General features: G+C 67.6%; 49 protein-coding genes and 1 riboswitch. Of the genes, 21 read left to right on the forward strand and 28 right to left on the reverse strand.

Going from position 1 to position 52,786, the window contains the following annotated elements; genetic code table 11:
• Positions 1-261 precede the first annotated feature (261 nt).
• The 17 genes from ACODTJ_RS25675 to ACODTJ_RS25755 all read right to left on the reverse strand — a co-directional run bounded on the left by ACODTJ_RS25675 (position 262) and on the right by ACODTJ_RS25755 (position 17,382).
• Positions 262-1,086 carry an inositol monophosphatase family protein gene (locus ACODTJ_RS25675; protein ID WP_454658648.1) on the reverse strand — a complete coding sequence of 275 codons (825 nt, stop codon included), beginning with the start codon at positions 1,084-1,086 and terminating at the stop codon, positions 262-264.
• Complete coding sequence (locus tag ACODTJ_RS25680) at positions 1,083-1,925, reverse strand: endonuclease/exonuclease/phosphatase family protein (protein WP_454658647.1); 843 nt, start codon at positions 1,923-1,925, stop codon at positions 1,083-1,085. Before ACODTJ_RS25680 ends, ACODTJ_RS25675 begins: the two co-directional genes overlap by 4 nt.
• Positions 1,926-1,935: 10 nt before the next feature.
• Complete coding sequence (locus ACODTJ_RS25685; protein WP_454658646.1) at positions 1,936-2,799, reverse strand: carbohydrate ABC transporter permease; 864 nt, start codon at positions 2,797-2,799, stop codon at positions 1,936-1,938.
• Positions 2,796-3,674 (reverse strand): carbohydrate ABC transporter permease, encoded by an 879-nt coding sequence (locus tag ACODTJ_RS25690; protein WP_454658645.1) that lies wholly within the window; start codon positions 3,672-3,674, stop codon positions 2,796-2,798. Before ACODTJ_RS25690 ends, ACODTJ_RS25685 begins: the two co-directional genes overlap by 4 nt.
• A gap of 10 nt (positions 3,675-3,684) precedes the next feature.
• Positions 3,685-4,974, reverse strand: a complete 1,290-nt coding sequence (locus ACODTJ_RS25695; protein WP_454658644.1) for an ABC transporter substrate-binding protein — start codon at positions 4,972-4,974, stop codon at positions 3,685-3,687.
• Positions 4,975-5,027: 53 nt separating this feature from the next.
• Positions 5,028-6,065 carry an ABC transporter ATP-binding protein gene (locus tag ACODTJ_RS25700; protein WP_488850762.1) on the reverse strand — a complete coding sequence of 346 codons (1,038 nt, stop codon included), beginning with the start codon at positions 6,063-6,065 and terminating at the stop codon, positions 5,028-5,030.
• Positions 6,066-6,236: 171 nt separating this feature from the next.
• Positions 6,237-7,517: an acyl-CoA thioesterase/bile acid-CoA:amino acid N-acyltransferase family protein gene (locus ACODTJ_RS25705; protein WP_454658642.1), complete on the reverse strand. Its 1,281-nt coding sequence runs from the start codon at positions 7,515-7,517 to the stop codon at positions 6,237-6,239.
• 10 nt (positions 7,518-7,527) lie between these two features.
• Positions 7,528-9,099, reverse strand: a complete 1,572-nt coding sequence (locus ACODTJ_RS25710) for an ABC transporter substrate-binding protein (RefSeq protein WP_454658641.1) — start codon at positions 9,097-9,099, stop codon at positions 7,528-7,530.
• The gene (locus tag ACODTJ_RS25715; protein ID WP_454659063.1) at positions 9,096-10,115 is read right to left on the reverse strand and encodes an ABC transporter ATP-binding protein; all 1,020 of its coding nucleotides are present in this window, start codon (positions 10,113-10,115) and stop codon (positions 9,096-9,098) included. The genes ACODTJ_RS25710 and ACODTJ_RS25715 overlap by 4 nt, the downstream gene beginning before the upstream one ends.
• A 2-nt stretch (positions 10,116-10,117) precedes the next feature.
• A complete protein-coding gene (locus ACODTJ_RS25720; RefSeq protein ID WP_454658640.1) occupies positions 10,118-11,107 on the reverse strand; it encodes an ABC transporter ATP-binding protein in 990 nt (329 codons plus the stop codon).
• Positions 11,104-12,006, reverse strand: a complete 903-nt coding sequence (locus tag ACODTJ_RS25725; RefSeq protein WP_454658639.1) for an ABC transporter permease — start codon at positions 12,004-12,006, stop codon at positions 11,104-11,106. Before ACODTJ_RS25725 ends, ACODTJ_RS25720 begins: the two co-directional genes overlap by 4 nt.
• The gene (locus ACODTJ_RS25730) at positions 12,003-12,977 is read right to left on the reverse strand and encodes an ABC transporter permease (protein WP_454658638.1); all 975 of its coding nucleotides are present in this window, start codon (positions 12,975-12,977) and stop codon (positions 12,003-12,005) included. Before ACODTJ_RS25730 ends, ACODTJ_RS25725 begins: the two co-directional genes overlap by 4 nt.
• A complete protein-coding gene (locus ACODTJ_RS25735) occupies positions 12,977-14,431 on the reverse strand; it encodes a SidA/IucD/PvdA family monooxygenase (protein WP_454658637.1) in 1,455 nt (484 codons plus the stop codon). Before ACODTJ_RS25735 ends, ACODTJ_RS25730 begins: the two co-directional genes overlap by 1 nt.
• Complete coding sequence (locus ACODTJ_RS25740) at positions 14,428-15,384, reverse strand: LysR family transcriptional regulator (RefSeq protein ID WP_454658636.1); 957 nt, start codon at positions 15,382-15,384, stop codon at positions 14,428-14,430. The genes ACODTJ_RS25735 and ACODTJ_RS25740 overlap by 4 nt, the downstream gene beginning before the upstream one ends.
• Before the next feature lies 1 nt (position 15,385).
• On the reverse strand, positions 15,386-15,967 hold the full coding sequence (locus ACODTJ_RS25745; RefSeq protein ID WP_454658635.1) for a peroxidase-related enzyme: 582 nt from the start codon (positions 15,965-15,967) through the stop codon (positions 15,386-15,388).
• On the reverse strand, positions 15,964-16,443 hold the full coding sequence (locus ACODTJ_RS25750; RefSeq protein ID WP_454658634.1) for a CMD domain-containing protein: 480 nt from the start codon (positions 16,441-16,443) through the stop codon (positions 15,964-15,966). Before ACODTJ_RS25750 ends, ACODTJ_RS25745 begins: the two co-directional genes overlap by 4 nt.
• Positions 16,444-16,602: 159 nt before the next feature.
• A complete protein-coding gene (locus tag ACODTJ_RS25755; protein ID WP_488850767.1) occupies positions 16,603-17,382 on the reverse strand; it encodes a DUF899 domain-containing protein in 780 nt (259 codons plus the stop codon).
• 116 nt (positions 17,383-17,498) lie between these two features.
• On the opposite strand from ACODTJ_RS25755, the gene ACODTJ_RS25760 reads away from it, so the two are divergent.
• Together ACODTJ_RS25760 and ACODTJ_RS25765 are read left to right on the forward strand one after the other, a co-directional pair.
• Positions 17,499-18,719: a helix-turn-helix domain-containing protein gene (locus ACODTJ_RS25760; protein ID WP_454658632.1), complete on the forward strand. Its 1,221-nt coding sequence runs from the start codon at positions 17,499-17,501 to the stop codon at positions 18,717-18,719.
• Between the two features lie 34 nt (positions 18,720-18,753).
• Positions 18,754-19,392 (forward strand): Vgb family protein, encoded by a 639-nt coding sequence (locus ACODTJ_RS25765; protein WP_454658631.1) that lies wholly within the window; start codon positions 18,754-18,756, stop codon positions 19,390-19,392.
• A gap of 160 nt (positions 19,393-19,552) precedes the next feature.
• On the opposite strand, the gene ACODTJ_RS25770 is transcribed toward ACODTJ_RS25765, so the two are convergent.
• On the reverse strand, positions 19,553-20,716 hold the full coding sequence (locus ACODTJ_RS25770; protein WP_454658630.1) for a M20 aminoacylase family protein: 1,164 nt from the start codon (positions 20,714-20,716) through the stop codon (positions 19,553-19,555).
• Positions 20,717-20,909: 193 nt separating this feature from the next.
• On the opposite strand from ACODTJ_RS25770, the gene ACODTJ_RS25775 reads away from it, so the two are divergent.
• Positions 20,910-21,614 (forward strand): SDR family oxidoreductase, encoded by a 705-nt coding sequence (locus tag ACODTJ_RS25775; RefSeq protein ID WP_454658629.1) that lies wholly within the window; start codon positions 20,910-20,912, stop codon positions 21,612-21,614.
• A gap of 18 nt (positions 21,615-21,632) precedes the next feature.
• On the opposite strand, the gene ACODTJ_RS25780 is transcribed toward ACODTJ_RS25775, so the two are convergent.
• The 3 genes from ACODTJ_RS25780 to ACODTJ_RS25790 are packed head-to-tail and all read right to left on the reverse strand — an operon-like array spanning position 21,633 to position 24,588.
• Positions 21,633-23,147 (reverse strand): tripartite tricarboxylate transporter permease, encoded by a 1,515-nt coding sequence (locus ACODTJ_RS25780; protein WP_454658628.1) that lies wholly within the window; start codon positions 23,145-23,147, stop codon positions 21,633-21,635.
• Between the two features lies 1 nt (position 23,148).
• On the reverse strand, positions 23,149-23,574 hold the full coding sequence (locus ACODTJ_RS25785; protein ID WP_454658627.1) for a tripartite tricarboxylate transporter TctB family protein: 426 nt from the start codon (positions 23,572-23,574) through the stop codon (positions 23,149-23,151).
• Between the two features lie 42 nt (positions 23,575-23,616).
• On the reverse strand, positions 23,617-24,588 hold the full coding sequence (locus ACODTJ_RS25790) for a Bug family tripartite tricarboxylate transporter substrate binding protein (RefSeq protein WP_454658626.1): 972 nt from the start codon (positions 24,586-24,588) through the stop codon (positions 23,617-23,619).
• Positions 24,589-24,799: 211 nt separating this feature from the next.
• Between ACODTJ_RS25790 and ACODTJ_RS25795 the strand changes: the two genes are divergently transcribed.
• The 5 genes from ACODTJ_RS25795 to ACODTJ_RS25815 all read left to right on the forward strand — a co-directional run bounded on the left by ACODTJ_RS25795 (position 24,800) and on the right by ACODTJ_RS25815 (position 30,331).
• Complete coding sequence (locus tag ACODTJ_RS25795; protein WP_488850771.1) at positions 24,800-26,251, forward strand: bifunctional 2-methylcitrate dehydratase/aconitate hydratase; 1,452 nt, start codon at positions 24,800-24,802, stop codon at positions 26,249-26,251.
• A 6-nt stretch (positions 26,252-26,257) separates the two neighbouring features.
• Positions 26,258-27,190, forward strand: a complete 933-nt coding sequence (gene prpB, locus ACODTJ_RS25800) for a methylisocitrate lyase (RefSeq protein ID WP_454658624.1) — start codon at positions 26,258-26,260, stop codon at positions 27,188-27,190.
• Positions 27,191-27,295: 105 nt separating this feature from the next.
• Positions 27,296-28,246: a Bug family tripartite tricarboxylate transporter substrate binding protein gene (locus ACODTJ_RS25805; protein WP_454658623.1), complete on the forward strand. Its 951-nt coding sequence runs from the start codon at positions 27,296-27,298 to the stop codon at positions 28,244-28,246.
• 78 nt (positions 28,247-28,324) lie between these two features.
• A complete protein-coding gene (locus tag ACODTJ_RS25810; protein WP_454658622.1) occupies positions 28,325-28,807 on the forward strand; it encodes a tripartite tricarboxylate transporter TctB family protein in 483 nt (160 codons plus the stop codon).
• Positions 28,808-28,810: 3 nt separating this feature from the next.
• Complete coding sequence (locus ACODTJ_RS25815) at positions 28,811-30,331, forward strand: tripartite tricarboxylate transporter permease (RefSeq protein WP_488850774.1); 1,521 nt, start codon at positions 28,811-28,813, stop codon at positions 30,329-30,331.
• A gap of 6 nt (positions 30,332-30,337) precedes the next feature.
• Here ACODTJ_RS25815 and ACODTJ_RS25820 read toward each other — a convergent pair whose 3' ends face one another.
• A complete protein-coding gene (locus ACODTJ_RS25820; RefSeq protein WP_454658620.1) occupies positions 30,338-31,105 on the reverse strand; it encodes a GntR family transcriptional regulator in 768 nt (255 codons plus the stop codon).
• 66 nt (positions 31,106-31,171) lie between these two features.
• Positions 31,172-31,370: riboswitch (cobalamin riboswitch) on the forward strand.
• A gap of 122 nt (positions 31,371-31,492) precedes the next feature.
• Between ACODTJ_RS25820 and ACODTJ_RS25825 the strand changes: the two genes are divergently transcribed.
• The 8 genes from ACODTJ_RS25825 (at position 31,493) to ACODTJ_RS25860 (ending at position 38,774) form a co-directional block, all read left to right on the forward strand.
• The gene (locus ACODTJ_RS25825) at positions 31,493-33,436 is read left to right on the forward strand and encodes a TonB-dependent receptor plug domain-containing protein (protein ID WP_454658619.1); all 1,944 of its coding nucleotides are present in this window, start codon (positions 31,493-31,495) and stop codon (positions 33,434-33,436) included.
• Positions 33,433-34,293, forward strand: coding sequence for an ABC transporter substrate-binding protein (locus ACODTJ_RS25830; RefSeq protein WP_454658618.1), 861 nt, complete (start codon positions 33,433-33,435; stop codon positions 34,291-34,293). Before ACODTJ_RS25825 ends, ACODTJ_RS25830 begins: the two co-directional genes overlap by 4 nt.
• Positions 34,290-35,303, forward strand: a complete 1,014-nt coding sequence (locus ACODTJ_RS25835; protein ID WP_454658617.1) for a FecCD family ABC transporter permease — start codon at positions 34,290-34,292, stop codon at positions 35,301-35,303. The genes ACODTJ_RS25830 and ACODTJ_RS25835 overlap by 4 nt, the downstream gene beginning before the upstream one ends.
• Positions 35,303-36,091: an ABC transporter ATP-binding protein gene (locus ACODTJ_RS25840; protein ID WP_454658616.1), complete on the forward strand. Its 789-nt coding sequence runs from the start codon at positions 35,303-35,305 to the stop codon at positions 36,089-36,091. Before ACODTJ_RS25835 ends, ACODTJ_RS25840 begins: the two co-directional genes overlap by 1 nt.
• A 72-nt stretch (positions 36,092-36,163) precedes the next feature.
• A complete protein-coding gene (locus tag ACODTJ_RS25845) occupies positions 36,164-36,802 on the forward strand; it encodes a lysophospholipid acyltransferase family protein (RefSeq protein WP_488850778.1) in 639 nt (212 codons plus the stop codon).
• Positions 36,799-37,749: a phosphatidate cytidylyltransferase gene (locus ACODTJ_RS25850; RefSeq protein ID WP_454658614.1), complete on the forward strand. Its 951-nt coding sequence runs from the start codon at positions 36,799-36,801 to the stop codon at positions 37,747-37,749. The genes ACODTJ_RS25845 and ACODTJ_RS25850 overlap by 4 nt, the downstream gene beginning before the upstream one ends.
• Positions 37,746-38,126 (forward strand): hypothetical protein, encoded by a 381-nt coding sequence (locus ACODTJ_RS25855; RefSeq protein WP_488850780.1) that lies wholly within the window; start codon positions 37,746-37,748, stop codon positions 38,124-38,126. The genes ACODTJ_RS25850 and ACODTJ_RS25855 overlap by 4 nt, the downstream gene beginning before the upstream one ends.
• Positions 38,127-38,129: 3 nt before the next feature.
• A complete protein-coding gene (locus ACODTJ_RS25860) occupies positions 38,130-38,774 on the forward strand; it encodes a CDP-alcohol phosphatidyltransferase family protein (protein ID WP_454658612.1) in 645 nt (214 codons plus the stop codon).
• A gap of 12 nt (positions 38,775-38,786) precedes the next feature.
• Here ACODTJ_RS25860 and ACODTJ_RS25865 read toward each other — a convergent pair whose 3' ends face one another.
• The 6 genes from ACODTJ_RS25865 to pdxR form a co-directional block, all read right to left on the reverse strand.
• The gene (locus ACODTJ_RS25865) at positions 38,787-39,932 is read right to left on the reverse strand and encodes an iron-containing alcohol dehydrogenase (RefSeq protein WP_454658611.1); all 1,146 of its coding nucleotides are present in this window, start codon (positions 39,930-39,932) and stop codon (positions 38,787-38,789) included.
• Positions 39,932-41,314, reverse strand: a complete 1,383-nt coding sequence (locus ACODTJ_RS25870) for an aldehyde dehydrogenase family protein (RefSeq protein WP_454658610.1) — start codon at positions 41,312-41,314, stop codon at positions 39,932-39,934. The genes ACODTJ_RS25865 and ACODTJ_RS25870 overlap by 1 nt, the downstream gene beginning before the upstream one ends.
• A gap of 50 nt (positions 41,315-41,364) precedes the next feature.
• Entirely contained in the window at positions 41,365-42,732 is a 1,368-nt protein-coding gene (locus tag ACODTJ_RS25875) for a glutamine synthetase family protein (RefSeq protein WP_454658609.1), read from the reverse strand.
• Between the two features lie 92 nt (positions 42,733-42,824).
• The gene (locus ACODTJ_RS25880; RefSeq protein WP_454658608.1) at positions 42,825-43,169 is read right to left on the reverse strand and encodes a RidA family protein; all 345 of its coding nucleotides are present in this window, start codon (positions 43,167-43,169) and stop codon (positions 42,825-42,827) included.
• A gap of 57 nt (positions 43,170-43,226) precedes the next feature.
• Entirely contained in the window at positions 43,227-44,837 is a 1,611-nt protein-coding gene (locus ACODTJ_RS25885) for a GMC family oxidoreductase (protein ID WP_488850784.1), read from the reverse strand.
• A gap of 32 nt (positions 44,838-44,869) precedes the next feature.
• The gene (gene pdxR / locus ACODTJ_RS25890) at positions 44,870-46,411 is read right to left on the reverse strand and encodes a MocR-like pyridoxine biosynthesis transcription factor PdxR (protein ID WP_488850786.1); all 1,542 of its coding nucleotides are present in this window, start codon (positions 46,409-46,411) and stop codon (positions 44,870-44,872) included.
• Between the two features lie 133 nt (positions 46,412-46,544).
• Between pdxR and ACODTJ_RS25895 the strand changes: the two genes are divergently transcribed.
• The 5 genes from ACODTJ_RS25895 to ACODTJ_RS25915 form a co-directional block, all read left to right on the forward strand.
• The gene (locus ACODTJ_RS25895) at positions 46,545-47,651 is read left to right on the forward strand and encodes a mandelate racemase/muconate lactonizing enzyme family protein (RefSeq protein ID WP_488850788.1); all 1,107 of its coding nucleotides are present in this window, start codon (positions 46,545-46,547) and stop codon (positions 47,649-47,651) included.
• Positions 47,648-49,141, forward strand: coding sequence for an aldehyde dehydrogenase family protein (locus ACODTJ_RS25900; RefSeq protein ID WP_454658603.1), 1,494 nt, complete (start codon positions 47,648-47,650; stop codon positions 49,139-49,141). The genes ACODTJ_RS25895 and ACODTJ_RS25900 overlap by 4 nt, the downstream gene beginning before the upstream one ends.
• 20 nt (positions 49,142-49,161) lie before the next feature.
• Positions 49,162-50,460, forward strand: coding sequence for an NAD(P)/FAD-dependent oxidoreductase (locus ACODTJ_RS25905; RefSeq protein WP_454658602.1), 1,299 nt, complete (start codon positions 49,162-49,164; stop codon positions 50,458-50,460).
• 155 nt (positions 50,461-50,615) lie between these two features.
• Positions 50,616-51,677 (forward strand): ABC transporter substrate-binding protein, encoded by a 1,062-nt coding sequence (locus tag ACODTJ_RS25910; RefSeq protein ID WP_454658601.1) that lies wholly within the window; start codon positions 50,616-50,618, stop codon positions 51,675-51,677.
• A partial coding sequence (locus tag ACODTJ_RS25915; RefSeq protein WP_488850791.1) for an ABC transporter ATP-binding protein occupies positions 51,674-52,786 on the forward strand: 1,113 nt, incomplete at its 3' end. The genes ACODTJ_RS25910 and ACODTJ_RS25915, both read left to right, overlap by 4 nt.

The following is a 52,786-nucleotide window of genomic DNA, read 5'->3' on the forward strand; positions in this document are numbered from 1 at the left end:
GCATGGAGAACGAGGGCATCGTCGGACCAGCTAACCACGCCGGGAAAAGAGAGATACTCGGAGAAGGTCCGCGTCAGCGCGACGACGAGGACTGAGTGCCCCAGAAAAGGGCTGTCATCCCGGGCGAAGCGCAGACCCGGGATCCATGCCTGAACATCAGCCCGAAGCGCTCCGGAATGGATCCCGGATCGACGCCGCTTCGCGGCTTGTCCGGGATGACGGTGAGGTTCTGACGACGGTGCGGCGAGCTCACTGTGTCGTTCAGTCCAGCAGGATCGACCTGATCTCCTGCCAGCTCGCCTCATCGGGCGCGCAGAGCAGGCCGGCTGGGCGCCCGGTCGGCGAATAGGGCCGGCCGTCCAGCAGGCGCGCATGGCCGCCGGCCTCGCTGTAGAGCAGCACGCCCGGCGCATGGTCCCAAGGGTTGAGCACGCCGTAGAGCAGGAATTGCAGGCGTCCCGCCGCGGCCAACCGGTATTCCTGCCCGCAGCAGCGCAGCGAGCCGACTTCGAGGAAGGCAGGGAAACGGCCGGGAAGCGTGCTGCGCAGCGGCTCGGGAAAGTACTGCCAGCTCGCCATGCCGTTCATCTGCCGCGTCGCAACGGCCGGTGCGACGCGCAGGTCACGGCTCGTCCCGTCCGCAGAGCCCATCCACGCGCCCGCGCCGCGCAGGGCCATGGCGCTGTCCTCGGCTGTCGGGTCATGGATCACGGCGGCGGCGATCTCGCCCCGGACGACGACCGCGGCCATGACGGCGAAGAGCGAGAGGTCGCTGGCATAGTTCAGCGTGCCGTCGATCGGGTCGATGACGAAGGCAAGCTCGGCATCGGAAAGCTTCGAGAGGAGCGACGGGTCTCGCGTCACCGCCTCCTCGCCGATCAGCGCCGCGCCCGGAAAGGCCTTGGCCAGCTCGGCGCAGATGAAGCGCTCGGCCGCCTCGTCGGCTTCGGTGACGACATCGACCGGGTTTTGCTTGGCCCGGATGTCGCTATCCGCCAACCGGCGGAAGCGCGGCATCACCTCGCGTCGTGCCGCCTCGCGCAGGATGGCGTCGAGCCGCTGATGATCCTGCCGGGTGAAGATCATCCGAGATCGAATTCGACGAGGATGGGCTGGTGGTCCGAGGCCCGCGTCTCGATGTCGTAGGTGATCGAGCGTACCCGCTCGGCGAGGTCCGGCGTCGCCAGTATGAAGTCGAGGCAGCCCGGCGGGCCATAGGTCTGGTCGCAGATGAAGGCGGAGGGCGGATGCGGCTCCGCGCCCTTCAGCACGGGCCAGAGATCGACCAGCGGCGGCACATCGCCATCGAACGGAGCGAGCAACTGCGCCAAACCGGCATCGTCGGGGCGCATGTTGAAATCGCCGGTCAGGATCGCGCTCGCCGCGTTCGGCGTCGGCGCGTAGGTGTGGGGACCGGGCTGGCGCGGCGTTGCCTGCCGTGCGGCCGCCATGCGGTGGATCTGCCGGATACCCTCGACCTGCGCGGCGCGCAGCACCGGGGAGGAATATTCCAGATGGGTCGTCATCACCCGGATCGGGCCGAACGACGTCTCGACCATGGCCTCGACCAGCACGCGCGGCATATTGCGCGTCGCCGCCGCCTCCCAGGGCAGGACGTGGCGTAGCGCCTGCGCCACCGGCAATCGCGACAGGATGAGGTTGCCGAAGCGCTTGCGGCCGCCCGCGCCGTCCGGAACATCGACGCCAACAGCCTCGATCGCCGTGAAGCCCGGCAGCAATTCGCTGAACAGGGCGAACTGGTCGGTGCGGTCATTGCCGTCGAGGTCGGGAAAATTCGCCGCGACCTCCTGCAGGCAGAGTACGTCGAAATCCGCCATCTGCCGGGCGTGATCGATGATGCGGCGCGGATCGACCTTGTCGTCGGTGCCGCGGGCCCACTGGATGTTCCAGGTGATCAGCTTCATCGGAGCGCCGTCACTTGATGCCGGCGCGCATGAAACTCTGCACGAACTGGCGCTGGAACAGCAGGAAACCGACGAGCAGCGGCGCCGAGGTCATCAGCGTCGCCGCGCAGATCACCGCCCAGTCGATGCCCTGGTCGGCCGAGGAGAAGACCTGCAAGCCGACAGTCAGGGGGCGCGACTCCACCGAGTTGGTGACGAGCAGCGGCCAGAGGAAATTGTTCCAGTGGTAGCTCACCGAGACGAGGCCGTAGGCGACATAGGTCGGCTTCGCGAGCGGCACATAGACCTTCATCAGGACCTGCAGCGGGCTCGCGCCCTCGACGCGGGCGGCGTCGTCGAGTTCCTTCGGCACGGTCTTGAAAGTCTGCCGCAGCAGGAAGATGCCGAAGGCCGAGGCGATATAGGGCAGGGCGATCGCCGGGATCGTGTCGATCAGGTTGAGCTTGGCGAGCGTGCGGTAGTTCTCGACGATCAGCGCGTCCGGCATGATCATGAGCTGCGCCAGGATCAGCACGAAGGCGACGTCGCGGCCCCAGAAATCCTGCCGTGCCAGCGCATAGGCGGCGAGCGTGCCCAGCACGATCTGGAAGGCCAGGATCAGGGTGACCAGGATGAAGGTGTTGAGGAAATAGCGGGCGAAGGGCGCTGCCGCCCAGGCGCGCGTGAAATTGTCGAGCGTCAGCGGTGCGGTCAGCACGAAGCGCGTGGTGTACTCGGCCGGGTGGAACGCTGCCCAGACGGCATAGGCCAGCGGCAGCACCCAGAGCACGGCAAGCAGGATCGCCCCCGTCGATTCCAGCGTGAGTGCGAGGCCCTTGGGCGCATAAGGGTCGGTCCGCGTCGCGGCCGGGGCGGGTTGCGTCGCAGCGCTCATTGATAATGCGTCCTGCGTTCGAGCCAGCCGTACTGGACGAAGGCGACGAGCGCGAGCAGCGCCAGCAGCACGCAGGTCAGCGTTGCCGCATAGGCCGTGTCCCAGAAGCCGAAGCCGACCTGGTAGATGTAGAAGAGCAGCAGCGTCGTCGCATTGTCCGGGCCGCCGCGCGTCATCACGAAGACATGGTCGACCATGCGGAAGGCGTTGATCACGGCATTGATCAGCACGAACAGCGTCGTCGGCATCAGGAGCGGGAACTGGATGCGCCGGAAGAAGGTCCAGCGCGAGGCGCCCTCGATTGCCGCGGCCTCACCGAGGCTGGGCGGGATCGCCTGCAGCGCCGCGAGGTAGAAGATCATGAAGAAGCCGGCTTCCTTCCAGATCGCGACGATGGTGATGGCGTAGAGCGCGGTGTCCTGCGAGCCCAGCCAGTTGGTCGAACGCGCGCCGAACAGGCCGGTGAACTGCTCCAGCAGGCCGTATTGCGGCGTGTAGAAGAACAGCCAGATATTGGCGACCGCGATCATCGGCAGGATCGTCGGCGTGAAGAAGGCCATGCGGACGAGCGTGCGCCCCGTGATCCTGTCGTTGACCCAGACCGCCATCAGGAGCGCCAGGGCGATCGAGGTCGGGATCGTGCCGAGCGCGAACCAGAGATTGTTGCTCATCGCCTTCCAGAAGATCGGATCGGCGAGCATCTGCTGGTAGTTCTCGAGCCCGATGAAGCGCGCCGGGCGGCGCGCCTTCGGTGTCGAGTAGAAGCTTTCGATGAAGCTCGCGACCGCGGGCCAGTGCGTGAACAGGGCCAGACAAGCCATGGCCGGCAGCAGCAGCAGCCAGCCATGGATCGTCGCGGTCGCGCGGTTCGTCATCGCAGCAGGGTCAGCGATAGGCCTTGAGGATGCGCTCGGCCTCGGCCTGCGCCTCCTCCATCGCCTTCTGCGGCGCCTTGGTGCCGGTCAGCGCCGCCTGCAACCCGTCGTTCAGCGCCTTGGTGACGCGCTGGTTCTCATGGGTCGAGAGCTCGGCCACCGCGCTCGACAGCTGGTCGCGCGCGACGAGAGCAGGCGGGAAGTCGGCGACGTATTTCTTCATCGCTTCGGTCTCGTAGGCGGCCGGCGTGACGCCGACATAGCCGGTATTGATGCTCCACTGCGCGGCGCGCTCGGGCGTGGTGATCCAGCGCACGAACTTGAACGCGGCCTCCTGCTCGGCCTTGGTCGCCTTCTTCGAGAGATAGAAATTGCCGCCGCCTGTGGGGCTGCCCGGCTTCTTGCCGGCCGGCAGAACCGCGACGCCGAAGGGGAATTTGGCGTTGGCGCGGACATTGGTCAGGTTGCCGGTGGTGGTCCACATCATCGCGACCTTCTTCTCGAAGAAGTCGCGCGGCGTGGTGCCCCATTCGACGATGCCGGGCGGATGGACCTTGTGCTTCTGCGCGAGGTCGACCCAGTACTGCAGCGCCTCGACCACACCCGGATTGGCGTAATCGGTCTTGTCGCCGGCCGCATTGGCGAGGATCGTACCGGCCTGGGTCGAAAGCCCCTGGAACAGCCAGTAGGGGAAGCCGGAGGAGGGGATCTGGATGCCCCATTGCGTGACATTGCCGGCGGCGTCGCGCTTGGTCAGCTTCTGCGCGAATTCGAGCTGTTCGGCCCAGGTCTTCGGCGGCTTCTCGGGGTCGAGGCCGGCTTCCTTGAAGAGCTCTTTGTTCCAATAGAGGACTACCGTGGAACGCTGGAACGGGATGCCCCAGGTCTTGCCGCCGGTCTGGCTGTTCTCCATGAAGCCGGGATAGAAGCCGGCGAGCCACTTCTTGTCCTCGTCGGTCTTGATAAAGTCGTCGAAGGGCACGATCGCCTCTTCGTCGATCAGCGTGAACATGTCGGTCGAGAGCAAGACCGAGAGCACCGGTGGCGTGCCGCTCTTATGCGCGGTCAGCGCCTTGACGATGGTCTCCTGATAAGTGCCGGCATAGATCGGCTTCAGCTTGACCGAGGGGTTGTCCTTCTCGAAATCGGCGGCGTAGGTGTCGATCAGCTTGGTGATCGGGCCGCCGACCGCGACCGGGTAGAAGAACGAGAGCTCGGTGCTCTGCGCGCGGGCAATGCCGGGCAGGGCGGTCGCGCCCGCAAGGGCGGCCGTGCCGCCAAGAAATTCACGCCTGTCCATGATGTCCTCTCTCCCTTGTTGGGATGGTCCGCACGCCCGACGCTCCGGCCGGTTCAGTTGCGAACCACCTTCCGTTCCGACGCCTGGTCGAACCAGTGCAGCGCCGATTGTGACAACGTGATGTAGATCTGTTCGCCGGCTGTGGCTCTGACCTTGCCGGGCCGCTTGACGATGAAGGAATGGCCGTCGATGCGGGTTTCCAGCAGCGTGTCGGAGCCGAGATATTCGACCGCGACGACATCGGCCGCGACGCCGCTTGCGGTGATCTCGACCATCTCGGGGCGGATGCCGACGGCAAGGCTGGCGGGATCGAGGCCATCGGGAGCGCTGATCGCGCCGCCGCGCGCCTGAACCGTCGAAAGCGGCAGCACGTTCATCGGCGGCGTGCCGACGAAGCGGGCCGCGAAGATCGTCGCCGGGTTCTCGTAGAGCACGTCCGACGGGGCGTCCTGCTCGATCCGGCCGTTGCGCATCAGCACGACCTGGTCGGCCATGGTCATGGCCTCGACCTGATCATGCGTGACATAGACCATGGTCATGCCGAGGCGCTGCTGCAATTCGCGAATCTCGCGGCGCATCTCGACGCGCAGCTGGGCATCGAGATTGGAGAGCGGCTCGTCCATCAGGCAGACCGGCGCTTCGGCGACGATGGCGCGGCCGAGCGCGACGCGCTGCTGCTGGCCGCCGGAGAGCTGCGAGGGCTTGCGCTCCAGCAGGGCGGAGAGGCCCAGGATCGAGGCGGCGCGGGCAAGGCGCTCGTCGCGCTCGGCGCGCGAGACCTTGCGGACCTTGAGGCCGAACAGGATGTTTTCGGCGACGCTCAGATGCGGGAACAGCGCGTAGTTCTGGAAAACCATGGCGATGCCGCGCTGCGAGGGCGAGGCATGGGTGACGTCGCGCCCGCCGATCTCGATCGTACCGCTGCTGGTGTCCTCCAGCCCGGCGATCAGCCGCAGCGTCGTCGACTTGCCGCAGCCGGAGGGGCCGAGCAGCGCGACGAGATTGCCGCCTTCGACGGTGAAGCTGATGGCGTCGACGGCGGCCGTGCCGCCCCAGGTCTTCGAAACCGTCTTCAGCGCTACAGAAACCATTCGCGATCCGGTGAGCCGAGGTCATGGTGAGCCGGCACAGCAATAGCGTGTCACCGGCATGAAGTCAGCGCGACCATGACGCGAAAATTCTTTTGCGCACAAGAGGCGGCCGGCCAGCCGACGACCGGCTTCCCCGCTCGATTGGATTACGCTCGGCAGATTGCCGTCGCCTTAGCCTGTCAGCCCGCCATGACGCCTGACAAAGGCAAGCGCTGTCTCCCAGGCGCCGGCATTGGCCTCGGCGTTCGCCGCCGGCGTGCCGCCCATCGTCGTGGCGATGCCGCTGACCGGGTGGCGATGGGCGATGCGGGTTGAAGGCGTATGGGGAAACAGGATGGAATGGCCGGCAAAGGGCCAGTTCTTCCAGAGAACCTCGTGCGGATGTCCGGCCGCGAGCAGGCTCGATTGGACGATCAGCGAATAGAGGTCCGAGGGCCAGGCGCCGTCATCGCCGCCTGACAGCAGCAGAACCGGTCCGGCGATCCGCTCGACCGGGATGCGGGCGCGCGCCATGGCGGCGGGGTCACTGAGCGCGGTGCGCATCGCATCGGCATTGCGGCGCGTCTGCGTCGCCTCGTCGTAAGGCTTCCAGCTTGCCGTGGCGTTGTCCTGCCATTGATGGACGAGCGGCTTGCCGTTCAGCGTCCAGCCGGGTCCGTCGCGGCCGAAGGCCGGGTCGGCAGCGGCCTGCCCGCCATGGACGAAGGCGCTGGGTACATAGCCTAGCACCGCCGAGACCTTGTCGGGGAAGGTCGCGCCGAGCAGGAGCGCGAGCTCGCCGCCGCGCGATTGCCCGGCGACAGCGACGAAGTCGTTCTTTGGCCGCACGCGGGCGCGCAGCCAGTCCAGTCCTCGGGCGAAATATTCCAATGGCGTGTTGGAGATGTATTTCGGTAGGCCGGGCGCGCCGAAATAGCCGAGCGCCAGCGCCGCGGCCCCGCGCGAGGCCCAGAGCGAGGCGCGCGGCTCGTTGATGCCGCCGCCCGAGCCGTTGAGGATCATGATCGCCGGGTACGGGCCAGCGCCCGCCGGCAGGAACAAGGTTCCGACGAGCCCATCCTCGGCGAGGGGGTGCCGCGTGACGCCTTCGGCCATCAGAATCTGGCTGAATTGCCCGGAGGCGATCGTCTCACCGCCGATTTCGGCGGTGAGCGTGGTTTCGAGCGGGCGGGACAGCTCGGCCGGAAACAGCTCGCCTTCACCAGTCTGCGCCCAGACCAGCCCCATCGCCGCGACGCCCGCGTAATCGCCGCGCAAGGGCGCATCGCGTTCGAGGTCGATGCTGCCATCGGCCCCGGCCGCGAACACCGCCTGCGCCCGCCAGAGATGACCGTCGCGCGGAGTTTCCGCGGCGATGGTCACCTCCGCACCCGCCGGCAGCCCGGAAAGCGCGATCCGGCGGGGCACGTCGATCAGGTCGATGGCGGGGCTGATCGAGAAGGCGGCGGCCATGGCGGCGTCCTTATTTGGCCTTGCTGACCTGCATCGCGACGGTGCGGTCGCTGTGCCAGGGCACGACCTTCAGGTCCGGCCGGCTCGCCCAGATGTTCTTGTAGTGGTAGAGCGGCATGATCCCGACATCGTCCATCACGACCTTGACCGCGTCCTTGATGATCGCCTCGCGCTTGGCGTCGTCGAATTCGGCGCTGGCTTTGGCGAGGGCCTCGTCCAGCTTCGGGTTGCTGTAGCGGCCCCAGTTGGAGGCACCCAGCCCCTTGGCAGGATCGACGGTCGCGAGGATCGCCAGCATCGCATAGGTGCCCTCACCGGTGCCGTTGCCCCAGCCGATCATGCTCATCGCGTATTCGTTCTTGTTGGCCGCGCCGGAATAGACCGAGAAGGGCACGACCTCGACCTGCGTCTCGACACCGATGCGGGTCCAGAACTGCGCGATCGCCTGCGCGGTCTCGGGCGCCAGCGGATAGCGCTCGCCCGGCACATGCATGGTCAGCTTGAAGCCGTTGGGGTAGCCGGCTTCAGTCAGCAGCGCTTTTGCCTTGTTGGGATCGACGTCGATCTTGGAGCGGTCGGGGTCGTAGCCGAAGCTGCCGGCCGGCATCCACTGCGTCGCGACGGTCACGCCGCCGCGTGCGACGCGGTCGGCGATCGCCTCGCGGTTGATCGCCATGTTCAGCGCCTTGCGGACGCGCACGTCGAGCAGCGGGTTCTTGTCGAGCGGCTTGCCGGCCTTGTCGGTGAGGAACTTCGACGGGTTCGGGTTGAAGCTCGGCTGCATGATCAGCGCCCGCAGGCCGGGATAGGACCAGACCTTGACCTTCGGGTTCTTCTCCAGCTTCTCGATATCGGAGAACGAGACCTTGTCGATGACGTCAACATCGCCCGAGAGCAGGGCGGCCGTGCGCGCCGCCGGATTGGCGATATAGCGGTAGTTGACCTTCTCCCATTCGGGCTTCGGACCCCAGTAGCGCTCGTTGCGCTTCATCTCGATGCGGTCGCCGGGCGTATAGCTGACGAAGGAATAGGGGCCTTCGGTGACCATCGCCTTGCCGCTGTTATAGTCGTCGGTCGTCGCGGTCTGGCCGACATGCTTGCTGACGATATAGATGCTGGAGATGTTGATCGGCAGCAGCGGATCGGGCGCGCGGCTGGTGATCACCAGCGTATGCGGGTCCTTGATCTCGACCTTGGCGACATTGCGCAGGAAGCCCTTGTAGCTCGCGACCGTGCCCGGCACGTTCTGGGCGCGCTCGTAGGAGAACGCGATATCCTCGGCCGTGACCGGCTTGCCGTCGCTCCAGACCGCGTTCTCGCGCAGCTTGAACTCCCAGGTATTGGGCGCGAGGTTCTTCCAGGATGCGGCGATGTCGGGCACCACGCCGCCCTCGGTCTTCTGCGCGACCAGCCGCGACCAGAAATGCTGCGAGACCGAATGGTCGCCGGCATGGTTGTTGAGTTGCGGATCGATCGCCGAGACCGGGTCGGCAAAGGCAATGCGCAGGTCTTCCGCATGGGTGGCTCCCGCGGCGACGATCAGCGCCGCCGAGAGGGCGAAGGTGCTCAGTTTGGTCGTCATGCGATCTCTCCTGTTTGCGCGCGGGCCGGAGCCGTTGCGACGTCGTTGAGGTGGCAGGCAGAACGGTGGCCCGGCACGATCTCGCGCAGGGCAGGTCTTTCGATGCGGCAGCGGTCGAAGGCGGCCGGGCAGCGCGGGTGGAAATGGCAGCCGGGCGGCGGCGCGGCCGGGCTCGGGATCTCGCCCTTCACCGGCGCATAGACGCGCCGCCGTTGCTTGAGGTCGGGGATCTCCGCCAGCAGCCCTTGCGTATAGGGGTGGTTCGGATGGGCGAAGAACCGTGCGGCCGGCGCATCCTCGACGATGCGGCCGAGATACATGATCACGACGCGGTCGGCGATGTGCTGGACGACGCGCAGGTCGTGGCTGATGAAGAGATAGGTCAGGTCCAGTTCGCGCCGGAGCTGCATGAACAGGTTGAGGATCTGCGCCTGGATCGAGACATCGAGCGAAGCCACCGACTCGTCGCAGACCAGGAAGCGCGGCTGCAGGGCGAGCGCACGGGCGATCGAGATGCGCTGGCGCTGGCCGCCGGAGAACTGGTGCGGGAAGCGCTGGCGTAAGGCCGGATCGAGCCCGGCCCGACGCATCTGCGCGCAGACATAGTCGTCGATTTCGGAGCGCGAGGCGATGCCATGGACGAGCGGCGCCTCGCCGATCGCTTCCGCGACCCGCATGCGCGGGTTCAGGCTCGCCTGCGGGTCCTGGAAGATCAGTTGCACGTCGCGGTGGACCGAGCGGTCGCCCTCCGGCGAGCGCCCGAACACGGAGACCTCGCCCGTGCTTGGCGGCAGCAGGCCGGCCGCGATGCGCCCGAGCGTCGACTTGCCGGAGCCGGACTCGCCGACCAGCCCGACGAACTCGCCGGTCGATATGGTCAGGTCGATGCCGTCGAGTGCCCGGATGATCGGCTGGCGCTTCGACAGATGCAGCTTGACCGCAAGCCCGTCCGGGCGGCCGAAATGCCGGGTCAGCTTGCGCGTTTCCAGCGCGGGGGCGGAGGGTGTGACGGTCATGTTCATGCCGGCACCTCGGCGGCCGAGGCGGGGCCGGAGAGGGGATGGAAGCAGCGCAGGCGGTGCGCGCTCTCCGTGAAGGCCGGCTGGCGCTCGCAAGCGTCATCGCGGCGGGCGCAGCGCGGCCCGAAGGCGCAGCCACCGGGTGGGTCGACCATGTCCGGCGTCGTGCCGGGAATCTGCACCAGCATCGAGCCCGGTGCGCTCGCGCCCGGCAGGCTGCCGATCAGGCCTGCGGTGTAGGGGTGGCTCGGATGGTCGAGCACGGCGTCGACGCTGCCCTGCTCGACGATGCGGCCGGCATACATCACCGCGATCTCGTCGGCGATGCCGGCGATCACTGAGAGATCATGCGTGATCCAGAGCAGGGCGGTGCCGCTCTCGCGGGTGAGCTGCTGCACCTCGGCCAGGATCTGCGCCTGGATCGAGACGTCGAGCGCGGTGGTCGGCTCGTCCGCGATGATCAGGTCGGGCTTGTTGATCAGCGCAATGGCGATGGCGACGCGCTGGCGCATACCGCCCGAGAGCTGGTGCGGGAAGGCGTCGAGCCGTGCCTCGGGGCTCGGGATGCCCATGGCGCCGAGCAGGTCCCGCGCCCGGACGCGCGCCGTGGCATCGTCGATCGTCTCGTGCGCGCGGATCGTCTCGATCATCTGCGTGCTGATCCGGAGCACCGGGTTCAGCGTCATCATCGGGTCCTGGAAGACCATGGCAATGCGGTTGCCACGTAGGCGGCGCATGGCCTCCTCGTCGAGCTTGGTCAGGTCCTGGCGGCGAAACAGGATTTCGCCGCCAATGACCTGGCCGGGCGGGTCGATCAGCCCCATGATCGAGAAGCCGGTGACCGACTTGCCCGAGCCACTCTCGCCGACGAGGCCGAGCGTCTCACCGGCCCGCAAGGTGAAGGAGACGTCGCGCACGGCGTCGAGATCGCCGCGATCGGTGCGGAAGCGCGTGCGCAGGTTGCGGATTTCGAGCAGCGGCGCGGTCATTTCAGCGCCCTCGGGTCGAGCACTTCGCGCAGGCGGTCGCCGACGAGGTTGATCGCGACGATGGCCGTCAGCAGCGTCAGGCCCGGAAAGAAGCTGATCCAGTATTCGCCCGAGAGCATGAACTGGAAGCCGTTGGCGATGAGCAGGCCGAGCGAGGGCTGCGTCACCGGCGCGCCCAGTCCGAGGAAGGAGAGCGTCGCCTCCAGCGTGATGGCGCGCGCGACCTGCAGCGCGCCGATGACCAGCAGCGGCGGCAGGCAATTGGGCAGGACATGGCGCAGCAGGATGCGCGAGGTCGGCAGGCCGAGGCCTCGCGCGGCCTCGAAATAATCGCGCTTGCGCTCGACCAGCGCCTGGGCGCGGGCGGTGCGAGCGTAATAGGCCCATTCCAGCAGCACCAGCGTCAGCACGACATTGCCGATCCCCTTGCCGAGCAGCGCCAGCATCAGCAGCGCGACCAGGATCGAGGGCAATGACATCAGGAGATCGACGAGCCGCATGATCAGCGCGTCGATTAGCCCGCCGCTCCAGGCCGCGATCAGTCCCAGCAGGATGCCGATGATGCCGGCGAGCACAGCCGAGCCGACGCCGACGGTGAGGCTGGTGCGCAATCCGTAGAGGATCGCCGAGAACAGGTCGCGGCCCTGTCCGTCGGTACCCAGCAGGTAGGTGATATCGCCGGTCGAAGACACGGAGCCCGGCGTCATCCGGGCGTCGAGTACGTCGATGGCGGCGAGGTCGAACGGGTTCTGCGGCGCGATCTGAGGCGCGAACACCGCGCCGATGACGAGCAGGGTCATCAGGCCGAGCCCGATCCAGGCGGAAGGCGCGCGCAGGAAGCGGCGGAGCGCAGCGCTTGCCGGACGGCGGGCGGAAGCGGCGGCTGGAACCGTGGTCATGCCGAGGCCTCCTCGCGGACGCGCGGATCGAGGAAGCGATAGAGGATGTCGACGATGAGGTTGATGATGACGAAGAGCGTCACCACGACCAGCAGATAGGCCATCACCACCGGCCGATCGAGCGCGTTGATGCTGTCGAGGATGAGCTTGCCCGAGCCCGGCCAGGCGAAGATGCTCTCGGTCACCACGGCGAAGGCGATGGTAGAGCCGAGTTCGAGCCCGAGCACGGTCACCAGCGGGATCATGATGTTGCGCAGGATATGCATCATCACGACCCGGCCGCGGCGCAGCCCCTTGGCCCGTGCGAAGCGGACATAGTCGAGCGGCATCACCTCGCGCACGCCGGCCCGCGTCAGGCGGATCACCAGCGAGACCTTGAACAGCGACAGGTTGATCGCCGGCAAGAGCAGGTGGCGCCAGCCGTTCAGCGTCAGGAACGACCATTCGACCCCGAAGACGCGCACCGTCTCGCCGCGCCCGCTCGCCGGCAGCCAACCCAGCGTGACGCTGAAGGTCATGATCAGCAGGAGGCCTACCCAGAAGGTCGGCAGCGAGAAGCCGAGGATGCTGCCGGTCTGGATCAGCTTCGACAGCAGGCGTTCGGGATAGAGCCCGGCATAGAGCCCGAGCGGCACGCCGATGATGACGGCGAAGATCATCGCCGCGAAGGCCAGTTCCAGCGTCGCCGGCAGGCGCTGCAGGATCAGCGTCACGGCGGGCACGTTGTAGACGAAGCTGCGGCCGAGATCGCCCTGCAGGGCGCTGCCCACGAAGTTCAGGTATTGCTCCCAGAGCGGCCGGTCGAGGCCGAGCCGCGCGACGAGCTCGGCGCGGTCGATCTGGGTCGCGTCCGGCGCCAGCAGGAGGTCGGCGGGGTTGCCGACGGCATGCAGCCCGAGGAAGACCACGAGTGACATCGCGAAGATCACGAGGAGCGCCTGCGCGACGCGCTGGAGCAGCCAGCCGAGCATCAGACCGGAACCTTCGCGGGTTCGGGCAGGATCGGCACCCATTCGTCGCCGAAGATCTCCGGCTCGGCATAATCCTGGCCGCGCTGGAAATGCACCTCGATATCCTCGCGGAAGAGGCTGGACGCGATCGCTTGGGACAGCCGTTCGGCGCCGTCGCTGATCGCCGGGATGTCGCCTGAGACCGTGCCATGCGACATCATCGCGGGGTAGCAGAAGCAATGGATGCGCTCGAGCCCGGGGCAGGTGCCGGGCAACTTCGGCTGGAATTCGAAGGCAGGTCCGAGGTCGGGCATGGCGCCGAGGCTGGGCTCGGCATCCTCGGGCACGCCGCGATCGACCCAGTTGCGGGCGCAGGCCGCGATCTCCCGGAGGAAGGGCCGGCTGCCCCAATCGACCTTGAAGCCGGTCGAAAAGATCATGAAGTCGAAGCGCATCGTGCCGGCGCCGGTCTCGACCACGATCTCGTCACCCTCCATCCGCGCCGAGATCAGGGCGGTGCCCTGCCGGAAGAAGGCGTTGGGATGGCGCGAGACGCGCAGCACGCTGGCGCGTGGCGGCGGCACCTGCTCGCGGGCGATATAGCTGTTGATCCGCCATTTCCAGGCATCGGGCAGATGGCGATAGCCGGCGATCGAGCCGGGATGGCCCATGCCCTTGCCGCGATTGATGCGGGGGATGTCGCGACGGCGGATCAAGAGGTCGACGCTGGCCGCACCGGCTTCGAGCGCCGTGCCGGCGCTGTCCATGGCCGAGGCGCCGGCGCCGATGACAGCGACGCGTTTGCCGCGGAGCTGCGCATAGTCGTTCTCATCCGAGGAGTGTGCCCAACGCTCGCGTGGCAGGCTCTCGGCAATCTCCGGCACGGCCGGGCCGCCGAGCCCGTCGCGGCCGGTCGCGAGCACGACATGGCGGGCGAGGACGCGCTGGCGCTTACCGGCGGCGTCGATCTCCAGCGTCGCATGCTCGGGGCCGGGATGGATCATCGCGATCTCATGGCCGTTGCGGACATCGAGAGCGAGAACCTCGCGGAACCAGCGCAGATAGTCCATCCACATCAGCCTCGGGATCTTGTCGAGCGCCTCCCAGTCCGCCACGCCGAACTGCGCCTCGAACCATGCGCGGAAGGTCAGCGAGGGGATGCCGAGCGCCGGCCCGGTCAGGGTCTTCGGCGAGCGCAGCGTCTCCATCCGCGCGGTCGTCGCCCAGGGGCCTTCGAAGCCTTGCGGCCGGCGGTCGAAATTGACGGCGCGCAGGCCGATATTGCGGAAGGCGGCGGCCGCGGCGAGCCCTGCCATGCCGGCGCCGATGATCGCGACATCGAGCACCGGCTCGCCGCCGACACGCTGCTCCGGCACCCAGGGCGCGGCCGGCAGGGTCAGCAGTTCGAGCTCGCGGGCGACGCGGCGGTTCAGCGCCTCCAGCCCTTCCGGTATCCCGGTCTGCTTCGTCGTCACAGCCGCGTTTCCTGTTTGGTCAGCGAGGCGAGGAGAGCGTGGTGCTCTTCGGGCGGGATCAGGGTGAAATCGGCGAGCCGCCTCTCGGCGCTCGCCTGGAGCGCGGTGATCAGGTCGCGGGCCTTGTCGGAGACGGTGACGCCGCGCGCGGTCACGACGCCGAAGCAATAGGGGATCGAGGTCGCCAGCGGCAGGATGCGGATGCCCGGCGTCGGGTTGCCGGTCAGCGTCAACGGCTCGATGATGGCGATGCCCGCCCCGGCGCGGATGAAGGACAGCACGTTCATGGTCGAGGTCGTCCGGATTCTCACCCGGACATCGATGCCGCCCGCCTGGAGCGCTGCACGGATGCGTGCCGGAAAACCGCGACGCAGCGACATCCCGACGAGGTCGCGCCCGGCGAGGGCATGAAGATCGATCGGCCCTTCGATCCGGGCGAGCGGATCGGTCTCGGGCACGGCCAGCACGCAAGGTGCCGTGCCCAGCCATTCGAGCGCGAGGTCGCGATGTAGCAGGGGCGCGCTGGTCGCGCCGAGCTGCGCGTTGCCGGAGATCACCGCGTTCTGCACGCGGTCGGGGTTCTCGACCTCGATCGCGAGCCTGGGCGCATCCGCCCCGTTCCAGGCATCGGTGAGCAGACCGAAGGCGAGCGACGACACGGCCGATATCCGGATCGGCGGCTCGGCCTCGCCGATCACCTCGCGGGCGCGCTCCCACAGGTTGACGAAGCCGGCCAGCGCCCGCTCGACATCGTCGCGCAGCACCATGCCCTTCTGCGTCAGCACCAGCCGCTGGCCGACGCGCTCGAATAGCGGCTGGCCAAGATCGCGCTCCAGCTCCTGGATCATGCGGCTGACCGAAGGCTGGGACACGCCCAGATGCTTCGCTGCCGCCGTGACGCTGCCGAGCGAGGCGACCTGCAGATAGGCCTCGAGGATCTTGAGACGGCTCATCTCACCCGTCTTTGCGGACGGGGTCGCCGAGGATGTGCATCAGCCGGTTGGCCCAGCCGAACAAGGCCGTGGACAGGATGAGATCGACGATCTCGGCCTCGTCCAGCCCCGCCTCGCGCAGGCGGGCGGTGTCGGCCTCGGTCACCGCCGGCGGCGATTGCGAGAGCTTGACGGAATAGTCGAAGATCGCCTGGTCGCGCGGGCCGAGCTTGGCCTTCTCGCCATTGGCGAACAATTCGTCGGTGACGGCGGTGTCCTTGCTGAGCTGCGCATGACGCGCGGCATGCACGGCGGCGCAGTAGATGCAGCGATTGACGACCGAGGCGCCGATCGCCCCGAGTTCGCGCTCGGCCCGGTTCAGGCCGCCGGGATCGTACATGATGCCGTTGAACAGCGGCGAGCGCACGTTGAGCGTTTCCGGATCATGCGCCAGCACGAGCACGTAATCCGAGACCTTGGTGTTGGAGGGCGTGACCTTCAGCGCGTCGAGCTGCTCGGGGCTCGCCTTGGCGAGATCGACCGGGGTGACCCGTGGCTGCCAGTCCGGCACGTTGCGGGTGAAGCGATGCACGATCCGGCTCATGCCGAGGCTGCCTTGAGAGCGGCGAGCCCGGCGAGGACACGGCACTGGTAGCTCATGAAGGCGTTGAGTTCGCAGAGCCGCACGATATCGGCTTCCGCGACACCGGCCGCCTTGAGCCCTTCGATCTCCTCGGCCTGCACGTTGCGCGGCTGGGTCGCGACCCGGTCCATGAAGGTGATGACGCTGCGCTCGCGGTCATCGCGCCCGGCCGCGCTGGGGTCGGCGAGGCCGCGCAGCGCCGGATCGGTCACATCGGCGAGATAATGGGCGGCAAGGTCCGGCAGCGCGTTCAGGATCGCGATCCGGGCCGCGACGGCATGGCGCCAGCCAGAAGCAAAACCGCCGGGATCGCGCGGGTCGATGACCGCGTTCTCGGCCTGGCGGCTCATCTCGAAGATGTTGCTGCGCGATTGTGCGGCGGCCGATGCGGCGGCGCCGAGCCAGGGAGAGGCCTCAGGGGTGGCGGTTTGAGCCATGGCAATCCCTTCTATGCATCAACTTTAATGCTTGATGCTTTCTACGAATGAAGCAACGAATTTGCGCTGCGTCAAGGAACTTTGCCGGCACCGTGCTAAACTGGTCGCCATGGGCGCTTCGCGACGTGGCGCGCGGCGCCCTCGCGTGGTTCTCGCACGCTACGACACGGCTTGGCGGGCGGCGTAGCGGTCGCGATGGAGCCACCACGGGCCTTGAGCCTCGTTGCGGCCCTTCGGCGCCCGGTCGAGCCAGGCATACATGCCCCAGATGCCGTCCACGCCGCGCGAATAGCTCGAATAGGTGTGGTAGATCGCGCCGTCCTCGCGGATGAAGGCGCTCAGGCCCGGCCGGTCGCGGTGATAGGTGGGGACGTCCACACCGGCCATCGTTGCGAAGGAGCGTTCGAATTCGTTGCCGGGGCCGCGCCACTCGAATTTCGGCTGATGGCGGAAATTGTAGTCGACCCCTTGCGTCCGCTCCTGCATCTCGGTGAAGGAGACGTTGTAGTCGAAATTGAAATCGGTCTGACCGGACGAGGCCCAGGGAAAGCTCCAGCCCATCCGCTCGCGGAAGCCGAGCAGCTTTTCGACCGGCGCCCGCGACACGGCCCAAAGCATCACGTCGTGATTGGCGAGATGCGTGGTCGAGCCGTCGAACCCGTCGGCGATCGCCGAGCAGGACGGGCAGCCGGCCTTGTAGTCCGGTCCGAACATGAAATGGTAGACGAGGAGCTGCGAGCGCCCCTGGAAGAGATCGGCCAGGGAAGCGTCGCCCTGCTCGGTCTGGAAGAGGTAATCCTTCTCGACCTTGACCCAGGGCAGCGCCTGCCGCCGCTCGGCGAGCGCCTCGCCCTGCCGCGTATACGCCTTCTCCGCTTCCAGCAGTTCGAGCCGGGCGGCGAGCCATTCTTCGCGTGTTCCGATCGTGTGACTGGTCATGAGGTTTCACTCCTGTCGCCGGATGTCCGCGCCGCTTCGACACTCGATGCGGCGTCGCGATCGGTGGTAAGGCGGAGGCGGCAGACGGTGGGAGTGACAAGTTTGGCGGGATTCCGATGGACTCGCTGATCACGGCTGCGGCGCAGGCGCTGGCGAAGGGCGATCCGCTGGGCGCGCTGAACCGGGTCGCCTTGCGTGACGATGCGCCCGCGCTGGCGCTGCGCGGCATCGCCATGGCGCAGCTCGGCGACTTCGCCCGCGCCAAAGTTTTGCTGCGCCGTGCCGGCCGCGCTTTCGGGCCAAGGGAGGCGGTCGCCCGCGCTCGCTGCACCGTCGCCGAGGCGGAAGTCGCCCTGGCCGCGCGCGATCTCGGCTGGGCTCCCGGGAGGCTCGACGAGGCTGCCTCGGTGCTCGAGACCCACGATGACCGCGCGAATGCCGCCCATGCCCGCCTGCTCGACATCCGCCGGCTGCTGCTGATCGGCTGGCTCGACCATGCGGGCGAACGGCTCGCCGACCTCGATCCCGTGCAGCTTCCGGCGCCGTTGCGGGCGGTCCACGGACTCGCGAAGGCCGGCATCGCCTTGCGCCGGATGGAGGCCCGCGCTGCGCGAGTTGCGTTGGAAGGCGCACGCGACGCCGCCGGGCGAGCTGGCATTCCCGCGCTGATCGCCGAGGTCGAAGCCGCCCGCCACCTGCTTGATGAGCCGGCCGCGCGTTTGATCGCGGGGGGCGTCGAGTGCCCCGTGTTGCTCGACGAGGTCGAGAACCTGCAGGCCTCGGAGGCGCTGATCGTCGATGCCTGCCGCCATGCCGTGCGCGAGCGGGACAAATCGGTTTCGCTGGCGACGCGCCCTGTGCTCTTCGCCCTGCTGCGGACGCTGGCCGAGGCCTGGCCGCAGGCTGCGCCGCGGGATGTGCTGATTATCAGCGCCTTCGGGTCGCGCTTCACCGATGAATCGCACCGGGCGCGATTGCGCGTCGAGATCGGCCGCCTGCGCGCGGCGCTGCGGCCGTTGGCACGGATCAGCGCGACGGAGCGCGGCTTCGCGATCGCGCCGCGCGTTGCGGCCGGGGTCGTCGTGCTGGCGCGTCCGGTCGAGGAGAAGCATGCCACGGTGCTCGCCCTCATGGCCGATGGCGAGGCATGGTCGAGCTCCGCCCTGGCACTCGCGCTTGGCTCCAGCCAGCGCAGCGTCCAGCGTGCGCTCGATGCCCTCGCCGAGGCCGGCAAAATCCAGTCCTTCGGGCAGGCGCGGGCGCGCCGCTGGGTGATGCCGCCGATGCCGGGTTTCGCGACGAGTTTGTTACTCCCGCTGTCCTGGCCGGATGGCTAGGGTCCGGCATCGCAACAGACGCAGGAGCCAAGCCATGACGATCCCCGCTGCCGAGATCACCCGTACCTATGGTCCTTTTCCGGGCGTCGAGAAGGTTCATGGCGTCAGTTTCGACGGCGCCAATGTCTGGTTCGCCTCCGGCGACCGGCTGAACGCGCTCGACACCGCCAGCGGCGAGGTTGTCAGAACGATCGACGTGCCCGCCCATGCCGGCACGGCCTTCGACGGCACGCATCTCTTCCAGATCGCCGAGGATCGCATCCAGAAGATCGATCCGCGGACCGGCTCCGTGCTGGGCACGATTCCCGCTCCCGGCAAGGGTGGCGATTCCGGCCTCGCCTGGGCCGAGGGCTCGCTCTGGGTCGGCCATTACCGCGAACGCAAAATCCACCAGATCGACCCGGCCACCGGCAAGGTGCTGCGCAGCATCGAGACCAACCGCTTCGTCACCGGGGTGACCTGGGTCGAGGGCGAATTGTGGCACGGCACCTGGGAAGAGGGCGAAAGCGAATTGCGCCGGATCGATCCCGCGACCGGCAAGGGCCTGGACGCGCTCGCGATGCCCTCCGGAGTGGGCCTCTCGGGCATGGAATCGGATGGCGCCGAGCTGTTCTACTGCGGTGACGGCAGCAAAAGCACACTGCGGGCCGTGCGCCGGCCGAAGCGCGCCTGAGTCTGGAAGCATGAGCCTGTTCGATAGCCATTGAGGCGAGAGCAGGCTCAGGTCTACGCCGGTGAGCGTAGGGTTTGGCTCCATAGATCAGGGAATGTTTGAAAGGCTCTTCCCCGAGAGATTGTCCGCCGGAAAGATTTGTCTCCAGCAAGGCTGAGGCTCAACCGGCGCGCAACCTGTGTCTGACGATTCCAGCATGGAAACGCGCGCCGTGGATCAGCCCGCGATCGTCGAAATCATAGGACGCATTGTGCAGCGGCGCAGAGCCTTCGCCATTGCCGACATAGGCGAAGCAGCCGGGCACATGGTCGAGGAAGCGGGCGAAATCCTCCGAGCCCGTCATCGGCTCGGATGCGACCGCGACATTGTCCTCGCCCAGCACGGTCCGCGCGGCGGCGAGGGCTTCCTGCGAGAGCGCGGCGTCGTTCACCAGTGGCACGAACTCGCGCGTATAGGTCAGCTCGTGGCTGAGGTTGTAGCTTTCGGCGGTGCCGCGCGCGATGATGCCCATCTGGCGCTCGATCGCGGCGCTGACCTCGGGGCGGAAGCTGCGGGCATCGCCGAGAATGCGCGCCGTCCCCGGCAGCACGTTGCGGGTGCCGTCCGTCAGCAGTTCGGTGACCGAGACCACCGCGATATCGGCCGGGCTCAGGCGGCGCGACACGATAGTCTGGAGCTGCATCACGAGTGCGCAGGCGGCGACGAGGACCTCGCTGCCCGCATGCGGCTTCGCGGCATGGCCGCCGACGCCCTTCAGCACGATCTCGAAATTGTCCTCGGCCGACATGAAGGAGCCAGCGCGCGTCTGGAAGCGGCCGATGCCGAGGCCCGGCATGTTGTGCAGGCCGTAGATCTCGTCGAAGGGGAAGCGCTCCATCAGCCCGTCGTCGAGCATGGCGAGCGCGCCGCGGCCCCATTCCTCGGCCGGCTGGAACAGGAAGCGCACGGTGCCGTCGAAGCCGCCTTCCTCGGCCAGGAGCTTGGCAGCGCCGAGCAGCATGCTGGTATGGCCGTCATGGCCGCAGGCATGCATCACGCCGGGCGTCTGCGAGCGATAGGGGCGTTCACCCTGCTCTGTGATCCGCAGCGCGTCCATATCGGCGCGGAGCGCGATCGCACGGTTCCCGCTGCCGCGCTTGAGCGTGCCGACGACGCCAGTGCCGCCGATGCCCTCGACGATCTCGTCGAGACCGAATTCGCGCAGTTTTTCAGCGACGAAGGTGGCGGTGCGCTTCTCCTCGAAGCCGAATTCGGGATGCGAGTGCAAGTGGCGCCGCCACGCGGTCATCTCGGATTGCAGGGCGTCGAGATCGGGCTTGGGCATCGGTGCGGCCTCGTTGCGCGGGTTGCAAAGCAATAGGGCAGATGCGCCGAAAGAAGCGCTGCAAACCGGTCTGTCGGATGCACATTTGTTGCGTATGGCGATGGGCAGGCAAGCGTGCAGGCGCGTTCGTCACGGCCCGGCGGGAGTGCTAGGAACGTCGCAGGATTCGAGTCAGCCGATGCAGGAGGATGGAATGGCAGTGGACAAGGTCGCCCTGGTCACCGCGGGTGGGAGCGGCATGGGCGCTGCGGCGGCGAAGCGCCTCGCGCAGGACGGCTTCGCCGTCGGCATTCTCTCCTCCTCGGGCAAGGGCGAGGCGCTGGCCGCAGAGCTCGGCGGCATCGGCGTCACCGGCTCGAACCAGTCGAACGATGACCTGAAGCGGCTCGTCGATCTCGCCATGGAGCGCTGGGGCCGCATCGACGTGCTCGTCAACAGCGCCGGTCACGGGCCGCGCGCCGCGATTCTCGACATCACCGACGAGGATTGGCATCGCGGCATGGATACCTACCTGCTCAACGCCATCCGCCCGACGCGGTTGGTGACGCCGATCATGCAGAAGCAGAAGGCGGGCGCGATCATCAACATCTCGACCGCCTGGGCCTTCGAGCCGAGCGCGATGTTCCCGACCTCTGCGGTGTTCCGGGCGGGGCTCGCCTCCTTCACCAAGATTTTCGCCGACACCTATGCGGCCGACAATATCCGCATGAACAACGTGCTGCCGGGCTGGATCGACAGTTTGCCGGCCACCGAGGAGCGGCGGCAGGGCGTGCCGATGCAGCGCTACGGCACCAGCGACGAGATCGCCGGCACGATCGCCTTCCTCGCCTCGAAGGACGCGGCCTATATCACCGGCCAGAACCTGCGCGTCGACGGCGGCATCACCCGCTCGATCTGACGCTGGTCCGAGCGCCGCTCAGGCGCCCGGCTTTCCGGCTTCGGCCATCGCCGCTTGATGAAGCTTCGGCTTGCGGATCAGCGGGAGGCCGATCGCGACGATCGCCAGCAGCCAGAGCACGATGCTCGTCGGCGTCGAGAACAGGATCTCGTAGCCGCCATCCGACAGGGACAGCGCCCGGCGGAAATTGTCCTCCAGCAGCCGGGCGAGCACGAAGGCCAGCATCAGCGGAATCAGCGGAATGCCAACCTTGCGCAGGATATAGGCGAGGACGCCGATCCCGGTGGTGATCAGCAGTTCGAAGGCCGAGTTCGAGACGGCGTAGACCCCGGCATAGGACAGAGCGAGGATGCCGGGATAGAGGATCCAGGCCGGCACCAGCAGCAGCCGCGCGAACAGTCCGACCAGCGGCAGGTTCAAAACCAGCAGCATCAGATTGCCGATATACATCGAGGCGATCAGACCCCAGGCGACCTCCGGCCGCTGCGTGAACAGCAGCGGGCCGGGCGTGATCGAGTACATCATGAAGGCGCCGAGCATCACGGCGGTGGTGCCGGAGCCGGGAATGCCGAGCGCCAGCATCGGCACCATCGAGCCGGTCTGCGCCGCGTTGTCGGCGGTTTCCGGCGCGGCGAGGCCGCGCATGTCGCCCTTGCCGAAGGTGCCCTTGTCCGAGATGCGCTTCTCCGCGGTATAGGCCATGGCCGAGGCGACGGAGGCGCCGGTGCCCGGCAGCACGCCGAGGAAGAAGCCGAGCCCGGTCGCGCGCAGCATCGCGGGGATGCAGTAGACGATTTCCCGGAAGGTCAGGCGCGCGCCGTTGCCGGTGCGGGAGACCACGCCGCTGATCATGCCTTCCGCCAGGAAGAGGATCTCGGCGACGGCGAAGAGGCCGATCGTCAGGCTGGTGAAGTCGATGCCGCCCAGGAGTTCCAGCGAGCCGAAGGTGAAGCGCTCGACGCCGGTGCCGCCATCGATGCCGACCATGGCGAGCAGGAGCCCGAGCGCGACCGCGATCCAGGTCTTCACCGCCTTGCCCTCGCTCATCGTGCCGAGCAGCGCGAAGGACAGCACCATCAGCGCGACATAGTCGGCCGGGCCGAAGGAGAGCGCGAGCCGCGTCAGCGGCACGGCGAGGAAGGTCATCAGAATGACGGCGCTGGTTCCGCCGACGAAGCTGCCGATGCCGCTGATGGCGAGTGCCGCCGCGCCGCGCCCGGATTTGGCCAGCGGATAGCCATCGAGCGTCGTCATCACCAGCCCGGGATCCCCGGGGATATTGAGCAGGATCGAGGAGATGCGGCCGCCATAGCCGCTACCGTAATAGAGCCCGGCGAGCAGGATCAGTGCCGTCTCCGGCGGCAGCTTCAGCGCGAAGCAAAGCGGCAGCAGCAGCGCCACCGCATTGATCGGCCCGATGCCGGGCAGCGCGCCGATCGCGGTGCCGAGCGCCACGCCGGCAAAGGCGACAGTGAGATTGAGCGGGGTGAGCGCGACCTGGAAGCCGGTGAGGAGGGCGGCGAATGCGTCCATCTCAGATCCCCAGCGGTCCGCGCGGCAACGGCAGGTCGAGCATCTTGTCAAGCAGCACGAAGAACACGACCGCGGTGGCGACGGCCGATACGGCGGCCGGCAATGGCCGCGCATGGAAGGCCAGTGCGGCCACGAAGCAGAGCAGGGCCGTGGCCGCGATGAAGCCGATCGGCAGCAGGAGTAGCGGGTAGATCAGGCTGGCCACGAGCACGGCAAGCGCGCGCGGCCATGTCCCGAACTCCATCGTCACTGGTCCTGGGCGCAACATCAGGATGAACCCGCCCAGGATCAGCACGCCGCCGATGATCGTCGGGAACACGCGTGGCCCCACCGGATCGGCCGCGAACGGCACATGCAGGGTCTGCGCGTGCCAGATCGCGCCCGCGCCGATGAGCGCGCAGATCAACCCGACCAGGCGATCGATCATGATCTCCTCCCGTTCCGCTGCCTTGTCGAAGGGCTTTTGGCCTTACTTGGCGAGGCCGACCTCGGCGGCCAGCGCCCGGAAATCGGCGGTTCGCTTCTTGGCGAAGGCGTCGAACTCCGCGCCGACCATGCTGAATTCGAACAGGCCCTGCTCGCCGCGCGCCTTTTGCCAGCGCGGATCGGCGTTGAGCTTGGTCAGCACGCCCGTCCAGTAGGTATAGGACGCTTCGGGCGCCTTCGGCGGGGCGTAGAAGCCGCGCACGATCGGCCACTGCACGTCATAGCCCTGTTCCTTGGCCGTCGGCACCTGCGCGAAGGCGCCGGGCAGGCGCTTGTCCGAGAAGGTCGCGAGCAGGCGGATTTCGCCGGCCTCCAACTGGCCGCGCACCTCGGAGGCATCGCCGGGGAAGAGGTCGATATGGCCGCCGATCAGGGCGCCGATCGCCTCGCCGCCGCCTTCATAGGCGAGATAGCGCATCTTGCGCGGATCGACGCCGGCCGCCTTCAGGACGAGCGCCGGCTTCATCCAGTCCTGGCTGCCGACGGTGCCGCCGGCGCCGACCTTGACCGAGGTCGGGTCCTTCTTCAGGGCCTCGACGACCTCGGCGAGGGTCTTGAAGCGGCTGTCCTTGCGCACGGCGAGCACCCCGTAATCGGCGCCGATCGCGCCGAGCCAGCGCACGTCGGATTCGCTGAAGCGGCCGAACTTGCCCTGGGCGAGATTGACCCAGGAGCCGGTCGAGACCGCGACGATGACATTGGCGTCGGCGGCGCGCTGCGCCTGGATGTTGTTATAGGCGATGGCGCCGATGCCGCCCGGCATGTTGGTGGTGCGGATTGACGGGCCGACCAGTCCCGTCTCGTTCAGCATGCGGCTGGTCAGCCGGCAGGTCAGGTCGAAGCCGCCGCCGGGGGCGGCAGGTGCGATGCATTCCGGGTTCTGCGGCTGGAAGTCCTGTGCGTGGACGGTTGCCGAGAGCAGCAGCGCACAGCAGGTGGCGATCGTTGTCCTCATGGCGTTCCTCCGAAAGTCCTGTTGCTCCCACCTGTCGGTGGCGGGGGGGCGTCGCAGTCCGGGCTCATGACTGGCCCGGTTCGATTGTCGACAATTTTTAGATTAGCGAGCCAGAGGTGCTTGTCAAACGGGCGTGTCAATGTAATTTGTGTCGACAATAAATGCTGGCCAGGCTGAAAAGGCGAGCGATCGATGCGAGGAACGGCCCAAAATGGCGACATTCAACAACAATGAGCGTCCGGCTCCGGACGGTGTTCTCGTCGATATCGCCGACTACGTGCTGAACTATCGCGTCGAGAGCAGCCTCGCCTACGAGACCGCCCGCAACTGCCTGATCGACACGATGGGCTGCGGCATGGAGGCGCTGGAATACCCCGCCTGCACCAAGCTGCTCGGCCCCGTCGTCCCCGGCACGACCGTGCCGAACGGCGCCCGCGTGCCGGGCACGCCCTATCAGCTCGACCCGATCCAGGCCGCCTTCAATTTCGGCACGATGATCCGCTGGCTCGACTTCAACGATTGCTGGCTCGCCGCCGAATGGGGCCATCCGTCCGACAATCTCGGCGGCATCCTCGCGGTCGCCGACTGGCTGTCGCGCACCGCGGTCGCCGCCGGAAAGTCGCCATTGACGATGCGCGACGTCCTGACCGCGATGATCAAGGCGCACGAGATCCAGGGCTGCCTCGCGCTGGAGAACGCCTTCAACAAGGTCGGCATCGACCATGTCATCCTGGTCAAGGTCGCCTCGACCGCGGTCGTCGCCGGCATGCTCGGGCTCGACCGCGACGAGATCGTCAATGCGCTCTCGCTCGCCTTCGTCGACGGGCAGGCGCTGCGCACCTATCGCCACGCTCCCAATGCCGGCTCGCGGAAGAGCTGGGCGGCGGGTGATGCCACCAGCCGTGCCGTCCGGCTCGCGCTGATCGCCCGCACCGGCGAGATGGGCTATCCCACGGCGCTGTCAGCCAAGACCTGGGGCTTCTACGACGCCTCGTTCCGCGGCCAGAGCTTCAAGTTCCAGCGCCCCTACGGCTCCTATGTGATGGAGCACGTGCTGTTCAAGATTTCCTATCCGGCCGAGTTCCACTCGCAGACCGCGGTCGAGGCTGCGATGACCCTGCACGATCAGCTCAAGGCGATGGGCCGCAGCAGCGACGACATCGCTTCGATCAAAATCCGTACGCACGAGGCCTGCATCCGCATCATCGACAAGCGCGGACCGCTGCATAATCCGGCCGATCGCGACCATACGATCCAGTACATGGTCGCCGTGCCCTTCATCTTCGGCCGTCTCACCGCCGCCGATTACGAGGACGATGTCGCCGCCGATCCGCGCATCGATGCGCTGCGCGACAAGATCGAATGCGTCGAGGACCCGGCCTTCACCCGCGACTACCACGACCCCGAGAAGCGCTCGATCGCCAATGGCATGACGGTGACCCTGAAGGACGGCACAGTGCTGCCCGAGCTCGTGGTCGAATACCCGATCGGCCACAAGCGCCGCCGCGCCGACGGCATTCCGCTACTCGAAGCCAAGTTCCGCACCAACCTCGCCCGCCGCTTCGTCGAGAAGCGCCAGCGCGAGATTCTCGACGTTTCGCTCGATCAGGCGAAGCTCGAGGCGATGTCCGTCAACGACTACGTCGATCTCTACTGCAACTGAGTGCCCATGCCCTATCTCGTCGCCTCAGATCTTCCGTCAGAGCCGGCCGGCCAGCGCTTCCGCGCGCTGGTCGAGCGCGGCGGCATAGCCCAGCTTCCCGGTGCCCATAACGGCATGGCCGCGATTCAGGCCAGGATGGCCGGCTTCGAGGGCTTGTATCTGTCGGGCGCGGCGATGACGGCCTCGATGGGCATCCCCGATCTCGGCATGATCACCGTCGACGAGGTCGCCTTCTTCATCCGCCAGATCGCGCGGGCCTGCGGCCTGCCGCTCCTGGTCGATGGCGATACCGGCTATGGCGAGGCGCTTAACGTCATGCACATGGTGCGCGTCTTCGAGGAGGCCGGGGCCGGCGCCGTCCATATCGAGGACCAGCTCCTGCCGAAGAAATGCGGCCATCTCAACGACAAGAAGCTGGCCGACGCCCATGACATGGCCGCCAAGGTCGCCGCTGCCGCGAAGGCTCGCCGGCACCTCTACGTCATCGCCCGCACCGATGCCGCCGCAAGCGAGGGCATCGACGGCGCCGTCGCCCGCGCCAAGCTCTATTTGGAAGCCGGTGCCGACGCGATCTTCCCGGAGGCGCTGACCACGGCCGAGATGTTCCGCGAGTTTGCCCGCCGCATGCCCGGCGTGCCGCTGCTCGCCAACATGACCGAGTTCGGCCGCACGCCCTTCTTCACCGCCTCCGAGTTCGAGGCGATGGGCTATCGCATGGTGATCTGGCCGGTCTCGTCGCTCCGCGTCGCCAACAAGGCGCAGGAGAAGCTCTACGCCGCGCTTGCCCGCGACGGCGGCACGCATGCCATGGTCGACCAGATGCAGACGCGGGTCGAGCTCTACAAGACGATCGGGCTCGCCGATTACGAGGCGCTCGACGCCTCGATCGTCGCGACCATCGCGCCGGAAGGCATGCCCCAGCGCGAGCGCAGTGCATGAGGACAGCGGGGCGCCGGAACGACCTGGCGCCCGACCCGCGGATGATGCGGCAAGAAACGACCAGCTCGAAAAGGGCGGCGTAACGACAACGGGAGGAGATGAAAGATGCTGAAGCGTTTGACGATGGCCGGCGTCCTGGCCCTGGGGCTCGGCACCGGTGCGGCCTTGGCGGAGCCTGCCAAGGTGATGATCCCCGCCAATCCCGGCGGCGGCTGGGATGGGGCGGGTCGCCATACCATGGCGGCCTTCGCCCAGTCCAAGGTCTTCACGGACGGCGCGTCCTTCACCAACAAGGGCGGTGCCGCCGGCACGATCGGCCTCGCCGAATTCGTCCGCACCGCCAAGGGCGATGACAACGCCCTGCTGGTCACCGGCGTCATCATGGTCGGCGGCGTCATCACCAACCAGACGCCGGTCTCGCTCAAGGACACGACGCCGCTGCTGCGTCTGACCAACGAGTACAACGCCATCGCGGTACCCGCGAACTCACCGATCAAGACGCCCGCGGACTTCATCGCGGCGCTCAAGGCCGATCCCGGCGCGCTCTCCGTCGGCGGCGGCTCGGCCGGCGGTGCCGACCATGTCATGCTGGCGCTGCTCGCCAAGCATGCCGGCGCGCCTGTCGGCAAGATCAACTTCGTCGCCTTCTCCGGCGGCGAGATCCTCGCTGCGCTCGGCGGTGGCAAGATCAAGGCGGCGATCTCCGGCGCCTCGGAATTCCGTGCCTTCGCCGAATCCGGCCGCATCCGCATCATCGCGACCTCCGGCCCGACGCGGGTCGACGGGCTCAATGCCCCGACGCTGAAGGAAGCCGGCATCCCGGTCGAGGTCGGCAACTGGCGCGGCTTCGTCGGCGCGCCCGGCATGAGCGACGCCGCCAAGAAGACCTGGCTCGACCGCTTCGCCAAGCTCCACGCCACCAAGGAGTGGAAGGAGACGCTGAAGACGCAAGGGTGGGAGGACGCCTATCTGCCGGGCGACGCCTTCAACGCCTTCCTCAAGAGCGAGGAGACCAACTGGACGAGCGCGCTCAAGGAAGTCGGCATCCTGAAATAGCCTCCGTCGAAGCCGGGCGGCGCGCCTGAGCGCACCGCCCGCCATCCATCGCGAAGGGCGGCAAGGCAGATGTCATCGATGAAGAACGGTTCGGCTGCTGCGGGTGGACGGCCCTGGTGGCTCGGGCTCGCGATCCTGGTCATGGGGGCGCTCTGGCTCAACGGCGCACGCAGCATCGCCTCCACCACCAACTATGTCGGCGTCGGGCCGGCGGCGATGGTGCTCGCCGTCGGGCTCGGGCTCGTCCTGCTCGGCTTCCTGCTGATCCTTCAGGCGCTGAAGGGGCAGCTCGCACCCGCCGGTGATGACGAGGAGGAGGCGCCGTTCTCGCGCGCCGCCTTCCTGATGGCGCTGGCCGGTGTCGGCGTGCCCTTGCTGACGATCCGCTGGCTCGGCTTTCCGTTCAGCGCGATGCTGGCCTTCACGCTGGTGACCCATGCCTTCGGCTCGCGCCGTACCCTGCTCGATCTCGGCATCGGCGCGCTGATCGCCAGCCTCGCCTGGCTCGGCTTCTCCCGCCTCGGCATCAGCCTTGGCCCCTTCTTCCCGCTGCTGGGCTAAGCCATGGACATCCTGAACCAGTTGCTCGGCGGGTTCGCGGTTGCCTTGCAGCCGATGAACCTGTTCTGGGCCTTCATCGGCTGTGGCCTCGGCACGGCGGTCGGCGTCCTGCCCGGCATCGGCCCGGCCCTGACCATCGCCCTGCTCCTGCCGGTGACCGCACAGGTCAATCCGGCCTCGGCCTTCATCATGTTCGCCGGTATCCTCTACGGTGCGCTCTATGGCGGCTCGACCACCTCGATCCTGTTGAACACGCCGGGCGAGAGCGGCTCGGTGATGACGGCGCTCGAAGGCAACCGCATGGCCCGCCGCGGCCGCGGCGCCGCGGCACTTGCGACGGCTGCCGTCGGCTCCTTCGTTGCCGGCACCATCGGCACGCTGGCGTTGACCTTCCTCGCGCCCGCCATCGCCGAGCTCGCCTTCGTCTTCGGCCCGGAGGACTATTTCGCGCTGATGATGCTCTCCTTCACCGCGGTCGCCGTGGTGATGGGGCGCTCGATGGTGCGCGGCTTCGCCGCTCTGTTCTTCGGGCTGGCGCTCGGCACGATCGGCATCGATACCCAGACCGGCCAGACCCGCATGGTCTTCGGCACGCTCGAACTGCTCGACGGCATCTCGTTCACGGTCGTGCTGGTCTCGCTCTTCGCGATCGGCGAGACGCTCTATGTCGCAAGCCGGCACAGCGCGGCTCCGGCCGCCGTCAATCCGCTCTCCGGTGGAAGCTGGATGACGAAACAGGATTGGAAGCGCTCCTGGAAGCCCTGGCTGCGCGGCAGCGTCATCGGCTTCCCGATCGGGGCGCTGCCGGCCGGCGGAACGGAAATCCCGACCTTCCTCTCCTATGCGCTGGAGCGCCGCCTGACCAAGCATCCGGAGGAGTTCGGGCAGGGCGCGATCGAGGGCGTCGCCGGCCCCGAGGCGGCCAACAACGCGGCCGCCGCCGGCATCCTCGTGCCGTTGCTGACGCTCGGCCTGCCATCGACCGCGACGGCCGCCGTCCTGCTCGCCGCCTTCCAGAATTACGGGCTCCAGCCCGGCCCGCTGCTCTTCGCGACCAATCCCGATCTGCTCTGGGGCCTGATCGCCTCGCTCTATATCGGCAACGTCATCCTGCTGATCCTCAACCTGCCGCTGGTCGGCATCTGGGTCCGACTGCTGCTGATCCCGCGCCACTACATCTATGGCGGCATCGTCGTCTTCGCGATGGTCGGCGTCTGGGGGCTCTCGACCTCCTGGATGGACCTCGCCCTGATGTGCGGCCTCGGCCTCGTTGGCTATGTCGCGCGCGTCCATGATTTCCCGATCGCGCCGGCCCTGATCGGGCTGATCCTCGGCCCGCAAGCGGAAATCCAGCTCCGGCGCGCGCTCGCCGTCAGCCAGGGCGACTGGAGCGTGCTGGTCGGCACGCCGATCGCGGCGACGCTGCTCGGGATCGCGGCATTGGTCCTGATCGTACCGCCGCTGCTCGCCCATCGCCGCCGCCGCGCCGAGGCGGAAGGGCAGTCGGTCGCTGCTACCGGCTGAACCGGATCAGCGCTTCCCACCGTTCCGGCGCTTGCCCGGCTTGGCGCTTTCGCTCACGGCTAGCGCCGCCTGAAGCGCCATGCGGGCGGCGCGGATATGGCGGCGCATCAGGATCTCCGCGAGTTCTCCGTCGCGATGGCTGATCGCCTCGGTGATCCGCATATGCTCGCCCCAGGCCTCGCGGCCGCGCCCGGGAACGGTCGAATGCAGGCGCCGGCACAGGCGCAGGCGCGGGTAGAACTGCTCGCAGAGCAATTCGGCCAGAATCGGATTGCCGCTGCCCTTGGCGATCCGGCGGTGGAAATCGGCCTCGGGCTCGTCCTGGAGATAGGCGCCCATCGGGTTGCGCTCGATCTCGCCACGATGGCCCCGGACCAGTGCATCGAGCGCCGCGATCTCGGCCTCGCTCATGCTCTCGGCGGCGAGACGGGCAGCCATGCCCTCGGTCGCCTCGCGCACGTCGAGCAGGGCGAGGAACTCGGCCGCGCTCGGCTCGGCGACGCGCGCGCCCTGATTGGCGACATAGGTGACGAGCCCGCGCTCCTGCAGGCGCCGGATCGCCTCGCGAACCGGCGCGCGGCTGACGCCGAAGCGGCGCGCGATCGCCGGCTCGCTCAGCTTGGCGCCGGGCGCGATCTCCCCGGAGACGATGGCCGAGGAGAGGTCGTCGTAGAGTTTGACGGTAACGCCCACGCTCGCGGGGGGCAAAGTCTCGGCCAGCATCGAGCGGGTGCCTATCTGCTTCTGTTGCTGCGAGTATAGCGCAGTCGCCACGATTGCCGAGCCTGTTCATGGCTTCGATTTCGGTGCGGCAGCTGTTTGACGTCGCCACTTTTTCGCCCTACTCGTCGATCCGACGGTTCCCTCACGGGATCAAAAGGGAACGCGGTGCGGGTGGCCAACCACCCCATGCCGTGGCTGCCCCCGCAACTGTAAGCGGCGAGCCTTTCGCCATACGCCACTGGGGCCTCGGACCTGGGAAGGCGGTGAAGGGCAGCGACCCGCGAGCCAGGAGACCTGCCGTCAGCCGTGGTCACACGCGGACACGTTCGGCCGGGGTGCGCCGATCGCTGATTCGACCGTTCGCCGTCTTTCGTACGGCTGATGGGAGATCGCGTTCGCGGTGACGTGCCACTGACGTCAACGCCCGAGGTCTCCATCGTGAACGTCTTCCTCCCGGCCGCCGGACGCGGCCGCTTGCTGCTCTCCTCCTGCCTCGCGATCGCCGGCGCAACCGCTCCGGCCTTCGCCCAACCGGCTCCCGCGACGATCGCGCTCGACGAGATCGTCGTCAGCGCCACGGGAACGCCGACCCCCGCCCGCGAGATTGCGAGCTCGGTCACCGTCATCACCGCCCGGGATATCGAACAGCAGCAGCGCCGGACGTTGCCACAGGCGCTCGCCGCCGTGCCCGGCCTCAACATCGTGCAGACCGGCGGGCCGGGCGGCCTGACCTCGGTCTTCATGCGCGGCACCAATTCCAACCACGTCAAGGTGCTGATCGACGGCATCGAGGCCAACGATCCCTCGGCACCGAACCGCTCCTTCGATTTCGGCTCAATGCTGATCGAGGATATCGAGCGCATCGAGGTGCTGCGCGGCCCGCAGAGCGGCCTCTACGGCGCCAACGCGCTGGGCGGCGTCATTTCGGTGACCACGAAGCGCGGCGAGGGGCCGCCGAAGATGACCGCGCGCGTCGAAGGCGGATCGCACGGCACGTTCAACCAGTCCCTCGGCTTCAGCGGCGGCGACGATCGCTTCAACTACGCCTTCAACGCCGCGCATTTCCGCGCCGACGGGACCGAGGTGACGCCGCCGAACCTCGTGCCGCCCGGCCGCCGGATCAACCCGAACATCTTCGATAATTACAGCTATTCCGGCCGCCTCGGCTTCGCGCTCACCGACACGCTGACGCTGAACTGGGTCGGCCGCTACCAAGACGGCCAGCTGCGCAATACCGGCGACACCGGCTTCCCGAGCAAGCCCTCGCCCTATCGCTCCCAGCAGAACTATGCGCAGGCCTTCACCCGCGGCGAAGTGGTCTGGGACCCGCTCAGTGGGCGCTTCGTCAACACCTTCGGCGTCTCCTACTCGCGGCAGGACAGGGGAACGCGGACGGCTTCCGCGACGACCGGCCTGCTCGGCCTGCCCAATCAGAGCCTTGGCGAGCGCACCAAGCTCGACTGGCGCGGCAATCTCGAGATCACCAAGGGCCACAACCTGATCACGGGCCTGCAATATGAGCGCGAGCGGCTGGATACGGCGAGCCTGATCGCCTCGAACGGCAACAAGGCGGCCTATCTCGAATACCAGGGCAATATCGAGGATCGCTATTTCATGGCGGCCAACATCCGCCACGACCATGACGACAGCTATGGCGGGCACACGACCTACCGCATCACGCCGGCCGTCCTCATCCCAGGTACGGAGACCAAGCTGAAGGCGAGCTACGGCACCGGCTTCAAGGCGCCGACGCTAAGCGAGCTCTTCATCGACTATCGTCCCGGCTACAATTTCTTCGGCAACCCGAACCTGAAGCCGGAGGAAAGCCGAGGCTGGGATGTCGGCTTCGAGCAGCCGCTCTTCGACAAGCGCCTGCAACTCGGCGCGACCTGGTTCCAGAACGATATCGAGAACCTGATCGTCACCAACACCAGGCGCGATTCCTACGCCAATATCGGCAAGGCGAAGACGAAGGGCGTCGAGGCCTTCGCCACGCTGGAAATCTCGCCGCAGTTCCGCATCCGCGCCGACTACACCTTCACCCTCGCCAAGGACGAGATCGCGCGGCAGGAACTGCTGCGCCGGCCGCGCCACAAGGCGAGCGCGACCGCGACCTGGACGCCGACGAACAAGCTCAGCCTCTCGGCGACGCTGATCCATATCGGCTCCTGGGTCGACGGCAATCGCGACTTCTCGGTGCCCCGCATGCGGGCGAAGGGTGCGACGCTGGTCAACCTCGCCGCCGAGTACAATGCGACCGACAAGGTGACGGTGTTCGGGCGGGTCGATAACCTCTTCGACAAGCGCTGGGAGAATCCGGTCGGCTTCCTCGTGCCGGGCCTCGGTGTCTTCGGCGGTATCAAGGTGGCCATCGACGGATGAACCTGCCCCTCGTCCTGCGCCGTCTGCGCGGCGCCTGCCTCCTATCCATCGCGCTTGCGGGCGCGATGGCATCGGTCTCGCTTGCTGCGGACCGGCCGGCGCGCATCGTCTCGCTCAACATGTGCACGGACGAACTCGTCCTGCGCCTGGCCGATCCCGCACGCATCGCTTCGGTGACGTGGCTGTCGCAGGACCCGCGCAACGCCAACATGGCCGAGGCCGCGCGCCGGGTCCCCGCCAATCACGGCCTTGCCGAGGAGGTGCTGGGCTTCAAGCCCGATCTCGTCGTCGCCGGTGCCTATACGACGCGCGCCACCGTTTCCCTGCTCGGGCGCGTCGGCGTTACGGTCAGGGAGTTCGGCGTTCCCCGCAATCTCGCGGAGATGAAGGCGCAGATCACGGAGATGGCCGACCTGCTCGGCGAGCCCACGCGCGGACAGGCCTTGCTTGAGGAGGTCGAGCAGCGCCTGCAGGCTCTGGCCGCCCGCCGCGTCGAGCGGCCGTTGCGGGCGGTCGTGCTCCGTCCCAGCGGCTTCACGGTTGGCCGGGGTTCGCTCGTCGACGAGATTCTGACACGCGCCGGCCTCGTCAACATCGCGGCCGAGCTCGGCGTCGAGAGCTATGGCCAGATCGCGCTCGAAACCGTGGCGCTCGGCCGCGCCGAGGTGCTGATCCTGAACGAGACGCCGGACGGCCCGCCGTCCCTGGCTCATGAGATCCTGCACCATCCCGTCATCGACCGGCTCGGCGCCCGGCTGAAGCGTGTCGCGCTGCCGTCGCGGCTCTGGACCTGCGCCGGCCCGAGCGTGCTCGACGCGATCGAAATGCTGGTGCGTGCCGTGGAGGAGAAGTCATGAGGTCGGAGGCTTCACGCGGCGTCAGGCCGGCGGTGCTGTTGAGCCTGCTCGCTCTCGCCACCTTGGCCGCGACCGTGATGTCCATGGCCGTCGGCTACGCGCCCCTGGCGCTCGGCCAGGCGGTGACGGACCTCCTCGCAGGGGAGAAAAGCCTGCCGGCGCTGGTGCTCTACGAACTGCGCCTGCCGCGCGCCCTGCTCGGCGCCCTCGTCGGCTTCAGCCTTGGCATGGCCGGCGCGGCGATGCAGGGGTTGTTGCGCAATCCACTCGCCGAGCCCGGCGTGATCGGCATTTCCAGCGCCGCGGCCTTCGGCGCCGTCCTCGCCTTCTATAGCGGGCTCTCTGCCAGCCTTGCCCTTGCCCTGCCGCTCGGCGGTATCGCCGGCGCGCTGCTGGCGACCGTGATCCTCTTCGTCCTGCTCGGCCGCGGCGCGAGCACGACCACGCTGATCCTTGCGGGCGTGGCGCTGAACAGCTTTGCCGGAGCTGCGACCGCGCTCGCGCTCAATCTCGCGCCCAATCCCTATGCGGCGCTGGAGATCGTCTTCTGGTTGATGGGCTCGCTGGCGGATCGGAGCATGAACCATGTCGCGCTCGCCTTGCCCCTGATGCTGCTCGGCTGGGTCCTGCTCGCCTCGGCGGCGCCGGCGCTCGATGCGCTCAGCCTCGGCGAGGACACGGCCGCGAGCCTCGGTTTCGACCTCGCCTGGCTACGGGCGCGGTTGGTCGGCGGCGCGGCGCTGGCCGTCGGCAGCGCGGTCGCCGTCACCGGCGCGATCGGCTTCGTCGGTCTGGTCGTGCCGCATCTGCTGCGCCCACTGGTCGGTCATCGGCCGGGCCGGTTGCTGATCGCCTCCGGCTTCGGCGGCGCCATTCTCGTCCTTGCGGCCGATATCGGCGTGCGGCTCATGCCCGTCAGGCCGGAACTCAAGCTCGGCGTGGTCACCGCGCTGATCGGCGCGCCCTTCCTCTTCGCGCTGGTGCAGCGCCTGCGCCGGGAGGCCATGTGATGGCAATCACGGCGTCCGGCCTCACGGTTTCGCTCGGCGGCAGGCCGATCCTGCAAGGGGTCGATGCGCAGGTCCGGCCTGGCGAGGTTCTCGGCCTGATCGGCCCCAACGGCGCCGGCAAGACGACCTTGCTGCGCGTGCTGGCGGCGCTGCTCGCGACTGACCGTGGCGGCGTCGATTACGACGACTCTACGGCACGGGAGCTCGGTCGAGCCACGCTCGCGCGCCGCGTCGCCTTTCTCGCTCAGGGCGGCGAGGCGCCGGCGGCGCTCTCCGTCGAGGCGCTGGTCGGGCTCGGTCGCTTGCCGCATCGCCGCCCCTTCGCCGAGGCCGGCGAAGCTGACCGCCAGGCGGTCGCACGGGCGCTGGCGCTTTGCGACGTCGCCGACTTCGCCGGCCGCGCGGTCGGCACGCTCTCGGGCGGCGAGCGCCGTCGCGTCCTGCTGGCGCGGGCATTGGCGGTGGAGGCGCCCTATCTCCTGGCGGATGAGCCGCTGGCCGGCCTCGACCCTCAGCACCAGCTCGACAGCTTGCAACTGCTGCGCCGGATCAGCCGCGACGGCACCGGGGTCGTCGTCGTGCTGCACGACCTGACGCTCGCCGCCCGCTTCTGCGACCGGCTCCTGCTGCTCGATCGCGGCCGGCGGGTTGCCGACGGGCCTGCCGCGGATGTCCTTGACGACGTCAGGCTCGCGCAGGTCTTCGGTGTCCACGCCCTGCGCGGCTCCCATGCCGGCGAACCCTTCCTCCTGCCCTGGCGCAGGCTCGACAATGAAGATGCGCCCTGAGCGGCGCCGATATCGACAGGGCTCGAAACAGGCGCTACCTCGTCTAGACGGCTAACGGGGGTGGATCGGGGAATGCGTGAGGCAGGGGCAAGTCTAGCTGGCGCGCTCATTCTCTTCTTCGCCCGCTTCATCACGGCCGTCCGTGGCCGCTGGGCCGGCATCGAGCCCACGGACGAGCAGCGCATCTACTTCGCCAACCATGCCAGCCATGGCGATTTCGTCCTGATCTGGACCGTGCTGCCGCGGCGCCTGCGCTTCATGACCCGTCCCGTCGCGGGGAGCGATTACTGGCTGAAAGGCGCCTTGCGCCGCTTCATCGGCCGCGACGTCTTCAATGCCGTCCTGATCGACCGCGATCGCGAGAGCCGCACCAGTGATCCAATCGTGCAGATGACCGAGGCGCTCGATGCCGGCTCATCGCTGATCGTCTTCCCGGAAGGCACGCGCAACACCACGGAGGCGCGCCTGCTGCCGTTCAAGAGCGGCCTGTTCCATCTGGCGCAGGCGCGGCCGAACGTGGCGCTGGTGCCGGCCTGGATCGACAATCTCAACCGCGTCATGCCGAAGGGCGAGTTCGTGCCGATCCCGCTGATCTGCACCGTGACCTTCGGCGCGCCGCTTCGCCTCGATGAGGGCGAGGCCAAGCCCGATTTCCTGGCGCGGGCCGAAGCCGCGCTGCTCGCCCTGTCCCCGAAGGCGAACGCGTCATGACGATGCCGCATCCCGATCTGGTCGCCGTGCTCGCCGGCATTCTCGGCGTCCTCATCCTCGCCTCCACCATCGGCTTCGTGCTGCAGCGCAAGCTCTCGCCAGACGGTTCCAATGCCGTGGTCGAGAATCTCAACGACCGCATCCGGGCCTGGTGGGTCATGGTCGTGCTGATGGGGCTCGCGCTCATCGGCGGCAAGACCGGTGTGACCCTGCTCTTCGGCTTCTGTTCCTTCGCGGCGCTGCGCGAGTTCATCACGCTGACCGATACGCGCCGCGCCGATCACTGGGCGCTGGCTACGGCTTTCTTCGTCGTGCTGCCGGTGCAGTACTACCTGATCTGGATCGAGTGGTACGGGCTCTACTCGATCTTCATTCCCGTCTACGCCTTCCTGTTGATGCCGATCATCGCCGCGGCGCGCGGCGACACCGATCATTTCCTGATCCGCATCGCCGAGGTGCAGTGGGCGCTGATGATCTGCGTCTTCGCCACCTCGCATGTGCCGGCGCTGCTCAGCCTCGATATCGCCGGCTACGAGGGCCGCAATGTCCTGCTGATCGCCTTCCTCGTCATCGTCGTGCAGATCAGCGACGTCCTGCAATATGTCTGGGGCAAGCTTCTCGGCCGCACCAAGATCGCGCCGAAGCTCTCGCCCTCGAAGACGGTCGAAGGCTTCGTCGGCGGTGCGCTCAGCGCCACCGCCGTCGGCGCCGGCCTGTCCTGGATGACGCCGTTCACGCCGCTTCAGGCGGCTTTCCTTGCGCTGGTCATCGTCCTCATGGGTTTCTTCGGCGGGCTGGTTATGTCGGCGATCAAGCGCGATCGCGGCGTCAAGGACTGGGGCCACCTGATCGCCGGCCATGGCGGCTTCATCGACCGGCTCGACTCCGTCGTCTTCTCCGCCCCGATCTTCTTCCATCTCGTCCGCTACGGCTGGTCGGCCGTATGATTGCGCGCCTGATGCGGAGCGGCATCGTCCATGTCGGCTTCGCCTTCCTGGCGATGGGCAGCTGGGCAGCCTTCGCCAACCGCGCCCATCCGATGCCGGCGCCGCTTTACGCTGGCCTGCTACAGGGCGCGATCTCGGCCACGATCACGCTGGTCCTGCAACGTGCGATCGAGTTTCTCGCCGACCGCTTTTCTGGCCTTGCCGCCTTGCTGGCGCCACCGGTGATCGCCGGCCTCGTCTCCGCGAGCCTGCTGACGATCCTCCATACGATCGGCGGCACGCCCGAGATACTGAAGACCATCGCCGTGCCGCTCACCGTCGCGACGAGCTATGCCGCGCTCTACAATTATTCGCTCTGGCGCATCCGGAAGGCCTGAATCATGGCGCAGGACGAGAACCGCCGCCCGCTCGCCAGCCGCGATTCCGGCTGGGCCCGCACGATCGCCCGCAAGCTGAGCACGGCCTCGGTGACGCCGAACCAGATTTCGATGGCGAGCATGGCGATGGCGGCCGTTGCCGGCATCGCCTTCTGGCAAGCGGGGGCGGCCACCGGTGGCTCCCGCGTTGCTTTGCTGCTCGTCGCAGCCCTGTTCTGCCAGTTCCGATTGCTCTGCAACCTGTTCGACGGGATGGTCGCGATCGAGGGCGGCAAGCAGGAGCCTGACGGGCCGTTCTGGAACGAATTCCCGGACCGCGTCGCCGATATCCTGATCCTCGTCGGCGTCGGCTATGGCGCGGGTGTGCCGACGCTGGGCTGGGCGGCGGCGGCCTTTGCGGTGCTCACCGCCTATACCCGCGAGCTCGGTCGCAATTGCGGCTTGCCCGCCGATTTCTCCGGGCCGATGGCCAAGCAGCATCGCATGGCCACGATCACGGCGGCGGCCATGCTGTCGCTGGCGGAGCCGCTTTGGAGCGGCCACAATCAGGTGCTTGTCGTGGCGCTCTGGCTCATCGCTGTTGGTGCTGCGATCACCGCGATCCGGCGCGCCGCGAACATCGTCCGCCAATTGCGCGTCGGTCGATAGTCTCCGTCGATCTCAGATCGACTCGATAAGCAGCTTGCGCGCCGCATCGACGGTGAGCTCCACCGGATTGCCGCCGGTCGAGGGGTCGGCCACGGCGGCCTCGGCCAGTTCGTCGATCCGGTCGGTGCCGACGCCGAGCGCGGCGAGTTTGTCGGGGATGCCGAGATCGGCCCGCAGCTTCAGCACGAAATCATAGAAGCCGTCGAAGCCCCCGGCGATGCCGAGATAGGCGGCGGCCGCCGCAATCTTCTCCTCGATCGCCGGGCGGTTGAAGCGCAGTACGGGCGGCATCACCACGGCATTCGTGGTGCCGTGATGGGTGTGGTAGACCGCGCCGACCGGGTGGGAGAGCGAGTGGATCGCGCCGAGCCCCTTCTGGAAGGCGACGGCGCCCATCGCGGCGGCAGCCATCATCTGGGTCCGCGCCTCGATATCCCCGCCGTCCGCATAGGCGCGCGGCAGATAGGTCTTCACCAGCCGCATGCCTTCGAGCGCGATGCCCTGGCTCATCGGATGGAAGAACGGCGAGGAATAGGCCTCAAGGCAATGCGCGAAGGCATCCATGCCCGTGCCGGCGGTGATCGCCTTGGGCATGCCGACCGTGAGCTCAGGGTCGCAGATCGTCACGCCCGGCAGGAATTTCGGGTGGAAGATGATCTTCTTGGTATGGGTCTGCGAATTGGTGATGACCGAGGCGCGGCCGACCTCGGAGCCGGTGCCAGCCGTGGTCGGCACGGCGACGATCGGCGCGATGCCCTCGACAGAGGCGCGCGTCCACCAGTCGCCGACATCCTCGAAATCCCAGACGGGTCTGGTCTGGCCGGCCATGAAGGCCACGCATTTGCCGAGATCGAGGCCGGAACCGCCGCCGAAGGCGACGACGCCGTCATGCCCGCCCGCCTTGAAGGCGCGCACGCCGTCGTCGAGATTGCGGTCGTTCGGGTTGGGATCGACATCGGCGAAGATCGCCCGGCCGAGCCCGCCGGCCTCGAGGATGTCGAGCGCGCGGCCCGTGATCGCCATGCTCGCCAGTCCGCGATCGGTGACCAGCAGCGGCCGCTTCATGCCGAGCGCCTTGCAGTGATCGGCCAGTTCCCTGATCCGCCCGGCGCCCAGCTTGACGGCAGTCGGATAGCTCCAGTTCGCGGTGATCGGCATCAGCCAGCTCTCTTCAGATGGTAGGATTTCGGACGGGTGAGGTTGTGGAAGCCGATGACCGAGAGCGAGCCGCCCCGCCCGGTCTCCTTGACGCCGGTCCAGCACAGCGCCGGGTCGAGATAATCGGCGCGATTCATGAAGACGGTGCCGGTTTCGAGGCTCTCACCCAAACGGGCGGCACGCTCTGCATCGCCGGTCCAGAGTGAGACGGTGAGGCCGTATTTCGAGTCGTTCATCAGCGCGAGGGCTTCCGCATCGTCGCGCACCTTCATGATGCCGACAGCCGGGCCGAAGGTCTCCTCGCGCATGATCGTCATGGAATGGTCGACATCGACCAGCACCTGCGGCGCGAGATAGGCGCCGCCATCGTCCTGCGGGAAGAGCTTGGGATCGACCAGAGCGCGTGCGCCCTTCGCTGTCGCTTCCGCGATCTGCTCGCGCACCACCTGGGCGAAGCGCTTGTGCGCCATCGGGCCGAGCGAGGTCTCGGGATTGAGCGGGTTGCCGAGCCGGTAGTTCGAGACCCAGGCGACCGATTTCTCGACGAAGGCGTCGTAGAGGCTCTCATGCACATAGATGCGCTCGATGCCGCAGCAGCACTGCCCGGAATTGAAGGTCGCGCCGTCCATCAGCGTGTCCACCGCCTTGTCGAGATCGGCGTCATCCATGACATAGCCGGGGTCCTTGCCGCCGAGCTCCAGCCCGATCCCGGTGAAGGTGCCGGCGGCGGCGCGTTCGATCGCCTGCCCGCCCGCGACCGAGCCGGTGAAGTTGATGAAGTCGAACTGCTTCTCGGCGATCAGCCGAGAGGACGTCTCATGGTCGAGGAAGACATTGGCAAAGACCTCTTCCGGCACGCCCACCTCATGGAAGGCCCGCGCCAATCGCTCGCCGGTGAGCAAAGTCTGGCTGGCATGCTTGAGGACGACCGCATTGCCAGCGATCAGCGCCGGCGCGACCGAGTTGATCGCGGTCATATAGGGGTAGTTCCACGGCGCGATCACGAAGACGACGCCATGCGGCTCGCGCGCGATGAAGCGCTTGAAAGCGGCGCTGTCCTCGATGACGAGCGGCGCCAGCGCCTCCTGCGCGATCGAGGCCATGTAGTTCGAGCGCTCGTTGAAACCCTTGAACTCGCCGCCGTACTTGATCGGCCGGCCCATCTGCCAGGCGAGTTCGGTCACGACCTCCTGGCCCATCTCGTTGAGCCGCGCGACACCCTTGAGCACCAGCGCGATGCGCTCGTCCAGCGGGCGCCTGGCCCAGGCCTTCTGCGCCTTGCGGGCGCGCGCGACCACAGCCTTGGCCTCGTCGAGGCTCAGGGCCAGCCGCTCGGCATAGACCGAGCCGTCCACCGGCGACACGCATCGGATCATCGTCATCGTCACTATCCGTCTGGCTGAAGGCTTTTGCTGCGGGAGGAGGGGGGCGGTCAGGCGCGTTCGAAACCGCGCTTCACTTCCCAATCGGTGATCCGGCGGTCGTACTCCTCCTGCTCCCATTCGGCGGCGCGGACATAATGGTCGATCACGTCGTCGCCGAAGGCCTTGCGCAGCATCGCCGAGCCCTTCAGCGCCACGGTCGCATCACGCAGGGTCTTCGGGATTTCGCGGACGTTCCGGTCGCCATAGGCATCGCCGACGAAAGCCTCCTCCAGCTCCATCTTCTTCTCGATGCCGTCGATCCCGGCGGCGAGCAGCGCCGCCATCGCGAGATAGGGATTGAGGTCCGAGCCGCCGACCCGGCATTCGATGCGGATGCCCTTGGTTCCGGCGCCGCAGAGCCGGTAGCCGGCGGTGCGGTTGTCGGCGCTCCAGATCGCCTTGGTTGGCGCGAAGGTGCCGGCGACGAAGCGCTTGTAGGAGTTGATATAAGGCGCGAGGAAGCCGGTGATGTCGGAGGCATGCGCCAGCAGGCCGGCCACATAGTTCCGCATCAGCGGCGACATGCCGTGTTTCGCCTGCGCATCGAGGAAATGCGGGGTCTTGCCGTCGGCGCTCCAGAGCGACTGGTGGATATGCGAGGAGGAGCCGGCATGCGCGTTGCTCCACTTGGCGAGGAAGGTGATCGACTTGCCCTGCGCCCAGGCGATCTCCTTGCAGGCGTTCTTGATGATCGCGTGCCGGTCCGCCATCGTCAGCGCGTCGGCATAGCGGACATTGATCTCTTCCTGCCCGGCCGAGGCCTCGCCCTTGGAGTTCTCCACGGGGATGCCGGCGCCCTGCAGACCGTTGCGGATCGCCCGCATCACCGCCTCTTCCTTGGTCGTCTGGAAGATGTGGTAGTCCTCGTTGTAGCTGCTCGCGGTCTTGAGGTCGCGGTAGCCGCTGGCGCAGGCGTTCTCGTAGCTCTGGTCGAACAGGAAGAATTCGAGCTCGGTCGCCATATAGGCCTTGAGCCCCATCGCCTCGAGCCGCCTGACCTGCTTCTTCAGCACGGCGCGCGGCGAATGCGGGATGTCGTGGCCGTGATGGTCCTGCACGTCGCAGAGCACGAGTGCCGTCCCTTCGAGCCAGGGCACGCGGCACAAGGTCGAGAGGTCAGGCTTCATGGTGTAGTCGCCATAGCCGGCGGCCCAGCTCGTCGCCGCGTAGCCGGCTACGGTTTCCATCTCCATATCGGTGGCGAGCAGGTAGTTGCAGCTATGCGTTTCGTGATGCCCGCTTTCGAGGAAGAAGGCGGCATGGAAGCGCTTGCCCATCAGGCGCCCCTGCATGTCGACGAGACAGGCGAGCACGGTATCGATGCGGCCGGCGGCGACATCCTGCTTCAGAGCGTCGAACGTGTAGGCTTGCGTCATGCCGGTCATCCATCTCCGATGCGCGATCTTCACACGGGAATGCGTCCGGCGGAATAGCCGGCTTGCATGTCTTTGCGCGGTTTATGCAGGGTTCAGACCAGCGCCTGGACCTGGATCTCGACCAGGATGTTCTCGGCCGCCAATCGCGACTCGACGGTGGCGCGGGCCGGCGGCTGCGCGGGATCGACCCAGGTCTCCCAGGCGGCGTTCATCTCGCTGAAATTCGCGATGTCCTTCAGCCAGATATTGGCGATGACGATGCGGGTCTTGTCGGTGCCGGCCATCGCCAGATAGCCGTCGATCTGCTTGAGGATATCGGCCGTCTGCTCGCGCACGCCACCGCTGCGATCGGCTGCAGTGAGGCCTGAGAGGAAGGCGAAGCCGTTGGCGACGAGCACCTTGCTCAATCGTCCGGTCACTTCATGGCGTGTGATCATGGTCTGTCCTCCGGGGAAAGATGCCGGCGACGGCCGGCGGGGCAGGGGAATTCGCTCTCAGCCTTCCGCCATCAGGGCGGCGGCGCGCTCTCCGACCATCATGGCCGGCGCGTTGATGTTGCCCGATGGGATAGTGGGGAAGATCGAGGCGTCGACGACGCGCAGGCCTTCGACGCCATGCACCCGCAATCTGGCGTCGACCACGGCGTCGCTCACGTCGGGGCCCATCCGGCAGGTCCCACAGGGGTGGAACACCGAATAGGCGTTCGCGCGGATCGCGGCGACATGCGCCTCCTCGTCGGCGGCTTCCGGCCCCGGCCGGATCGCGGTGTCGATCACGGCGGAGAGCGTCGGTGTCGCGGCGAGCCGGTGCAGGAAGCGCGCGCCGTCCAGCAGGATGCACAGGTCCTCGGGATCGGAGAGATAGTTCGGCGCGATCTCCGGCGCGACCTGCGGATCGGGCGAGCGGATCGCGACATGGCCGCGGCTGAGCGGGCGACAGGGCGAGACGCTGAGGCTGAAACCGGGGAACGGGTCGGGCTTCATCAGGGCGCGCACGCCCGGCACGGCGCGCTCATAGCTCAGCGGCGAGAAATAGAGCTGCATGTCGGGCCGCGTCAGCTCCGGCCGGGTGCGATAGAATCCACCGCCCTGGTTGACGCTGAGCGAGAGCGGCCCGCGCCGCCGCAACAGATAGTTCACGGCCATGCCGATGCGGGCAGGCCAGGACAGCAGCGCCTCGTTCAGGCTCGGCCGCTTCGAGCGGTAGACATGGTCGTAGCAGAGATGGTCCTGCAGGTTGCGGCCGACCGCCGGCTGGTCGAGCAGCGGCGTGATGCCGTGCTGCTTCAACAGTTCCGCCGGACCGATGCCGGAAAGCTGCAGCAATTGCGGCGAATTGAACGCGCCGCCGGAGAGGACGACCTCCCTGCGGGCGCCGAAGCGCAAGGTCTCGCCACCGCGCCTGGCCTCGACGCCGATGGCGCGCCGCCCTTCGAACAGGATACGCGTCACCTGCAAATCGGTTTCGAGCTTCACGCGCCCGCGCCGCCTTGCCGGATGCAGGAAGGCGCGTGCCGCCGATTCGCGCCGGCCGCCGCGCGTGGTGATCTGGTAGAAGCCAGCGCCCTCGCTGGTCGCGCCGTTCAGGTCCGGATTGAAGCACAGGCCCGCTTCGCCGGCCGCCTTGACGAAGAGCGGCGTGAGCGGATGAACCTCCTTGGCGACGTTCTCGACATGGAGCGGGCCGCCTGCACCATGCCAGATCGAAGCGCCCAGCGCGTGGTCCTCCATGCGCCTATAGGCGGCGAGCACCTCGGCCCAGCCCCAGCCGGGATTGCCGAGCCGCTGCCATTCGTCGAAATCCTCGGCCTGGCCGCGGGCATAGACCACCGCATTGATCGCGCTCGATCCGCCGACCACCTTGCCGCGCGGCTGGTAGATTTCCCGCCCATCCAGCCCGGCTTGCGGCGTGGTCCGGTACATCCAGTTCATGCGGCGATGGTAGAAGGTCTTGCCGTAGCCGATCGGCAGATGGACCCAGGGGCTGAGATCGCGCGGCCCGGCCTCGATCACCAGGATCGAGCCATGGCCGGCTTCGGCGAGCCGCCCGGCCAGCACGCAGCCGGCCGAACCCGCGCCGACGATGATCACGTCCCATTCGCTCAAGATGCTCTCACCCGCTGTGCCTGCCGGAATTGCTAGGGAGAATTGGGCTTCCCGCTAAGGGCCATTCCCGCCGAAGCGTCAGTCCACTCGCCGGCCGCCATGAGGTCGTCGATGGCGCGTCGCAGGTCGAGCACACCGGTCTTGATCTCAGCCGGCGTGAAGCCGCTGAAGCCGAGCACGAGACCGTCTTGCGCGACGGGTTCGAGGCAGAAGCGGCTGATCGGCGCGACCGTGACGCCGCGCCGGGCGGCGGCCTGCGTCAGCGCGACGGCATCGAGCCCGTCGCGGAGATAGGCGATGGTATGCATGCCGGTCTGGGTCGGCACGACTTCCAGATCGGGCGCCAGATACTCCCGCGCAGCGTCCTCCAGTGCCTGGTAGCGTTCCTGGTAGAGCTTGCGCATGCGGCGGACATGCGTCGCGAAATGCCCTTCAACGATGAAATCGGCGACGATGCCCTGCAGCGCCGTCGGAACGCCCGGCGAAAAGGCTTCGAGACAGATGCCCATCTGCTCGACGAGATGCGGCGGCGTGACGAGGAAGCCGAGCCGCAATGACGGGAACAGCGTCTTCGAGAAGGTCCCGACATAGATGACGCGGCCGCTGCGATCGATGCTGGTCAGCGTCGCCATCGGCGCGCCCTGGAAGCAGAACTCGCCGTCCCAGTCGTCCTCAATGATCCAGGCGCCGCTGGCCTCGGCCGCCTCCAGCAGGGCGAGCCGCCGCTCCAGGCTCATCTTGGCGCCGAGCGGCTGCTGATGTGCCGGCGTCACGAAGGCGAGCCGGAATTCCGGCGCGCGGCGTAGCCCCTCGTCGACGACGAGCCCGGCCTCGTCGACCGGGACGGGCACGATCTCGACACCGGACTGGATCATGCTGTTGCGGGCGCCGATCGCGCCGGGGTCCTCGAACCAGACCTTGTCGCCGGGGTCGAGCAGCGTCGCGGCGATCAGTTGGAAGGCCTGCTGCGCGCCGGCCACCACGAAGACCTGCTGCCATTCGCAGGCGATGCCGCGATTGAGCCTGAGATGCGCGGCGATGGCCTGGCGCAGGGCCCGCTCGCCATGCGGATCGGGATAGCCGAGCACCTGATGGCGCGGCTTGCGCCAGTGCTTGCCTGAGAGCCTCGCCCATTGCGCCATGGGGAAGGCGTCGAAGGCCGGCATCGCCGTGGTGAAGGCACGGGGCTGGTGCGGCAGGCGCGTGCCGAACAGTTTTGACGCCGTGTTCATGGCCTGCGCCAGCTTGACCCGCGCCGTCGGCGCGGCGGTGGCCGCGGCGGCCGGGGCGGGGCGCTCGTTTGCCAGCGCCTGGCTGACATAGGTTCCGGAGCCGACGCGGGTCTCGATCAGCCCTTCCGCCGCAAGCCGCTCGAAGCTTTCGACGATGGTGGTGCGGGCGACCCTGAATTCCTGCGCCAGCGTCCGCGTCGCCGGCAGGCGCTCGCCGACCTTGAGCGTGCCGCCGAGGATCAGTTCGCGCAGGCCGGCGCAGATCTGGACGCTGAGCCCATGCTCGCCCTCTCGGTCCAGCACGATCGACTGGAGCAGGGCGCCTTCCTCGCGTTTGACCATGATGCCTTGAGTGGGAGTGGACTGTCGATTTGGCGAGAATGGACCTTGGGATCAGGCCAATTCAAGCCCCTTCTTGCGCCGAAGCTGCTCGCGGTCCCGCCGGGCGGCGCTCCCGGAACGGATAGCGGCAGCGATGAAGATCACCCGGCTCGAAAGCTTCTCGACGCAGGACGTCGGCTTCGTCCGCGCCACATGCGAGGATGGCAGCCAGGGCTGGGGCCAGTTCTCGCCTTATAATGCCGACATCACCGCGACGGTCTTCCACCGGCAGGTCGCGCGCTGGGCGGTTTGCGCGGATGGCTTCGACATCGACGAATTGATCGCGACGATCGGCGAGCGCGAGCACAAGTTCCCCGGCTCCTATCTCTGCCGCGCCATGACCGGGCTCGATACGGCCCTGTGGGACCTGCGCGGCCGGATCGAGCGGAAAAGCGTCTGCGAACTGCTCGGCGGCACGCCGCGTCCCTTCCCGGTCTACGCCTCCAGCATGAAGCGCGGCGAGATCACGCCTGAAGCAGAGGCCGAGCGCTTCCTGCGCCTGCGCGATGCCCATGGCTACCGCGCGTTCAAGTTCCGGGTCGGGCGTGAATGCGGCCGCGACATCGACGAGTGGCCGGGCCGGACGGAGGCGATCGTGCCGCAGATCAGGCGCGCGCTCGGCGCTGATGCGACGCTGCTCGTCGACGGCAACAGCGCCTATTCGCCGGCCAAGGCCATCGCAGTCGGCAAGATGTTGCAGGACCACGGCATCGTCCATTTCGAGGAGCCCTGTCCCTATTGGGAGCATGCCTGGACGCGTGAGGTCCGTGACGCCCTCGATCTCGACGTCACCGGTGGCGAGCAGGACTGCGACCTCGCCGTCTGGCGGGCCATGATCGACGGCCGCGTGGTCGACGTCGTTCAGCCGGACGTCTGCTATATCGGCGGCGTCGGGCGCATGCTGACAGTCGCCCGCTGGGCGCAAGAGGCTGGCCTGCCGGTGACGCCGCATTCGGCGAACCAGTCGCTGGTGACCGTGTTCACGCTGCACATCATGGGCGCGCTCGCCAATGCCGGCCCCTATGTCGAGTTCTCGATCGAGGGGCCGGATTACTACCCCTGGGAGCAGGGCCTGCTGCGCAACCCGCCGCAGGCGCGCGACGGGATGGTCGCGATCCCCGACGGCCCGGGCTGGGGCGTCGAGATCGAGCCGTCCTGGCTCGAAAAAGCGGCCTATCAGGTCACGGAGATCGGCGCGTGACCGCGGACCGCGCCGATCTCGTCGCCGAAGCCATCAGGACAGGAACGCTCGCCGGCCTGCCGGGCGGGCATTTCATCGACGGGCGCTTCGTCGAGTCCGCCTCCGGGCGGCGGATGGAGAGCTTCGACCCCGGCCGGGGCAAGGCTTTCGCAACGGTCGCAGCCGGTGATGGCCAAGACATCGATCGCGCGGTCGCAGCCGCCCGCGCTGCGCTCTCCGGCCCATGGTCGCGCCTGAGCCCGGCCGCGCGCGGCGACATCCTGATGCGGGCGAGCCGCCTGATCGCCGAGCGCGCGGCCCGTTTCGCCGTGGTCGAGACCCTCGATTCCGGCAAGCGTCTCGCCGAAGCCGAGGGCGATGTCGGCGGCGTCGTGAAGGCCTTCGCCTATTATGCCGGCGCGGCCGACAAGCTGCAGGGCGACAGCATGCCTGTTGGCCCCGACCATATCGGGTTGACGATCGAGGAGCCGGTCGGGGTCGCCGCCCAGATCGTGCCCTGGAACTATCCGCTCTCGACGGCGGCGCGCGGCATCGCGCCCGCGCTCGCGGCCGGTTGCACGCTCGTGGTCAAGCCGGCCGAGCAGACGCCCTTCACGACGCTGATGCTGGCTGAATTGCTGCATGAGGCCGGCTTGCCCGCAGGCGTGCTCAACGTGGTGGCCGGCACTGGTGCCGAGGCCGGTGCGGCGCTCGTCGCCCATCCCGGCATCGACCACATCACCTTCACCGGCTCGGTCGCGACCGGGCAGCGCGTGATGCGGGCCGCGGCCGAGCATGTCACCCGCCTTGTGCTCGAACTCGGCGGCAAGTCTCCCCTCGTCGTGCTCGCCGATTGCGATTTCGATGCGGCCATCGCCGGGATCATGGAGGCGATCTTCGAGAATGCCGGACAGATCTGCTCGGCCGGCTCGCGCCTGATCGTCGAGGAGGCGATTGCCGAACCCTTGCTCGAACGTCTTGTCGCCAGCGCGAAAGCCTTGCGGCCGGGCCATGGCCTGAGCGATGCGGGTATCGGGCCGATCAATTCGGCGGCACAGCTCGCTCGCGTCGCCGGCCATGTCGATCGCGCCCGCGCCGCCGGCAATCGCATCCTCGCGGGTGGTGCCGTCGTGCCGCCTGAGGATTGCGGCGGCGGCTGGTTCTATCGGCCGACCATCGTGCTGGCACATGGACCGGACGATCCGCTGGTTCAGGAGGAGATCTTCGGGCCGGTGCTGACGGTGCAGGTCGTCCCCGATTTCGACGAGGCCATCGTCGCGGCGAACGCGACGTCCTATGCGCTGGTCGCGGGCATCTACACCCGCGATCACGCCAAGGCCTGGCGCTATGCGCGGGCTGTCGATGCGGGCCAGGTCTATATCAACGAGTTCTTCGCCGGCGGCATCGCGATGCCTTTCGGCGGCAACCGCAAATCCGGCTTCGGCCGCGCCAAGGGCATGGCGGGCTTGCGCTCCTACTGCAAGCTCAAGAGTGTGGTGGCGCGAATCTGATCCGGGGGGATGACGCGATAATGTCGAGCGATCTGTTCGCCAGTGATTTCAAGGCTGCGCCCTATTGGTGGGACGAGGTGCCACGGCCCGACCTGCCGCGTAGCGAGCCGCCGCAGCAGGCCGAGGTCGTCATCGTCGGCTCCGGCTATACGGGCTTGCAGGCCGCGCTCCAGACAGCGCGCGGCGGGCGCCATACGGTCGTCCTCGATGCCGAGGCGGCGGGCTTCGGTTGCAGCACCCGCAATGGTGGCCAGATTTCGACCAGCGTGAAGCCGGGCTTCGACGAACTCGCCCGCCGCCATGGCCGTGAACGCGCCTTCGCGATCATGCAGGAGGGCCGGAATTCCCTTCGCTATATCGGCGATTTCGTCCGGGACGAGGGGATCGATTGCGATTTCGGCGTCGTCGGTCGCTTCCATGCGGCGCATGCGCCGGGCCGATACGAGGAGCTGGCCCGCAGCGTCGGCACGCAGCCGAAGGGGCTGGAAGTCGCCTGCCATGTCGTGCCGCGCGCTGAGCAGCGCAGCGAGATCGGCTCCGATCTCTACCATGGCGGCGTCGTCTACGAGAGCCATGCCTCGATCAACCCGGCCCGCTACCATCAGGGCCTGTTGCAGCGCGTCGTCGCGGCCGGCGCCGAGCTTGTCCCGTATTGCCCGGCGACGGGCATCGAGCGCATCGGGCAGGATTTCCTCGTCCAGACCCCGCGCGGCACGATCCGCACCCGCGATATCGTCATCGCCACCAACGGCTATACCGGCCCGCTGACGGCTTGGCTGCGCCGCCGTGTCATCCCGATCGGCAGCTATGTCATCGCAACCGAGGCGCTGGAGCCGGAACTGGTCGACAGGCTAATCCCGAAGAACCGCATCGTCAGCGACACCCGCAAGGTGGTCTATTACTACCGCGCCTCGCCCGACCGGCGGCGCATCCTGTTCGGCGGCCGCGTCTCGCTGAGCGAGACCGATCCGCGCCGCAGCGGGCCGCTGCTCCATGCCGCGATGAGCCGGATTTTCCCGGAACTAGCAGGCCGCAAGATCAGCCATTCCTGGTGCGGCCTCGTCGCCTATAGCTTCGACGAGCTGATGCATATCGGCCGGCACGAGGGCATGCATTACGCCATGGGCTATTGCGGTTCCGGCGTCGGCATGGCGAGCTATCTCGGCATGCGGCTCGGCCAGCAGGTGCTCGGCCTCGCCGAGGGCAAGACGGCCTTCGACGGCCTGCCCTTCCAGACGCGACCCTTCTACAGCGGCAATCCCTGGTTCCTCGCGCCGTCCGTCCTCTACTACAGCTGGCGCGATCGTTTGGCCCGCTGACGCGATAAAGTGGTCGCCCCGAATTCTCAGAGTGGACCTTATGGCCAGACCAATTTCGCCGGACCCTGCATGAGGCGAGACGTGCGGACGCCGTTGATCGGCCAACCGCGCGCTCATCTTTGGGGAACGCATCGTTCAAACGGGAGAACAGACACATGCCGCGCCAGCCGATCACGCCGACGAAAACGGCCCTTGCCCTCGTCATGGGCCTGGGCCTGTTGAGCGCTGCGCCCGCCTGGGCGCAGGAACTGACCGTCGTCTCCTTCGGCGGCTCCTATCAGGAGGGCCAGAGCAAGGCGCTCTTCCAGCCCGCCGCGAAGGCCTTGGGCATCAAGGTCAAGGAGGAGACCTATACCAGCATCGCGGACCTGCGCCTCAAGGTGAAGGCCGGCGCCGTGACCTGGGACGTGGTCGCCAGCGGCTCCGGCAGCGCTGCCCGCGCCGGTGCCGAGGGCATCCTCGAGAAGCTCGACTACAAGGTCATCGACACCTCGAACTTCCTGCCCGGCACGGCGCAGGATTATTGCGTCGGTGGCGACGTGTTCTCGACCGTGCTCGCCTGGAACACCAAGACCTACGGCCAGAACGGCCCTCAGAGCTGGGCCGATTTCTGGGACGTCAAGAAATTCCCGGGCAAGCGCTCCTATCGCAAGGGCGTGGCCGGCGCGCTGGAGCCGGCGCTGATGGCCGACGGCGTTCCCGCCAACAAGGTCTATGAGGTTCTCTCGCAGCCCGGCGGCATTGAGCGCGCAATCAAGAAGATCCGCGAATTGAAGCCGCATATCGCGGTCTGGTGGAGCTCGGGCGCGCAGCATGCCCAGCTCATGAAGGACGGCGAGGTCGACATGATCACCGGCTGGAACGGCCGCTTCGACGTCGCCGCCAAGGACGGCGCCAAGGTCGCCTATACCTTCAACCAGGGCCTGCTCGACTATGATTGCTTCGCGATCGCCAAGGGCGCGCCGAACAAGGATCTGGCGATGAAGTTCCTCGCCGAGATCAGCAAGCCGCAATACCAGGCCGAGTTCACGAAATACATCACCTACGGCCCGACCAACAAGAAAGCCTATGAGGGCGGCGCGATCGACGCGGCCTTCGCCAAGACGCTGCCGTCCCATCCGGACAATGCCGGCAAGCAGCTGCCGGTGGACCTCGACTGGTACATCAAGTTCGAGGCGCAGGCCTCCTCCGCCTACCAGAACATGCTGACCGAATGAGACTGGCCGGCGACCACGAGCGGCCGCGCGATGCGGCCGCCTCGGACCCGGGTTCCGCGACGGCCCTGCCCATCGCGGTCCGGCGGCTGAGCAAGGCCTACGGCGCGGTGCCCGTGCTGGACGAGATCGATCTCGATGTCCGGCCGGGCGAGTTCCTGACCCTGCTCGGCCCTTCCGGCTCGGGCAAGACGACGCTCTTGATGGCGATCGCCGGCTTCCTGCGGCCCGACAAGGGCTCGATCCGCTTCGGCGAGCGCGAGGTCGTGCGCCTCGCGCCGCACAAGCGCGAGATCGGCATGGTCTTCCAGAACTACGCGCTGTTCCCGCATATGGACGTCGCTCGCAATGTCGGCTTTCCGCTGCGGCTGCGGCGGGTGCCGGCGGCCGAGGCCGCCCGGCGCGTCGAGGCGGCCCTGGAGATGTTCCAGCTCGGCGGCTTCGGCGGGCGCCGCATCGACCAGCTCTCCGGCGGCCAGCGCCAGCGCGTCGCGCTCGCCCGCGCCATCGTCTTCGAGCCGCGCATCATCCTGATGGACGAGCCGCTCTCGGCGCTCGACAAGCAGCTGCGCGAACGCATGCAGATCGAGTTGCGCCAGCTCCATGAGCGGCTGGGCACCACGACCGTTTATGTCACGCATGACCAGCGCGAGGCGCTGACCATGTCGGACCGCGTCGCCATCCTCGATCGCGGCCGGATCGCCCGTATCGATACGCCGCGCGCGATCTATGACGATCCCCGCAGCCGCTTCGTCGCCGAATTCATCGGCGAATCCTCCTTCCTCGACGTCGCGGTGACCGATGGCGTCGCTCGTGCTGCCGGCGCGACCATCCGCGCCGACAACCTGCCGACCCGGCAGGGGCGCTGCACGATGGTGCTGCGGCCGGAGCGCCTGCATCTGCTCGGACCGGGCGAAGGTGAGGGGATGAACTGCTTCGAGGGCCGCGTCACCGGCGCGGTCTACCAAGGCGACACGCTGCTGCTGCAGACGGTCCTGAACGGCGGCAGCCCGGTCGCGCTGCGCCTGACCACACGCGGCGGCGAAGGCCCACCGCCTGCGCCCGGAACGCCCGTCCGCATCGGCATCGCGGTCTCCGATACCGTGCTGCTG

It is taken from the genome of Allobosea sp. FG18, assembly GCF_057809495.1.

Bases quoted from the DNA above. Each gene is read 5' to 3' on its own strand.
- ACODTJ_RS25685 (WP_454658646.1), bottom strand. From the start codon at position 2,799: ATGAGCGCTGCGACGCAACCCGCCCCGGCCGCGACGCGGACCGACCCT.
- ACODTJ_RS25740 (WP_454658636.1), bottom strand. From the start codon at position 15,384: ATGAGCCGTCTCAAGATCCTCGAGGCCTATCTGCAGGTCGCCTCGCTC.
- ACODTJ_RS25775 (WP_454658629.1), top strand. From the start codon at position 20,910: ATGGCAGTGGACAAGGTCGCCCTGGTCACCGCGGGTGGGAGCGGCATG.
- ACODTJ_RS25860 (WP_454658612.1), top strand. From the start codon at position 38,130: ATGGCGCAGGACGAGAACCGCCGCCCGCTCGCCAGCCGCGATTCCGGC.
- ACODTJ_RS25720 (WP_454658640.1), bottom strand. From the start codon at position 11,107: ATGACCGCGCCGCTGCTCGAAATCCGCAACCTGCGCACGCGCTTCCGC.
- ACODTJ_RS25715 (WP_454659063.1), bottom strand. From the start codon at position 10,115: ATGACCGTCACACCCTCCGCCCCCGCGCTGGAAACGCGCAAGCTGACC.
- ACODTJ_RS25675 (WP_454658648.1), bottom strand. From the start codon at position 1,086: ATGATCTTCACCCGGCAGGATCATCAGCGGCTCGACGCCATCCTGCGC.
- ACODTJ_RS25690 (WP_454658645.1), bottom strand. From the start codon at position 3,674: ATGACGAACCGCGCGACCGCGACGATCCATGGCTGGCTGCTGCTGCTG.
- ACODTJ_RS25810 (WP_454658622.1), top strand. From the start codon at position 28,325: ATGAAGAACGGTTCGGCTGCTGCGGGTGGACGGCCCTGGTGGCTCGGG.
- prpB (WP_454658624.1), top strand. From the start codon at position 26,258: ATGCCCTATCTCGTCGCCTCAGATCTTCCGTCAGAGCCGGCCGGCCAG.
- ACODTJ_RS25855 (WP_488850780.1), top strand. From the start codon at position 37,746: ATGATTGCGCGCCTGATGCGGAGCGGCATCGTCCATGTCGGCTTCGCC.
- pdxR (WP_488850786.1), bottom strand. From the start codon at position 46,411: ATGGTCAAACGCGAGGAAGGCGCCCTGCTCCAGTCGATCGTGCTGGAC.
- ACODTJ_RS25750 (WP_454658634.1), bottom strand. From the start codon at position 16,443: ATGGCTCAAACCGCCACCCCTGAGGCCTCTCCCTGGCTCGGCGCCGCC.
- ACODTJ_RS25880 (WP_454658608.1), bottom strand. From the start codon at position 43,169: ATGATCACACGCCATGAAGTGACCGGACGATTGAGCAAGGTGCTCGTC.
- ACODTJ_RS25830 (WP_454658618.1), top strand. From the start codon at position 33,433: ATGAACCTGCCCCTCGTCCTGCGCCGTCTGCGCGGCGCCTGCCTCCTA.
- ACODTJ_RS25760 (WP_454658632.1), top strand. From the start codon at position 17,499: ATGGACTCGCTGATCACGGCTGCGGCGCAGGCGCTGGCGAAGGGCGAT.
- ACODTJ_RS25865 (WP_454658611.1), bottom strand. From the start codon at position 39,932: ATGCCGATCACCGCGAACTGGAGCTATCCGACTGCCGTCAAGCTGGGC.
- ACODTJ_RS25765 (WP_454658631.1), top strand. From the start codon at position 18,754: ATGACGATCCCCGCTGCCGAGATCACCCGTACCTATGGTCCTTTTCCG.
- ACODTJ_RS25725 (WP_454658639.1), bottom strand. From the start codon at position 12,006: ATGACCACGGTTCCAGCCGCCGCTTCCGCCCGCCGTCCGGCAAGCGCT.
- ACODTJ_RS25770 (WP_454658630.1), bottom strand. From the start codon at position 20,716: ATGCCCAAGCCCGATCTCGACGCCCTGCAATCCGAGATGACCGCGTGG.
- ACODTJ_RS25680 (WP_454658647.1), bottom strand. From the start codon at position 1,925: ATGAAGCTGATCACCTGGAACATCCAGTGGGCCCGCGGCACCGACGAC.
- ACODTJ_RS25875 (WP_454658609.1), bottom strand. From the start codon at position 42,732: ATGACGCAAGCCTACACGTTCGACGCTCTGAAGCAGGATGTCGCCGCC.
- ACODTJ_RS25910 (WP_454658601.1), top strand. From the start codon at position 50,616: ATGCCGCGCCAGCCGATCACGCCGACGAAAACGGCCCTTGCCCTCGTC.
- ACODTJ_RS25700 (WP_488850762.1), bottom strand. From the start codon at position 6,065: ATGGTTTCTGTAGCGCTGAAGACGGTTTCGAAGACCTGGGGCGGCACG.
- ACODTJ_RS25870 (WP_454658610.1), bottom strand. From the start codon at position 41,314: ATGACGATGATCCGATGCGTGTCGCCGGTGGACGGCTCGGTCTATGCC.
- ACODTJ_RS25710 (WP_454658641.1), bottom strand. From the start codon at position 9,099: ATGACGACCAAACTGAGCACCTTCGCCCTCTCGGCGGCGCTGATCGTC.
- ACODTJ_RS25815 (WP_488850774.1), top strand. From the start codon at position 28,811: ATGGACATCCTGAACCAGTTGCTCGGCGGGTTCGCGGTTGCCTTGCAG.
- ACODTJ_RS25805 (WP_454658623.1), top strand. From the start codon at position 27,296: ATGCTGAAGCGTTTGACGATGGCCGGCGTCCTGGCCCTGGGGCTCGGC.
- ACODTJ_RS25780 (WP_454658628.1), bottom strand. From the start codon at position 23,147: ATGGACGCATTCGCCGCCCTCCTCACCGGCTTCCAGGTCGCGCTCACC.
- ACODTJ_RS25845 (WP_488850778.1), top strand. From the start codon at position 36,164: ATGCGTGAGGCAGGGGCAAGTCTAGCTGGCGCGCTCATTCTCTTCTTC.
- ACODTJ_RS25790 (WP_454658626.1), bottom strand. From the start codon at position 24,588: ATGAGGACAACGATCGCCACCTGCTGTGCGCTGCTGCTCTCGGCAACC.
- ACODTJ_RS25785 (WP_454658627.1), bottom strand. From the start codon at position 23,574: ATGATCGATCGCCTGGTCGGGTTGATCTGCGCGCTCATCGGCGCGGGC.
- ACODTJ_RS25755 (WP_488850767.1), bottom strand. From the start codon at position 17,382: ATGACCAGTCACACGATCGGAACACGCGAAGAATGGCTCGCCGCCCGG.
- ACODTJ_RS25840 (WP_454658616.1), top strand. From the start codon at position 35,303: ATGGCAATCACGGCGTCCGGCCTCACGGTTTCGCTCGGCGGCAGGCCG.
- ACODTJ_RS25905 (WP_454658602.1), top strand. From the start codon at position 49,162: ATGTCGAGCGATCTGTTCGCCAGTGATTTCAAGGCTGCGCCCTATTGG.
- ACODTJ_RS25705 (WP_454658642.1), bottom strand. From the start codon at position 7,517: ATGGCCGCCGCCTTCTCGATCAGCCCCGCCATCGACCTGATCGACGTG.
- ACODTJ_RS25835 (WP_454658617.1), top strand. From the start codon at position 34,290: ATGAGGTCGGAGGCTTCACGCGGCGTCAGGCCGGCGGTGCTGTTGAGC.
- ACODTJ_RS25745 (WP_454658635.1), bottom strand. From the start codon at position 15,967: ATGAGCCGGATCGTGCATCGCTTCACCCGCAACGTGCCGGACTGGCAG.
- ACODTJ_RS25850 (WP_454658614.1), top strand. From the start codon at position 36,799: ATGACGATGCCGCATCCCGATCTGGTCGCCGTGCTCGCCGGCATTCTC.
- ACODTJ_RS25695 (WP_454658644.1), bottom strand. From the start codon at position 4,974: ATGGACAGGCGTGAATTTCTTGGCGGCACGGCCGCCCTTGCGGGCGCG.
- ACODTJ_RS25730 (WP_454658638.1), bottom strand. From the start codon at position 12,977: ATGCTCGGCTGGCTGCTCCAGCGCGTCGCGCAGGCGCTCCTCGTGATC.
- ACODTJ_RS25895 (WP_488850788.1), top strand. From the start codon at position 46,545: ATGAAGATCACCCGGCTCGAAAGCTTCTCGACGCAGGACGTCGGCTTC.
- ACODTJ_RS25795 (WP_488850771.1), top strand. From the start codon at position 24,800: ATGGCGACATTCAACAACAATGAGCGTCCGGCTCCGGACGGTGTTCTC.